Source organism: Devosia sp. Root105 (genome assembly GCF_001424865.1).
Taxonomy (GTDB): Bacteria; Pseudomonadota; Alphaproteobacteria; order Rhizobiales; family Devosiaceae; genus Devosia_A.
Genome location: NZ_LMCR01000017.1, coordinates 1 through 57,413, shown reverse-complemented (window position 1 = coordinate 57,413; position 57,413 = coordinate 1). Strand labels below are relative to the sequence as shown.

The following is a 57,413-nucleotide window of genomic DNA, read 5'->3' as shown; positions in this document are numbered from 1 at the left end:
TGGCTTGGCGGCGCCGGCGCACTGAAACGCGCCTGGCCGGCCGAAGCCTTTGCGGCTGAAGCACAAAAGCTCGGCATCGAGGCCGCCTTGCACATGGAGGTGGATGTGGCCGAAGCCGATATGGAGGCCGAAACCCGCTACGCCCTCGAGGTAAATCCGCTGGTCGTCGGCGCCATCGCCGCGTGCCGTCCCGAGAGCTCGGACTTCCCCGCCTACCTCGACCGCCTTGCCGCGCTCAAAGGCGTCAAAGGTTTTCGCCGTATCCTCCACACCTCGCCCGATGAGCTGAGCCAAGGCCAGCTGTTCCGCGCCAACCTGCGGCGCCTTGCCGACAAGCACCTGCCCTTCGACCTCTGCGTACTCTCAAAACAGCTGCCGGTCGGCCGCGAACTGGTCGAGAGCTGCCCCGGGGTGCAGTTCGTGCTCGACCACTGCGGCGTCCCCGACGTCGCCGCAAAAGCGCTCGACCCGTGGCGGCGCGAGATCAAGGCGCTGGCGGCGCTGCCCAACGCGGCGGCCAAGATTTCCGGTATCGTCGCGTATGCCGGTCCCAACTGGACCACCGCCATGCTCCGCCCCTTCGTCGAGCACATCATCGAAAGTTTCGGCTGGGATCGTGTTGTCTGGGGCTCCGACTATCCGGTGCTGACCCTCACCGCCGACCTCGGCCGCTGGGTGGCTGCGACCAAGGAGATCGTCGCCGGCGCCAGCCCGGACGAGCAGGCGAAACTCTTCCATCGAAATGCCGAGAGAATCTACCGCCTCTGATATATCAGCGTTGCCCCGACAGCCCACATGTGAAATACCCATTCACATAAGAATGGTCTGAGCGAGGAGCAGGTGAGTATCGACGTCGGAGCCCTCAGGCAAAACTGGCCCCTGCCGGGCAACCCCAGACCGATCGTCATCATCGGCGCCGGCGGCATCGTCACCGACGCGCACTTGCCGGCCTACCGGCTCGCCAGCCTGCCGGTCGCTGGGGTGTTCGACCTCGATGCCGACCGCGCCAGATCTGTCGCCGAGGCATGGGGCACCCGCGCCTTCGCCTCGCTCGATGAGGCGATCGCCACGCCCGATGGGGTCTATGACCTCGCCCTGCCCCCCGCTGCCCATCTCGACGTGCTGCCAAAGCTGCCCGATGGCGCCGCCGTGCTGCTGCAGAAACCGATGGGCCGCGACCTCGCCGAAGCTACAGCCATCCTCAAGCTCTGCCGGGCGAAATCACTGAAGGCCGCGGTCAACTTCCAGCTCCGCTTCTCGCCGATGCTGCTGGCCGTCGCCGACGCGCTGCAGCGTGGCTGGCTCGGCCGGCTGATCGATGTCGAGGTGCACCTCAACCTCGTCACCCCCTGGCACTTGTTCCCGTTTCTCAACGGTATGCCCCGGGTCGAGATCGCGGTGCACTCGATCCACTATCTCGACACGCTCCGCGCCCTGCTCGGCAACCCCACCGGCGTCCATGCCCGCACGCTCGGGCACCCCTCGACCACATTGGCCCAGACTCGCACTTCGGCGCTGTTCGATTTCGCGCCCGACCAGCGCGCCACCTTCTCGATCAACCACAACCACGATTTCGGCCGCCGCTTCCAGGATGCGAGCTTCCGTATCGAGGGCACCGAGGGCGCCGCCATGGTGAAGCTCGGCCCGCTGCTCAACTATCCCGAGGGCGAACCGGACGAACTGTGGATCACGCGTCGTGATGATGACTGGACCCAGGTGCCGCTGCAGGGGCGTTGGTTCCCGCACGCCTTCATCGGCACGATGAGCAACCTGCAGCGTTACGCCGCCGGCGAGGATGCCGTGCTGGTCACCTCGGTCGAAGACGCCTGGCACACCATGGCGCTGGCCGAGGCCGCCTTCGAGTCCGCCGCCCTGCCCGCCACCCCAGTGAGGTCCGCCCCATGAGCAGCCCGACCGTCGGTGTTCACTCGACCAACCCGACCACCATGCCCGCCGAGCACGCCCGGCTACCGGTGTGGAATGCCGAGAACTGGTTCTACGAGGACTTTGAGGTTGGCCACAAAATCCGCTCGCTCCGCCGCACCATTTCGGAGGGCGAGAGCATGCAGTTCAACGCGCTGGTCACCGACATGCACCCCTATGTGGCCGACGAGATCTTCGCCACCACTGAGGGCCAGTTCGGCCGCCGCCTCGTCGCCGGCGCCTTCGTCTTTTCGGCCGGGCTCGGGCTCGTCGCCACCAACTGCATCAACGCCTTCAGCTATGGCTATGACAAGCTCAGGTTCATCAAGCCGACCTTCATCGGCGACACCATCTACACGATCCGCACCAACATGGAAAAACGCCCGAAATACAAGGAGCTCGGCCTGATCCGCGCCAGCTATGAAGTGTTCAAGGGCGAAGGCGAACTGGTGCTCTACTGCGAGCATCTGCAGACCGTGAAGTACCGCAACGCAGCCGACTTCGAAGGGCAGGCTCGCGACAGCGGCCAAACAGAAAAGACCGCTGAGAAATGACCAGCCTCCCTCTCGACGGCGTGCTCGTCGTCGATCTCTGCCAGTTCCTCTCCGGCCCGTACGCCTCGCTGCGCCTGCAGGATCTCGGGGCGCGCGTCATCAAGATCGAACGCCCGGATGGCGGCGACCTCAGCCGCCGGCTCTACCTCTCTGACACCGAGATCGGCGGCGATAGCACGATCTTCCACGCCATCAACCGCAGTAAGGAGAGCCTGGCGCTCGACCTCAAAAACCCCGATGACATCGCCGCGCTCCGAAAGCTGCTCGGCCGTGCCGACGTGATGCTGCAGAACTTCCGGCCCGGCGTCATCGAGCGCCTCGGGCTTGATTATGACAGCGTCAAGGCGCTCAACCCCGGCATCGTCCATGCCTCCATAACAGGTTATGGCGACGAGGGACCGTGGGTGCAGCGTCCCGGCCAGGACCTGCTGGCGCAGGCCCGCTCCGGCGTCATGTGGCTCAATGGCGATCACGATCAGGGTCCGGTGCCGTTCGGCCTCGCCATCGCCGACATGCTGGCCGGAGCCGCGGTGGCGCAGGGCATTCTCGCCTCGCTGGTGAAGAAGGGGCGCACTGGACAGGGCGCGCATGTCGAAACCAGCCTCCTCGAAGCGCTGGTCGATTTCCAGTTCGAGGTGCTGACCACTCACCTCAACGATGGCCGGCGCACCCCGAAGCGCTCCGGCTTCCGCTCGGCCCACGCCTATCTTTCCGCGCCTTACGGCGTCTACCCGACCGCCGACGGCTGGCTGGCGCTCGCCATGACCCCGCTCGGCAAGATCCGCGACCTGCTCGAACTGCCGGCGCTCGACGCCTTCGCGGCCGATCCCAAAAGCTGGTTCAGCGCCCGCGACGAGATCAAACGCATCATCGCCGAACGGCTGGCGACCCACACCACCACCGAATGGCTCGCCGTGCTGGAGCCCGCCGATATCTGGTGCGCCAAGGTGCTCGAATGGTCCGAGCTCCTGGAGAGCGAAGGGTTCAAGGCGCTCGACATGCTGCAGACCGTCACGCGCGACGATGGCGTCTCCATTCTCACCACCCGCTCGCCGCTCCGCATCGACGGCCAGCGCACTAGGACGTATCGCGCCGCGCCGCTGATCGGCGAGCAGAGCGCAGAGATCCGCAAGGAGTTCGGCCTGTGACTATCCTCAGGGGCATGACCTGGAGCCATCCGCGTGGCTATGACCCGATGGTGGCGACCGCCAAAGCCTGGGCCGAGAAAACCGGCGTCACCATCGAATGGGACAAGCGGAGCCTCCAGGATTTCGAGTCGTTCCCGGTCGAGGAACTGGCGCGCCAGTACGATATGATCGTCATCGATCACCCGCATGTCGGCCAGGTCGTCGAGGAAGGTTGCCTCGCCCCGCTCGATGTGCCCGGCCGCGAGGCCGAACGGCAGGCGCTGGCCGAAGGCTCGGTCGGCGCGTCCTACCCGAGCTACGAGTATGCCGGGCACCAATGGGCGTTCCCGATCGATGCCGCGACGCAGGTCGTGGCCTATCGCGCCGACCTTATCGATGCGCCGCAGCACTGGGACGATGTCGTGGCGCTGGCCAAGGCCGGACGCGTCGTCTTCCCGCTGCTGCCGCCGCACTCGATGATGAGCTTCTTCACCCTGACCGCCAATCTTGGCCATCCCTGCGCAGTCGAGAACGGGGCCTTGGTCGACACGGCGGCCGGCGTCCGCGCCATCGAGATGCTGGCCGAAGTTGCGCAACACCTCGACCCCGCCGACTTCTCCATGGACCCGATCGCCGCCTCCGAGGCGATGGCGCGTCCGGACGCGCAGGTGGCGCTGATGCCGCTCGGCTATGGCTATGTCAGCTACGCCATCCCTGGCTTCCGCCCCCACCGACTGACCTTCGCCGATATCCCGCTGCCCGGCGCCAAAGGCTCGGCCCTCGGCGGCACCGGCATCGCCGTCTCCGCCTTTTCGCAGAACCGGCAAGCCGCCATCGACTATGCCTACTGGGTCGCCTCTTCCGACGTGCAGCGCAGCCTCTACGCCAGTTCGGGCGGCCAGCCCGGCCATGCCACTGCCTGGGAAGACGATGCGGTGAACGCCGCCGCCGGCAACTTCTATCGCGGCACCCGCAAAACCCTCGAGGGCGCCTATGTCCGCCCGCGCCACAATGGCTACATGGCGTTCCAGGACGCCGCATCGCAGCGGCTCAATGCCGGCCTGCTGGCGGGTGAGGCGCCCGCGACCATCCTCGCCGATCTCGATCGGCTGTTTCGGGAGAGTTTCTGATGGAGCGGCCGCGCCACTTCGAGGACTATGTCGTCGGCGAGATCAGGAAGACCAGCGGACGCACCATCACCGAGACCGACTTCGTCGTGCACGCCGGCCATACCGGCGATTTCTTCCCGCACCACATGGACGCCGAATTCATGAAGAGCTCGGAATTCGGCCAGCGCATCGCCCACGGCACCATGACCTTCGCCATCGGCATCGGCCTCACCGCCACCGAAATCAACCCGCTCGCCTTCACCTACGGCTACGAACGCCTGCGCTTCCCCAAGCCGGTATTCATCGGCGATACTATCCACACCGAGCTGACCATTGCGGCGCTGGACGACGATCCGAAGCGCCCGCAATACGGGCGGGTGACCGAGCAGGTGCGGGTGCTCAACCAGCGTGGTGAGACGGTGCTGGCATGCGATCATATCTACTTGGCGCAGCGGCGGGGGTAGCACCGTCCCGACAAACACCGTGCCTCCGCGCACCCCCTCCGAGCTACGCTAGGTCGCTCTCGCTCCCAAGCTTCGCTTGCCTCCCCCGTCAAGGGGGAGGTGGCATCCAGTTTGTGGCTGGATCCCGCCATGGCCACCAGCGGGCACCCTCCCCGTGACGGGGAGGGATGGGGTGGGGTCTGCAGCGGGCACGATGTTGCTGGCGCTACTCCTCCCGCCCCAGCAACGGCGCCGGCCCATCCGCCGCCCGCACCCAGGGCGTGTCATAGCTCGGCGCATTGGCAAACCGCCGCATCCCCAGTGTCAGCCGCGCCGTCGCGCCGGCTGCGAGCTTCACGGTAAGCCACCGCCCGCTGACCGCCGCCGGCGCGGCATCGCCGAGCTGCACCGACGTGAAATCGTGCTCCCCGAACACCCCGCCCTGGATCACCACTTCCGCCGCATGCACGGCGTCGGTGTTGACCAGCGTCAGCGTCGCGCCGTCGTGCGTGAGCCCGTCGACCAAAGCCGCCACGCCTTGCGGTAATCCCGGACGCCTGCCGACCGCGTCGAAGTAGCGGAACCGCGCCACCTGCAGCCCGCCGTGATAGACGTGCATCGGCCCGCCCAGCGTCAGCTGCGTCAGCGCTTCCACCACCATCGGCGTCAGCTGCTGCCACATATGGATGGTCATCGACTCCCGGTAGTGATCCATCTTCTCGGGATCATTCTCGGCCTTGCGATAGTTGGCGATCTGCTCAGTGATGGTCTGGAGGTCGGCCTTCAGCACCGCCTCGGGATAACCGGGGTCGTTGCCGCGCATGAACCTGAACCACTGCGCGGTATTGCCGTTGAACCCCATATGGCCGCCATTGGTCTTGCCATAGCCGTGATAGGCGGGGTTCACTTCGTCGAACAGGTCACCGGCCCAGCCGCGCTCGGCCCGCTCGGCGTCCTCCTCGGCCATCGAGACGTTCCATAGGTACACCCCATACATCGGGTGGAAGCGGCGATAGTCGCGCCAGCCTTCGTTATAGTGTCGGTTGGGCACCAGTTGCTGGCCGCCCTCCTCGCGGCGCAGACCCCACAGCATGTCGAGCTGCGAACGCGCCAGCTGCAGGTGCGCCATGTCGCCGGTCAGCAGCGCCGCGTTGACGCCGGATACACAGAGCGGCTCGAGCAGCGAGAACGAGCCGTGCGGCCAGCGCCAGCCGTAATAGCCGCCCCACCACTTGCCATCGTTGTATTGGCCGATCTCGCCTGAGAGCCCGATATTGTCGGGGGTAATCCCGCCATTGCGCGCCGTGCGCTCTTCCCATGCCGCGAGATAATCGAGCACCCAGGCCCGGTATTTCTCCTCGCCGGTATAGGCGAAGGCATGCAGCATAAGCGAGGTGGCGCCGAGGTTCAGCGGCACGTCGCCACGCGACTGTCGCTGGTTGATGCGGGTGAGGATTTCCGCATAGGTCGCATCGTCCGACCACGGCGTCTTCATGCCGTATTTGTCGATCCCCGGCAGGTCCTCGAAGGGCGGCAGGTAGTCATCGAGGATTTCGCGATGCGTCGACCAATCCTCAGCCGTCTGGGTAAACCGCGGGCCACGGCTGCCGGTGATCGGCGAGCGGATCAGCTTGCGCTCCGCATCCCAGTTCTGCGCCTCGGCATCCTCGCCATTGTAGAAGCCGGCGAAGCGCCGGGTACGTTGGCGGTCCTTGGGCACGGCCGGATCCGCGAGACCGAAGAAATAGAAGAACAGGTTGCTCTCGCCGTGGTGCATCCAGTCGTAATAGGCGTCGTACTCGCGGTGGATCTGCCCGTACTCGGTCCACTGCCAGGTGATGCCGTCCCAGATGGTGCGCGAGCGCTTGTACACCTCCTCCGAGCCGCCCAGCGCGTAGAACAGCGGCATGTTCATGAACCCCTCATAGGGGTCGTCCGAGCCATCCATGCCCGGCCAGCGATCGCGCCAGATCAGCGTCCCGTCAGGCCGGGTGTAGCGGTCGGCGAACTCGATCGCCGCCTCGTTCAGCACCGCGAAGATCTGCCGTTGCAGCAGCGCCCATTCGGGCAAGGGGAGGATATCGGCCGCCGCGATCGACGGCATGCTGGAGGCGCTGCTCATGCTGGCTAGATCCGGTTGCCCGTTACGGGGTCGAAGAGGTTGATGGCGGCGGTGTCGACGCTGAGGTTGAGCGTATCGCCGGGCTTCGGCCGCACCTTGGGCCCGAGGCGCGCCGTGAGCAGCTGCCCGCCGACGCTGACGATCACCATGGTGTCCGGGCCGGTCGGCTCGACCACATCGACGATGCCTTGAAGTCCCGCCGCGCCCTGCCCGGCGTTGAGTGTCTCCGGCCGGATGCCCGCGACCACTTCACGACCGACAAACGCCGCCACGTCCTGCTCCAGCCCGACGAGTGCGAGAGACCCGGCGGCGTGGCGCAGCACCAGCCCGCCATCGCCGTGCTCCAGCATGCCCGTGAGAAAATTCATTGTCGGCGAGCCGATGAAGCCGGCGACGAACATGTTGGCCGGCCGGTCATAGATGGTTTCGGGGTCGGCGAGCTGCTGGATCACCCCGCCCTTCATCACCGCCACCTTGGTGCCGAGCGTCAGCGCCTCGACCTGGTCATGCGTCACATAGACGGTGGTGGTGCCGAGCCGGTCGTGCAGCCGCTTGATCTCGGTCCGCATCTCGACCCGGAGCTTGGCATCGAGGTTGCTCAGCGGCTCGTCGAACAGGAACAGGTCGGGGTTGCGCACGATCGCCCGCCCCATGGCGACGCGCTGCCGCTGCCCGCCCGAAAGCTGCCCCGGTTTGCGGTCGAGCAGGTGCTCGATCTGCAACAGCTCCGCCGCCCGCTGCACCGCCGCCTCACGCTCCTTCGCGTCGACCTTCCGCATCTCGAGCCCGAAGCCGATATTCCGGCGCACCGGCATGGTCGGGTAGAGCGCGTAGGACTGGAACACCATGGCGATGTTGCGGTCCTTGGGGTGCACGTCGTTGACGTTCTTGTCGCCGATCAGGATGTCCCCGCCCGAGCTCGGCTCGAGCCCTGCGATGATCGCCAGGAGCGTCGATTTTCCGCACCCCGATGGGCCCAGCAACACCAGGAAGCCACCGTCCTCGACCTCGATGTCGATATTGTTCAGCACCTCGACCGCGCCAAAACTCTTGCGCACGCCTTTGATCGACAGAGTGGCCATCGGCACTAACCCTTGACTGCGCCGGCGGTGATGCCGGCAACCATGACGCGCTGCACGAGGGCGAACAGCACAATCACTGGAATGATGGAAATGATGCCGCCGGCGGCCAGCATGCCCCAGGGCAGCTGGAACTCGCCGACCATCAGCTGCAACCCGACCGGCCAGGTGCGCGAGCCGGTGCTGGACGTGAGCATCAGGGCGAACAGATACTCGTTCCATGCGGCGATCGCGACGAACACGCAGGTGGCGACGAGCCCGTTCCGCGCGATCGGGATGACGATGCGGAACATCGCCCCGATACGGGTCGAGCCGTCGATCCGCGCCGCACTTTCGAGTTCCGTAGGCGCCGCATCGAAAAAGCCCTTCAGCATCCAGACGAACAACGGCAGGAGGAAGCTGGTATAGGCGACGGCGAGGCCGAGGCTGGTGTCGAACAGGCCGAGGTTCCGCATCACGATGAACAGCGGGATGATCATCAGCACCGCCGGGAACATGCGCACCACGAGGTAGCCCAGCATCAGCGGCGTGCGGCCTGGGAAGTTGAAGCGGGAGAAGGCGTATGAGGCGATCGTGCCGGTGAACAGGCAGATCGCCACCGTCAGCGTGGTGGTGACGAGGCTGTTGATCACGAGGACCGGATAGCCCGACTGGTTCCACAGCTTGATGTAGTTCTCGAGCGTGAAGCGGGTGGGGAAATACACCATCGTGCGGGTCACGATGTCGTCCTCGACCTTGAACGAGGTCAGCAGCATCCAGAGCAGCGGGCCGATACTGAGCACGGCGAGCAGGATCAGCACGGCGTAGCTGAGGATGTTCCAGATGAGGTTGGAGCCGGAGCGGGTCTGGGCCATGGCGCTAGTCCTGGTTGACCTTGCTGAGCCGGATATAGGCCCAGGCAAACAGCATCAGCAGTACGAACATCACCACCGACAGCGCGCCCGCATAGCCGAAGTTGAAATCCGAATAGGCGTTCTGGAACGCGTAGAGCGACAGCACCTGCGTCGACCGTCCGGGCCCGCCCTGGGTCAGGATCAGCAGCAGATCCGGTGAGTTGACCAGCCCGATGACGCGCAGGATCACCGCCGCCGCAATGATGGTGCGCAGCATTGGCAGCGTGATCAGCCGCAGTTGCGCGAACGCCCCTGCCCCATCGATATCGGCCGCCTTGTAGAGATCGGTCGGGATGCCCTTGAGGCCCGCCATGATCAGCAGCGTGAAAAACGGAAAACTATGCCAGGCCTCGACGAAGATCGCCGTTGCCATCGCCGTGTTGGGGTCGGCAAACCACGCCTTGTATTCCTGGAGCAGGCCGATATTGACGAGAATGTCGTTGATGACGCCGACCCGGCTGTCGAGCATCAGGGCCCACATGTTGCCCGCCACCACGTTGGGCAGGAAGTAGGGCACGAGGATCAGCACCGCCAGCACCTTGCCGCCCCACAGATTGCGGTTGAGCGCCAGCGCGGCGACGAGGCCGACAACGAACTCGATGAGGATCGAGAAGGTCACCCACACTGCGGTGTTGCGCAGCGACAGCCAGAAGATCGGGTCGGCCAGCATGCGCTGGTAGTGCTTGAGCCCGACGAACGCGCCGTTGCCGGCCGGCCGGTTGAGCCGCATCTCGGTAAAGCTCAGCTGGAATCCGTAAACGGTGGGGAACAGCACGATCGCGGTGATCAGCAACGCACTGGGCAGCAGCAACAGATACATCCAGTAGCGCGTCTCGGAGAGCTCGCCGAGCAGCCGCAGCGGATTGATCGCATCCCAGGTGGAGCGCGGCGGCGGCAGGGCAGCCATAGCACGGCCTCGGCTCATCGGGGCTCCTTGGAGGGCTTCCAGGAAAAGTTGCAGACTTTTCCGGTTCGGAAGCGCGACAACTTAGACTTGGCGTTGATCGGGTCGGGGAGAAGGCGGCCGGCTTGCACCGGCCGCCAGGGATCAGGCGATGGCCGCAGCCAGCCCCTCGATGATCTGATCGGCAGCCTGGTCGGGCGTCGCCTGGCCGATCAGGATCTGCTGCAGCGCCGGCAGCACGGTGTTCTGTGCCCAGCCGGCCGCACCCGGGAAGCTCGGCTGCGGGATGCCGAAGCCCAGCGTATCCGCGGCGGCCTTGTACATTGGGTTGCCGACGATGCGCTGGTCCTGCGCCGCGACGGTCGAGGCCGGCATGTAGCCGGTCTTTTCGAGGAAGGCGACGGCGGCATCCGGCTCGCCCCAGAACTTGATCCATTCCCAGGCGGCGTCGGCGTTTTCGTCGTTGGTGATGCAGTTATAGGCGTAGGCGAGGCGCGCCACGCGGGTTGCCGGGCCAGCCGGCATCGCGAAGGTGCCGAATTCGACGCCTGGCTTCAGCTTGCTCGCAATATCCTGATACGAGCCGGTGTGGTGCCAGATCATCGCGGTCTGTCCGGTCTGGAAGCCGCTGATGACCTGCTGGAAGCCATCATTCGCGGCGCTCGGCGGCACGGCCTTGTCCTTGACCAGCAGCCCCGCATACCAGTCGAGCGCCTTGACGACGATATCGCGGTCGAGCCCGATGGTGCCGTCTTCCTTCTTCACCGGCGAGCCGAACGCTTCGATGACGTTGACCACGAAATTCTGGCCGCCGGGGCCGCCTCGCAAGCCGAAACCGAAACGGCCCTTGGACGCGTCGGTCAGCTTGATCGCCGCATCGCGGAACTCGTCATAGGTGGTCGGCGCGGCAAGGCCGGCTTCATCGAACCAGTCCTTGCGATAGTAGCCCCAGTCCACGAACGTGAAGCCCGGCACGCCATAGGTCTTGCCGTCCTTGGTGATCGAGGCGAAACGCTTGTCATCGAAGTCGCCACGCCGCTCCCAGCCGGCAATGCGGTCGGTCATGTCGCTGAGCGCGCCCATGGCGAGCAGGTCCTCGAAGCGCTCGGACGAAACCATCGTCACGTTCGGGCGGCTGCCGCCGACCACGGCCGCGGTGATCTTGGCCATGAACTCGGGATTGGGGATGTTCTCGGGCGTCACCGCAATGTCGGGATGCGCGGCCTTGAACAGGTCGAGCACCGCCTGCAGCCCTGCAGCCTCCGACTGGCTGGTGAAGGTGTGCCAGTAGTTGATCGCCGTCTGCTGGGCGAATGCCTGGTGCGGCAGCAGCGCCGAAGCGGCCAGCATACCGCCGCCCAGCTTCAGGACTGATCGTCTATCGAACTTGGCCGTCATAAGTCTCTCCTCCTAATGATAGCTCAGTTACGTTGTCTGATATATCAGTGCCATGGTACCTCAGCCCCACGCGGCGTCAACCGCTCGCTGACTGAGACCTTCGTCAGGGCCGTCTCGTCGAGTTTCTTGAAGTCGAACTCGTAGCCGATACCCGGCTCGTCGCTGACCGTCAGGTTGCCATCGACGATCGCCAGCGGCCCGAGCTTGTCGAGGCCCTTGATCTGCTCCTCGTTCATCACGAGTTGCTCATAATAGTCGTTGTTCGAGATGGCGGCGCAGATCTGCGCGTTTTCCAGCCCCATGCCATGCACCTGGGCCCGCATGCCGTGGCTTTCGCTCAGATGCGCCACCTTCATCGAGCCGGTGAAACCGCCCTTGTAGAAGGTCGAGACACGCGTCATGTCGAGCGCCTTGTTCTCGATCCAGGTCGCCATGTTGCCATGTACGCCGTCCGAGGTTTCGGCGGCGAGGATCGGGATATCGAGCTTCTCGCAGAGCTTGGTGTAGCTGCCGAGGTGGAACTCGCGCATCGGCTCCTCGTACCAGAGGAAGCCGAGATCCTGGATCGCCTTGCCGAACTCCAGCGCGTTGACATAGTCCCAGCCGGCCGAGCCGTCGAACATCAGGTCCGCATCGGGCCCGACCCACTTGCGGAGGTTCTTGCACAGCTCAATGTCGCGCTTCACCGGGCCGCCCCAGGCATGCAGCTTGAACGCCTTGAAGCCGACATCACGGCTCATTTTGATGTAGCGCTCGTACTCGTCCATCGTCGGCCAGGTGACTGTCGAGGCATAGGCCGGCACGACGCGATTATCGCCACCGAGCATCTGGTAGATCGGCATTTTGGCGTGCTGCGATTTGACGTCCCAGCACAGCATGTCGAGCATGCCAAGCGAGCGCATGTGGATTTCCTCGATGCGGTCGATCTCCCAGATCAGCCGCCACATCCGCTCGGTCAGCAGCGGGTTCTCGCCGATGAACTCGTGATAGCGGCGGCGCACCAGGTCGATCACCGCCTCGCCGCGGCCCATCTCGATGACGCCGTCGATGCCGGCATCGGTCTCCATGCGGATCACCGCCTTATGCGGCTTGGAGCCACGCGGAATGTCACCGTGCGAACCGGGAATGCCGTCGCGCCAGATGAATTTCGGTCCCGGCTCGTGCTCGACCAGCCATGCCGTGAACCCCGTGATCTTCATTCAATCCTCCTAAATAGATGCGTGGCGGCCAGCCCAGGCAGGACCTGGCCGCTAACCCTTTTCCGCGCCCGACAGCATGCCGGAGCGCACGAACCGCTGCGCGGCCATGAAAATCAGCAGCACCGGCAGCACCACGAGGATGGCGGCGAGCACCACCTCCGGCTTCTTGATCGGCACATCGTTGGACGGCAGGTTGCTGAGCGCGCCTGAGCCGCTCACCAGCGCCGTCAGCCCCACCGGCAGGTTGTAGAGCTTGTCGTCGCTGAGCAGCACGAAGGCGAGGAAGTAGTTCGACCAGATGGCGAGGAAGCTGAAGAACGCCACCAGCGCGATGATCGGCCGGGCCAGCGGCAGCGCGATGCGGGTGAACAGCTGGAACCGGTTGGCACCATCGACCCGGGCGGAATCCATCACCCCCTTGGGCAGCGAGGTCGAGAAGTAGACATAGGTGAGATAGACGCCGAACGGGAAAAAGCCCGAGGCGAGGATCAGTCCGGCATAGGTGTTGCTGAGACCGAGGAGGTTCAGCTCGAGAAAGATCGGCAGCACCACCGCGGTCGACGGCGTGATCATGGCGATCAGCGTCAGCGTCAGGATGAGCTTGCGGCCCGGAAACTCCGACTGCGCCAGCGCATAGCCGCCGGGGATCGAGGCAATCAGCGACAGCAGCACGCCGCCCACCGAATAGATCAGCGAATTGCCGGCCCAGGTCAGGATCTGGAAGTTGTTGTAGGTGGTGAGATTGGTCCAGGTGCGGCTGAACGCTTCCCAGGTGCCGAGCGCAAACGGCGGATCGGTCAACAGGGACGCTTCCGAGCGGGTGCCGGCGATGAACAGCCAGAGCAGCGGAATGCCGTAAAAGCACACCGCGAAGGCCAGCGTCGCGAAGACGACGAAACGGCCGAGGTTGAGGCGCATCGGTGCGGTTCTGCTGCTCATTCCGCCCTCAATCGATCTTGTAGAACTTGGTGGCGAAAACGATCACCAGCGCGATGACGATCGACGAGCCGACCAGCAGCGTACTGAGCGCCGCCGAGGCGCCGAAATCGCCCATCCGGAAGGCGTACTGGAACGCCATCTGGTTCAGCGACCAGTCGTTCTGCGCGAATTGCGGCCCGGCCAGCCCCATCAGTTGCGGCTCGACGAAGAGCTGCAAGCCGCCGGCAAAACTCAAAATCCCCATCAGCACCAGGGAGCGCCAGATCATCGGCAGCTTGATGCGGGTGGCGAGCTGGAAGCGATTGGCGCCATCGATGCGCGCCGCCTCCATCACTTCGGTGGGAAGGCTCGACAGCGCCCCGCCGAACACCACGATCCAGCCGCCCGAAGCCGAGAAATACGCCATGACGGCGAACACCCCGGCGAGCCCGATGCCCGAGATCACGTCGGCCCGCGTGCCCCAGCCCAAGCTGTGCAGCACCGGCTGGAACGGGCTGACCGAGGGGTCGAGCACGAACAGCCACAGCACCACGATGGCCGACGAGGTGACGGCGCCGGGCAGAAAGTAGATGGTCCTGAGCGTATTGGCGGTCTTGCGATTGATGCTGTCGAGCATCAGCGACAAAGCCGCGACGCCGATCATGGTGATGGTCACCCAGATGGCGACGAAGGCCAGCACATTGACGACGCTCGCCGGCACGCGGAAATCGTCGAACACGAACTGGTAGTTGGTAACGCCCCAGAACACCATTTCGATGGTGTCGAAGAAGCTGAGCCCGAAGGCATAGGCGATGGGAAATAGCCCGAACATCAGCAGCAGCAGCAGGTAAGGCGCCAGCAGCAGGTACGACATGCGCATATCGCGCCGTGCCTTCTGCTTCTCCTTGCGGGCGCGATCGCTCGCCGCCGCCCTCATATCCACTGCCATTGCCGTTGCGCTCATTGCTGCCCGCCTGCGGAGCGCTTTCAGGAAAAGTTGCAGACTTTTCCGGTTCGAAAGCGCGACAAAATCAAAAGTCCGGCCGGACGCACTGGGCGTCCGGCCGGTCGATCGGTTACTCGACCTGGTAGCCGTTGAGCTTGGCGAGATTGGTGAGCTCGGTCTGCAGCGCCGGCAGGGCGCCTTCCACCGTGCCGCCGCTGGCGAGCGGCTGCACCACCACCTTGGCGATCGCGTCGCTGACCGAGAAGCGCAGGCTCACATAGCCGGGATGGCTGAACGCCGCCGCATCGGCTTCCACCTTGAAGACGTTCGGATCGGCGTAATACGCGTCAGCGGCGAGACGCGCGCCCCAGGCTTCGGCGGACGGCCGGTGCCCCGGCAGCGTCACTGCGGCGGTCTGGTTGGCGATATCGGTCGACATCCAGGTCACGAGGTCGACCGCCTCGGCCGGATGCGCCGTGTCTTTCCAGGCGCCATAGGTGCCACCACCCCAGCTCCAGGTCAGCGGCTGGCTCTGGTCGTCCCACTTCAGCGGCAGCGCTGCGGCAAGCTTGCCGGCCGGCCATTCATAGGTCGGCTTGATCACATACTCGCCGAACCAGGTCGGCCCGATCATCAGCGGGATCTTGCCGCCCTTGGCGAGCGCCACGAAATCCGGCTCGAACGGCCCGACCTTGGTCAGGCTGCCATTGGCCAGCATCGCATCGACCATGCGCGCCGGCTTCAGGCACTTGTCGGTGGTGAGGTCGATCTTGACGGTGTCTTCCTTGCCTTCGACCGGCATCACCATGTCGCAGCCGTCGGAGACCAGCATGGAGTAGAGCGGAAACGCCTCGACGCCGGTGCCGAGGCTGAGGCCCTGCGGCGCCAGCTCTTCACCGAGCTTCTGGAATTCTTCCCAGGTGGTCGGCACGGCCTTGCCGAGCGCTTCCATCGCCGGCTTGTCGTACCAGACGATCATGTGCGCCAGGTCGTTGCGCATGCAGAGCAGCTTGCCGTTCACATGGCAGGGCGAGTTGCCGTTCGGGTAGAACTCGTCCTGCAGCGCCTGCGGCACCTTGTCGGTGAGATCGAGCAGGTAGTTCGAGCGGCGGGTCGAGAGCTGTGCGGTATACCCGATATCCGACATGAAGATCACGTCGGGGATTTCGCTCTTCGCCTGCAGGGCCAGCTGGATCTTGGCGATCAGGTCGGCCGGCGCCACGGTGGTGACGTTGAGCGTCACGTTGTCGTGCGTCTTGTCATAGAGATCGAACATGGTGAGGCGCGGCGTGTCCGACCAGACGTTCAGCGTCACCGCATCCTGGGCCATCGCCGCGCCGGCCATCAGGCTCAACGCGACGCCGCCGGCAAGCGCGGCGGTCCTTGTACGAAGCATAGTCTCTCCTCCTGTATAGTCCGGCTTTCGCGCCGGATTTATCTGCCGACGGCCGACACCATGACGGCGCCCGCTGCGTCGAACACGTGAACCTGGTCGGACCGCAGCCCGACCTGGACCTCCTGCCCCGGCTCGAGGTCGGAACGGCCCATCACCTGCACGGTGATCACCTCCGGCGTTCCCCCATCGAGATAGGCGTAAGTGATGTTGCCGAGCCGCTCGACCGACTCGACCCGCGCCGGCAACGCGGTCAGCCCGGCGGGCACCGCGGCCCCGGCAGCGACCACTTCCAGCGTCTCCGGCCGCACCCCGAGCGTCACCGCATCGCCGACATTGGCGCCGCGCGCTGCAAGGTCGAGCCGCGTGCCGCTGCTCGCATCGAGGCTCATCGTCGCCTTACCGTCGGCGGCGCTCAGCACCTTGGCCGGCAACAGGTTCATCTTGGGCGAACCGATAAAGCCGGCAACGAACAGGTTGTTGGGGCGCGCGTAGAGATCGAGCGGCGGCCCGACCTGCTGGATACGGCCATTATCGAGCGCCACGATCCGGTCGGCGAGGGTCATCGCTTCTACCTGATCGTGCGTCACGTAGATCATCGTGGTGCCGAGCTCGCGGTGCAGCCGCTCGATCTCGAGCCGCATCTGCACGCGCAACGCCGCATCGAGGTTCGACAGCGGCTCGTCGAACAGGAACACCTTGGGGTTGCGCACGATGGCGCGGCCGATGGCGACGCGCTGGCGTTGGCCGCCCGACAGCTGTGCCGGCGAACGGCTGAGCAGCTCATTGAGCCGCAAAATCCGCGCGGCTTCCTTGACCCGCTTGTCGATCTCGTCCTTGCCGAAACGCGCCAGCTTCAGGTTGAAGGCGATGTTGTCGTAGACGTTCATGTGCGGGTAGAGCGCGTAGGACTGGAACACCATGGCGATGCCCCGCTCCGACGGCTCGGCGAAGGTGACGTCCGTGCCGTCGATCAGGATATCGCCATCGCTCACCGTCTCGAGCCCGGCGATCATCCTCAGGAGCGTCGATTTGCCCGAGCCCGAGGCGCCGACGAACACCACGAACTCGCCCTTGTCGATGGTCAGGTCCACGCCCTTGATGACGTCGACCGTTCCGAACGACTTGCGCACGTTTTTAAGCTCGACCGCGGCCACCTAGCAGCCCCTGCCCGTCGACCGCGACACCATCACCAGCTTCATGCGACCCCTCCGTTGAGATATTATTGAGCGGCAATGATATCTCAAGTCAAGGCACCGACTCCTCCAGAACGCCCTCAAACATGCCCCGTAAGCGTGATCTGGCAGCTTGCAAGCTCCGTAGAAACCTGTGTTCTCTGGCGTTTTGCTGAGATTTCCAAATCGCCTGTTGATATACTAAAGTGCGAAAACACCTCTCGACCAATTCACCGGTGAACATGTCTGACGTCCGAAACGACAACGAAGGGTACCGCCGCTTCCGTAAGGCGATGAATGACGGCACGCTCGAAGCCGGCATGGTGGTGACCCAATCCGAACTCTGCGAGCTGCTCGGGCTGTCGCTGTCGCCGCTGCGCGAAACGCTGGTGCTGCTGGAAGAATTCGGGCTGGTCGAGATCAAGCCGCGCGCCGGCATCAAGATCGTCTACCCGGAGGTGGCGTTCATCCGCGAGAACTACCAGTTCCGCATCATGATCGAGATTTTTGCGCTCAAAAGCTTCGGCGACACCGTCTCCGACGCCTGGCTCGCCGGCATGCGCCTCAATCACGAGAAGTGCCGCATCAGCCTGACCGATGGCAGCCCGTTCGAGGCGGCACAGACCCCGTTCCTCGAACTCGACGGCCGCATGCACCGCGAGATCGTTGCATCGCTCGGCAATCGAGCCATCCTCGATACCCACGAACGCCTGCAGGAAAACATCCGCATGGCGCAACGCGTCCACCGCCGCCCCGGCTTCCGCGGCTATCTGGTCGATACCGTCGACGAGCACATGCGGGTCATCGCCGCGCTCGAGCAGCGCGACGTCGCCGGCGCCATAGCGGCGATGGAAGCGCATTTCCAGGGCTCGACGCATAGGACGTTCGCGGCCTGAACCCGACTGAGAGGGACGGCCCCCTCCCGGCCTCCCCCATGAAGGGGGAGGTGAAGAGTCGAGGCTCTGTCTTCGATCGTGCCAAACCCACCGGCGGGCACCTCCCCCTTCATGGGGGAGGATGGGAGGGGGCCGTCTGTCGCGTCTAGGCCAGCCCCCTAAACGAACATCCCCAGATGCCGCTGCAGTGCCGCGTTGAAATGCGCCACCAGCGCCGCTTCGGCGCGATCGGGGTCGCGCGCTTCGGACGCTTCGATGATCTCGAGATGCTCGCGGATCGATCGCTGCGCCAGGGGCGCCGTGAGCTTGCGGTCGAGCCGCACCAGCTTGAGATAGGTGTGCATCCGTCGGTAGCTGGTCTCGATCAGCGCGTTCCTGAGGATCGCGATGATCGAGTTATGGAGCAGCGTCTCCAGCGCCTCGAGCTCCTCCATCGTCTCCGCCGTGAGGCCTGACGTCTCGATGTGGCGGGACACGGTGCGGTGCCGGTCGCCCAGTTCGCGGATCAGGTCCTCGTCGCCCTGCTCGGCGAAGGCTCGCACCGCCGCCCGCTCGATGATGGTGCGGAACTGATAGGTCGATTTGGTGAGCTCGAGCCCGGGCTTGACGAACTGGATGCCGGAGCGCGGGTGGATGGTGAGGATGCCCTCGACCTCGAGGGTCCTCAGCGCATCGCGCAGCGGCGCCACCGGGATGCCGAGCAGCTTCACCAGATCGTTCTGCGACACGAAGGCCCCAGCCGGCAACCGCCGGTCGAACAGGTTTTCCAGGATCCGCATATAGGCCAGATCGCTCAGCCGTCCGCCCGGCTGCGCCTCGGCCAGGCCGATATCGGCACCCTCATTCACAGCCACTTGTGCGCCCGCTTTCATTGGTCTATTAGCGTCACCGTCTGATATATCAGATGTTCATGTTAGTCGATCAGAGATCGCCAGCCTATGCGCATTTCCGAATTCCGCATCACCCGTTTCCAGTTTGCCCGCGACCGCGTTATCGGCGACAGCCAGGTCCGCGCCGACGATGTGAACATAGCGGCGCTCGAACTGATTGCCGATACCGGCGCGGTCGGGCTGGGGTTTATCCAGACATTGTTTTATCCGCTGCCGGATCAGGCCGAGATCGAGCGGGTGTTCCGCTCGGAAGCCTGGCCCGGTCTCGAAGGCCAGCCGCCGGCCGGGCTGGTGCATCGCGTCGGCCGGCCGCGCGGCGGCAACCAGCGCGCCTACACCCTGCCCTTCCATGAGGCGCTGCAGGTCGCGCTCTGGGATCTCGCGGCCAAACAGGTGAACCTGCCATTGCACCAGTTGCTCGGCAGCCGGCGCAACAAGGTCGAGGCCTATGCCTCGGGCCTCGACTACCACCTTTCGGACGACGAGTTCGCCCGTTTCTTCGCCCATGCCGATGCGCTTGGCTACCGCGCCTTCAAGATCAAGGTCGGCAGCCCGGATTTCGACTGGGACCTCAACCGCCTGAAGATCCTCAAGCAAGTGGTCCGCAAGGACGCCCTGGTGATGATCGATAGCAACGAGGCCTGGGGCGCCAAGGAAGCCTTGGTCAAGCTCACCGCCATCCGCGATGCCGGCCACGAGCTGCTCTGGGTCGAGGATCCGATCCTGCGCAACGATTATGCCGGCCTAAGGATGCTGAAGGACGCGGCCAACTGGACGCTGATCAACTCGGGCGAATATCTCGATGCCCACGGCAAGCGCCTGCTGATGGAACAGGACGCCACCGACATTCTCAACGTCCATGGCCAGGTCACCGACGTGATGCGCATCGGCTGGCTCGCCGCCGACCGCGGCATTCCGGTCAGCCTCGGCAACACTTTCCTCGAGGTCGGCATCCATGCCGCCTGCGCCCTGCCCGAAGTGCAGTGGCTCGAATACTCGTTCCAGAATTTCGACCACCTGGTCGACCAGCCGGTCGAGATCAAGGACGGCTGGGCCTACGCCCCGGATCGCCCCGGCCATGGCCTGGTGCTGAACGAAACCGCCCGCCGCGAGTGGGCCCGCCCCAACCTGTTGCCGCGCTCCGAGCTCGGCGAAGCCCCGTTCAATCCGCGCGTCGCCAAGGCGCTGCAAGCGGCCTGAAACCAACGACCCCAAGCTACGACCCACGTCATCCAGGGAGGAGACCTCGTATGAATCTTCTGCGCACCACTGTGGCGCTCTCGGCGATCCTCGTCGCCGGCGCTGCCCTTGCCCAGGACGGTGCCATCACCGTCTGGGCCGACGCCACCCGCCAGCCGGCGGTCGAGGCTTTCATCGCCGCCCATCCGGAAGTGCCGGTCAATCTGGTGCTCGACGACGGCTCGTCGGGCGCCTCGGGCACCTTCCAGACCAAGATCAGCCTCGCCGATCAGGCCAATGAAGGCTGGCCGGACGTGGTGTTCTCCACCCAGAACAACGATGCCGCCTGGGCCGCCCGCGAGAACAACGGCGCGCAGGCCTTCGCCCAGGTGCTGAACGAGGGCTTCCTAGACCAGGCCTTCCTCGATGGCTTCACCCCCGGCGCGCTCGACCCGGTGACCGTCGACGGCAAGGTCTATGGCCTGCGCAACGACCTCGCGCCGGTGCTGTTCTGGTACAACAAGACCCTGATGGATCAGTTCGGTTACACCGCCCCGACCACCTGGGAAGACTACCAGGCGCTGGGCGACAAGCTCGCCGCCGAGCACCCGGGCTATTTCCTCGGTGGCTTCGGCGACGCCTTCCAGGGTCCCTATATCTACTATTGGAGCGGCGAGGCGCCGATCTTCCAGCTCGAGGGCGAGACCTTCAAGTCCGACACCTCGGCGCCCAATGCGGTGAAGGTCTCCAACCTCATCGACCACATGGTGGCCAACAAGACCCTGACGCTCGACAGCGTGTTCGGCGCCAGCTTCGTCGCCAGCGCCGCCAACCTCGTCGCCATCCCTGGCCCGGCCTGGTACTCGGGCGCGCTGTTCCAGAACCCGGGTGGTGTCAACGCCAAGGCCGGTGACTGGGTCGCCGCCCCGCCGCTGAAATGGGCCGATGGCGCTGCGGTCACCGGTAACGTCGGTGGCGGTGTCTGGTACGCCTCGAGCCACACCCAGAACCCCGAGGCGGTGAAGACCTTCCTCAAGTTCGTCACTTCCGACACCAAGGTCGCCGGCACCGGCGGTCTGCCGGCCTATCAGGCGGCGGCGGATGCTTGGCTCGACGCGCAGGCGGCGAGCGGCTTCTACGCCGGCGACTTCAAGGCCGCCATCCAGGCTGCCGCTTCGAGCGTCTGGAATGGCTGGGGCTACCCCAACTTCTCGCCCGAAACCGCCTGGGCCAAGATCGTCACCCCCGGCCTCGCCGCCGGCAAGACCATGACCGACCTTTCGGCCGACTGGCAGCAGGAAATGAAGAACGAAGCGCAGGTCGTCGGCTACACCGTCGAGTGACATAGCGCCTGAGCTTGCCGAGGGCGCCTGGCGCCCTCGGCTCACGGTGATCGTAAGAGCAACCAAGCGGTCATCACACACTCGATGTCATCCCAGCGAAAGCAGGGACCCCACGGCGAGGGCTTTGCCCTCGTCCGTCGCATCCCGCGCTGGCGGTGACATGGGTCCCTGCTTTCGCAGGGATGACATGCGGTGGGTGGGATAGTCCGCACCAATGCCTCTAGTGCCTGGAGCCGCCAAGTGAGCACGATCGAGAATAGCGCTGCCACTGCTGCTGTCGCCCTCGAGCGCCCGAAGAAGGGCATGAGCGTCGAGCGCGCGCAGGGGCGCATCGGCGTGCTGTTCGCCACCCCCTACACGCTGTTCCTCATCGCCTTCGGCATCCTGCCTGCGCTCTACGCCATCTATCTCGCCTTCACCAAGAAAGGCGCCTTTGTCGGCTTCGACAACTTCCTCAAAGTGTTCAAGGACTACCGGTTCTGGCCGGCGGTCGAGCATGTCGGCATCTTCATCGTCGTCTGGCTGGTGCTGCTAGTTGTGCTGGTGGTGACCCTCGCCATCCTCGTCCACTCGATTGGCTTGCGCTGGTTCTCCGGCACGATGCGCTTCGTTTATTACATCCCGGGCGCCCTGGCCGGCGCCTCGAGCGTCATGCTCTGGCTGTTCGTGCTCGACCCCACCGTCAGTCCGGTGTCGTGGCTGCTGCAGGCATTGGGGATCGAGAGCTTCGTCGGCGCCGTTGACGCCAGCCGGCTGCCGATCGTTCTCGCGGTGATCGCCTTCTGGACCGGCGCCGGCGGCTGGATCGTCATCATGTATGGCGCGCTCAACAACATCTCCAAGGATGTCATCGAGGCCGCCCGCGTCGATGGCGCGGGGCCGGTGCGGATTGCCTGGTCGATCCAGATCCCGCTGATGCGCAAGTGGATCGCCTACATGGTGATCATGAGCTTTGCCGGCGGCACCCAGCTCTTCGTCGAGCCGCGCGTCCTGGCGCAGGCGAGCCGCGGCGTGGTCGGGCAGGACTATTCGCTGAACCAGCTCGCCTTCCTCTATGCCTTCAAGCAGAACGATTTCAACGGCTCAGCGGCGATCTCGCTGGTGCTGCTGGCCGTCGCCGTCGCCCTTTCCATCTACTTCGTCTTCAAGGGTGGCCTGTTTGAGCGCGCCTAACTCCGAAATCGTCGGCACCCGTATGCGCGACCTCACGCCCGGCGCCTGGCTCGGCCGCGCCTTCGGCGTCTTGATCCTCATCGTCTTCGCGCTGTTCTTCGTCGTGCCGCTGCTCTGGCTGCTGATCGCACCGACCAAGACCGATCGCCAGCTGCTGCTCGAAGCCCCGTTCGCGCTCGGCGATATCGGCACGCTGCTGAGCAACTGGCAGAGTCTGATGACCTTTCAGGGCGGGCTGATCTGGACCTGGATCGGCAACTCGGTGTTCTACTGCGTCGCCGCGCTGGTGATCACGCTCTGTATCTCGATCCCTGCCGGCTACGCCCTGGCGATGACCGAGTTCCGCGGCCGCAAGCTCCTGCTGGTGGTGACGCTGATCGTCATGCTGATCCCCTCGACCGCCCTGGTGCTGCCGATCTTTCTCGAGCTGAGCGCGGTGCGGCTGATCGGCAATCCGCTCTCGGCCATCCTGCCCTTCTCGTTCTATCCGTTCGGCGTCTACCTCACTTACATCTACTTCTCGACCGCGGTGTCGCGCGACCTCTTGTCGGCGGCGCGCCTTGACGGGGCGAGCGAGTGGCAGGTGTTCATGAAGATCGCCATGCCGCTCTCCACCCCGGTGATCGCGCTGGTCGGCTTCTTCAGCTTCACCGGCAACTGGAACAACTACTTCCTGCCCTATGTGACGCTGCCCGGTCGCAAGGCGCCGATTCAGGTGGGCCTTGCCGAGTTGCTGTCGAACGTGCCGGCCTTTAACCCCACCAATGCGGCCTCGACCACCATCACGCTCTCGGCGCTGGCGCTGGCGACGCTGCTCGCTATCGCCCCTGTGCTGCTCGTCTTCCTGTTCGCGCAGCGCTACCTCGTTTCCGGCATGACCGCCGGCGGCACCAAGGAGTAGTTTATGGTCCAGCGCATGGGCATGGTGATCGGCGTGAAGCCGGAAAAGCTCGCCGAATATAAGCGCCTCCACGCCGAGCCGTGGCCGGAGATGAACGCAGCGCTGAGCGCGGCCAATATCCGCAACTACTCGATCTACCTGCGCGAGCCCGAAATGCTGCTGTTCGGCTACTGGGAATATGCCGGATCGGACTATGAGGCTGACATGCAGGTGCTGGGCGAAAAGGCCATTACCAAACAGTGGCTGGCGCTCACCGACCTGTGCCAGGCGGCGCTCAACACCGCCGCCCCCGGCGAGTGGTGGAGCATGATCCCCGAAATCTACCATCTCGACTGAGGAGACGCCCGATGGTTGAGCTCAACGGCCGGACCTACACCCGTCGCGAGATCGCCGAGCGGGCGGGCATGCTGAGCCAGTTCGCCGGTGTCCGCCTGATGGAACTGAGCGACGGGGTCGAGCGCGGCATCCGCATGCTCGAGTTCCGCACCGGTTCGGGCCTCCGCTTCACCGCTTTGGTCGACCGCGCCCTCGACATTGCCGATTGCGAGTTCAAGGGCCAGGCGATCGGCTGGAACTCGCCGGCCGGCTTCCGCCATCCGGGCCTGCATGAGTACGAAGGCGAAGGCGGCCTCGCCTGGGCCCGCTCGTTCTCCGGGCTGCTTGTCACCTGTGGGCTCGACCACATCCTGTTCATGAACGAGGTGCCGGCCGACAGCTATGTCTACGGTCCCAAGCCGACGGTCAGCCACTCGCTGCACGGCCGCATCGGCACCATCCCGGCCAAGCTCACCGGCTATGGCGAGGAATGGCGCGGCGACGAGTGCGTACTGTGGGCCGAGGGCATCGTACAGCAATCGGCGGTGTTCGGCGAAGACCTGCACCTCGTCCGCCGCATCGAAGCCGATGTCGGCGGCAAGGAGATCCGGATCAGCGACCGGGTGGTCAACCACGGCTTCTACAAGACGCCGCATATGTACTGCTACCACGTCAATGTCGGCCACCCCGTGCTCGACGAAGGTTCGCGTTATCTGGCGCCGATCGATGACGTGGTGTGGGCGGCCCACGCGGGCAACGATTACCGCAAGCAGGGCGTCGGCTACCGCACCCTGAGCGCCCCAAAGCTCGATTTCCACGAGCAGGTCTGGCAGCACGAGCTCGGCGCCAATGCCGAAGGCAAACAGTTCGTTGCCCTGGTCAACGATCGCCTCGGCCTGGGCTTCGAGGTCGAAACCGACAAGGCCCAGTTCCCCTGCCTCTACGAATGGCAGAACCTCCAGGCCGGGCAGTATGCGCTCGGCATCGAGCCCTCGACCAACCACGTGCTCGGCAACAAGGCGGCGCGCGAGCGCGGCGAGATGATCTGGCTGCAGCATGGCGAGGAGAAGCGCTACGACAGCACCTTCCGCATCCTCGACGGCGCCGCCGACATCGCCGCCAGCGAAGCGCGCATCCGCGCCATCGCGGGCCAGCCCGACGACGAGTATCCCGCCCCGTCAGGCAACCACCTGAAGATTGCGGGACGCTGATGGGCGCGGATCGCTTCGGCTCGCTCGAGGGCAGGACCATCCTCTATACCGGCGCGGCCGGCGGGCTGGGGCTGGAGACGACGCTCGAACTGCTGCGCTCGGGCGCAAAGGTCGTCGCCATCGACAACGATGCCAACAAGGTTGCGGCGCTGCTCCAGGCGGCGGGAGGCCTGCCGGGCCTCACCGTCGCCAAGCTCGATCTCGCCGATCTCACCGGGCTGCGCGCCGGGCTGCAGAAGCTTTCGGCCGAGGTCGGCGGCTTCGACATCGTCATCAACAATGCGGCGATCTATCCCTCAAAGCCCTTCGAGGACTACACCATCGAAGAGATGCAGCTGGTACAGCGCATCAATGTCGATGCCGGTATTGTCTGCGTCCAGGTGGCGCTGCCGCATATGAAGTCGGCAAAGCGCGGCCGCATCATCAACATCTCGTCGGTGACCATCTCGGGCGGCTGGTCGGACCTGACGCCCTATGTGCAATCGAAGATGGCGTTGGTCGGCCTCACCCGCTCCTGGGCCCGCGAGTTCGGCAGGCACGGTATTACCGTCAATGCCGTGGCGCCGGGCGCCTTCCCCACCGATGCCGAAAAGATCCACCCCGACCTGCCGGCCTACGAAAAGCGCATCTACGAGGCGCAGGCGCTGCAACGCCGCGGCGCACCGGCCGACATCGCCAACATCCTGATGTTCCTCGCCTCCGACGCGGCTTCCTTCATCACCGGCCAGACCATCCATGTGGATGGCGGCTGGTACATGCACTGATGTGCACCATGACTGATAGAGACGGCCCCCTCCCGGCCTCCCCCATGAAGGGGGAGGTGAAGAGTCGAGGCCCTGTCTTCGATCGTGCCTCCCGCTGGATGCGGCACCTCCCCCTTCATGGGGGAGGCCGGGAGGGGGCCGTCTGCTTCAGTTTCCCACCAACTTTCATCTCCTCGGAATCCTGACCCATGGGTATTCTCTCCGGCTATCGCGTCCTCGATTGCTCCATCGCCATGGCGGGCCCGTTCGCGGCGCAGCGGCTGGGTGACCTCGGCGCCGACGTGGTCAAGGTCGAGCCGGTAACCGGCGAGTGGCAGCGTCATACCGCGGCGGGCGGGGCGCGCGGCAACAAGGTCAACGTCTCGTTCCTGTCGCTCAACCGCAACAAGCGCTCGCTGGCCGTCGATTTGAAGGATTCCGACGGCAAGGCGGTGCTGCTCGAGCTGGTGAAGACCGCCGACGTGTTCCTGCAGAACTATCGGCCGGGCGTCGCCAAGCGCCTCGGCGTCGACTACGAGACGCTGTCGAAGATCAATCCGCGCCTCGTCTACGTTTCGATCTCCGGCTACGGCGAGGACGGCCCCTATCTCAACCGCCCCGGACAGGATCTGGTGTTGCAGGGCATGTCCGGCGCCATGCTGTCGGCCGGCCGCGACGGCGAGCCGCCCAATGCGGCGGGCCAGTATCTGGTCGACGGCATCACCGCCTACACTGCGTTCGAGGGTGCGCTGGCGGCGCTGCTGCACCGCGAGCGCACCGGCGAGGGCCAGCTGGTGCAGGTGAACATGCTCGACGCCATCACCACCATCCAGATGCAGGAACTCTCGGTGTTCACCGTCGGCCATAAGCCGCAGGTGCGCTCGGCCGAGCCGCACGCCCATGTCTATATCCGCGCGCCCTATGGCGCCTTCGCCACCTCCGATGGCTTCATCATCGTCGCCTTCCCCAAGCTCGCCAATCTCGGCCAGACCATCGGCGAGCCGAGCTTTCTCGATATGGACGACGAGGTCGACACCTGGACCCGACGTGACGAGATCTTCGCCAAAACCCGCGACCGGCTAAAGACCAAGACCACCGCCGAGTGGCTGGAACTGCTGCGCGCTGCCGACATCTGGTGCGGCCCGGTCTATGGCTATGCCGACCTGGTCGAGGATGAGCAGATCAAGCACAACGGCACCTTCGTCGAGTACGACCACCCGACTGAGGGACACGTGAAGACCCCGGGCTTCCCGATCCGGTTTTCGAAAACCCCATCGACGGTCGAGCGCGGCGCCCCGGTGGTCGGCCAGCACAGCCGCGACGTGCTGCGCGAAGCCGGCTTCGACGACGCGGCGATCGAGCAATTGCTGGCCAAAGGGGCAGTGGCGGAGAACGAGATATGAGCGACAACATCCTCGTCGAGCGCGACGGCTTCGTCGGCATCATCACCATCAACCGGCCGGAAAAGCTCAACGCCATGACGCCGGAAATGGCGGCGGCGCTGGTTGCCGCAGTCACCGAGTTCAATGGCGACGACGCAATCCGGGCCGTGGTCCTGACCGGCGCTGGGGAGAAGGCGTTTTCCGCCGGCTCCGACATCCGCACCCTCGACGACTACGACAGCGCCTGGAATTTCCGCAATCGGCCGGATTATTGCGACGCCATCCGCGCGCTGCTGAAACCTTCGATTGCCGCGGTGAACGGCTATGCCTTCGGCGGCGGGCTCGAGACCGCCATGGCCTGCGACATCCGCATCGCCTCGGACAATGCCAGTTTCGCGGCGCCCGAGATCAAGCTCGGCTGGATCGGCGGCGGCGGCATGGCGGTGAACCTCGCCCACGCCGTCGGCCCATCCAATGCGGCGCTGATGATCATGACCGGCGATCCGATCGATGCCGCGACCGCCGAGCGCTGGGGCCTCGTCTCCCGCACCGTGCCGCGCACTGAGCTATTGGCTGAGGCCAAGCGCCTCGCCGCCACCATCGCCTCGCGCGCCCCGATTGCCGCCGAGACGGCGAAGCTGAACCTCCGCGCCGCCTGGGAGCTGTCGATCGCCAACGCCATCAGCTACGAGCGTGACCTGCAGGCGATCTGCTTTGCCACCGAAGATGCAAGCGAAGGCCGTGCGGCGTTCAAGGAGAAGCGCGCACCGGTGTTCAAGCGGCGGTAGGTGATCTTCGAGCCCTTCGGGCACCCACTCGCCATCTCCACCGGGTGCCATCCCAGCGAAAGCTGAGACCCATCTATCCGCCGGCGCGAGCGGCGAGTTGGGTCCCAGCTTTCGCTGGGATGACATCGAGTGGGTGGTAAGGCCGGAGACCTAAGGCGCGCCCGAAGCCGCCCCGAACGCCGCCAGCGCCGCGCCGATCAAACACGCCGTCGGCCCGAACCTTGCCGGCACGATCTCCACGGCCTTCGACAGCCCCAGCGCTTCACGTCGCGCCGCGGCGCGCGCCGGTTGCAGCAGCCGGTCGCCCAGTGCCAAGACGCCCCCGGCCACCACGATGATCTCGGCATCGACCACATTGTTGGCGCTGCCCAGCACCGCGCCCAGCACCTCCGCCGCCTCGGCAATCACCGCCTGGGCCTCGGCATCGTCGGTCTCGGCCAGCGCCGCGATCTCGCGGAGGTTCCGCTCGTGTCCGGTCCGCCGCGCGTATTCGATCTCCATCGCCGTGCCGCTGGCATAGGCCTCGAGGTGGTCGGTGCCGCCGCAGGGACACGGCCGGCCCTGCCGCAGCGGCGACAGGTGATGGCCGACGCTGCCGGCAATGCCATAGGCGCCGCGCTCGACCTGACCATTGCGCACCAGCGAACCGCCGACGCCGGTGCCGAGCGCCACGATCAGCGCCGAGCGTTTGCCGCTCGCCGCCCCAAGCACGCCCTCGCAAAGCCCCGACGCCTGCACATCGTTGAGCACGGTGACGGGCATGCCGAGCTCTTCGATCAGCCGCTGCTGCAGCCGAGTGCCGGCCCAGCCGCTCAAATGATCGGTCGCCGAGGTGATCTCGCCATGTTCGCCGACGACGCCGGCCGTGCCGACGCCACAGCGGCTGACCGACGAGGGCGCGCCAAAGAGGACGTCTTTCGCCAGCGCAGCGACAGCGGCGATGATCGCCTCCGCCCCGTCGCGGGCCGGCGTCGCGACCTGCCGGCTCATGACGATAGTGCCCGCCGCATCGACCAGGCCGACCAGGATCTTGGTGCCGCCGATATCGACGGCGAGGGCAACCTCGCTCACTTCAGCGCACCCGTGGCGATGCCGCCGATGAAGTAGCGCTGGAACACCAGAAAGATCAGGAAGGCCGGCAGGGTGAACAGCACGCAGGATGCCATCAGCGGCCCCCATTGGACCCCGTGCTCGCCGAGGAACGAGTATAGCCCGATGGAGAGCGTATAGCTCTCCTCGTCATTGAGGTAGATCAGCGGATAGAGGAAATCCGTCCACGCCCAGACGAACTGGAACACCGCCGAGGTGATCAGCGCCGGGCGCGCGATCGGCAGCACGATCGACCAGTAGATACGGAACTCCGACGCCCCATCGACCTTGGCCGCTTCGATCAGCTCGTCCGGCACGCTCAACAGGAACTGCCGGATCAGGAAGATGAAGAACGGCGTGCCGAGGAAGGCCGGAACAATGAGCGGCAGGATGGTGCCGGTGGCGCCGATCTTGTTCCACATCATGTAGATCGGGATCAGCGTCACCTGCGGCGGCAGCATCATGGTGGCGAGCACCATGATGAATAAGAGGTTCCGCCCCTTCCAGCGCAGCTTACTCAGCGAGTAGGCGACCAGCGGCGACACCAGCACCGTACCCAGGACGCTCAGCCCGGCAATCACCACGGTATTGAGCAGGAACCGGAAGAACGGGATCTGCGTCAGCGCCCCGACGAAATGGTCGAGCGTCCAGCTGCGCGGCAACAGCTCCGGCGGCGCCATGAAGATCTCGTCCGAGACCTTGAACGCCGTCGTCAGCATGACGATGAACGGGAACACGAACACCAGGGCGAGGAGGATCACCAGGGCGTAGCGGTAGATGGTCATCAGCCAGCCGAAGCGGCCGCCGACCGGCACGCGCTCGCCGAGCGCGGCGCCTTGATACTCAGCGGTTGTCATAGAACACCCACTTCTTGGCCGACCACAGGATCAGCAAGGTGATGGCCAGCGTCACGAACAGCAGCACCCAGGCCATCGCCGAAGCGTAGCCCATCTTGAGGAAAGTGAAGCCGTTCTGGAACAGGTAGATCGAGTAGCTCAGCATCGAGTCGCCCGGTCCGGTCGCGGTCTGCGTGCCGAGCCCCGGATCCTTCGACAACACGAACGGCTGGGTGAACACCTGGAGAAACGCGATGATCAGCACGATCACCTGGAACAGCGTCACCGGTGAGATCATCGGCCAGGTGATGTGCCAGAAGCGGCGCAACGGCCCGGCCCCGTCGAGTTCGGCGGCCTCGTAGAGCTCCTGCGGCACGTTCTTCAGCGCTGCGAGGTAGATCAGCATGGTGCCGCCCACCGTCCACAGCATCAGGACGATCACCGAAATGCCGCCCCAGCTGGCGTCGAGCAGCCAGTTCGGCTGTGGGATGCGGAACCAGCGCAGGATCTCGTTGACGAAGCCGTATTGGGCGTTGAGCAGCCAGCGCCACAGAAAGCCCGCCGCCACTGCCGGCACGATCGAGGGCAGGTAGACCAGCGCCCGCCACAGCGGCTGGCCCTTGAGCTTCTGGTTGAGGATGTGGGCGCCGGCGATCGAGATCGCGATATCCACCGGCACGCCGACAAAGGTGAAGAACAGCGTGTTGTAGAGGCTCTTCCAGAACTTGGCGTCCGAGATCATCCGCTCGTAATTGGCCAGCCCGACCCATTTGGGCGCCTTGAACAGGCTGAAATCGGTGAGGCTGTAATAGCCCGAGGCGAGGATCGGCCACAGGTAGAGCACCAGGAAGCCGATGATGAACGGCGAGGCGAAGGCCAGGCCCTTGAGAAGGGCCCGGCCTGTCGGTTCGCTCGGTGTCGGACGCGCGCTCTGCAACAGCTTACTGCGAGTACGAGCCGGTACGATCGGCAACGCCCTGGAGCGCCGCTTCGGCAGTCTGGGCGCCCTGCAGCACCGAGTCGAATGCGGACGCGAGGTCGGCATTGTATTCGGCCATATAGAGCGCCGGCGGCAGGCCGTGCGTGTTTGGGTTCTTCAGCGCGTCGAGCCAGACCTTGAAGTTCGGCAGGTCGTCGTAGGTGGCACTGTCGACCAGCGACAGGCGGCCCGGCAGGTTCGCCAGCACGTGGCTGAACTTTTCCATCGCCGGCGGGCTGATCAGGTACTTGAGGAACTCGCCCGCGGCTTCCTTGTTCTGGGTGTTGGTCGGGATGAAGATCGTCGACACGTCAGCCCAGGTCGAGCCGTTGAGCTCGGGCGTCTTGCCCGGCACCTGCACCACGCCCCAATCCATACCGGCTTCGGTATTGAACTTGGCGCGCCACTCGCCTTCAAACACCATGGCGATCTTGCCCTGCTTGAACGAGTCCTGGTCCGACATATAGGGGCCGAAGCCAGCGACGAACTTGTTGTAGGCCGCGGGAGTCACCGGCGCCACCACGTTGTCGAAGTAGAACTGGACCCCCTCGACGAACCCCGGATCGGTCGGGGTCGGCTTGCCGTCGCGGTTCCAGTCGCCGCCATGCGCGTAGCCCAACGTCTTGAGGCCGGCCGAGATGTCGGTGAGCCCGAGGCCGAGCTGGGTGACGTTGCCCTCGGCATCCACCTTGGTCAGCTTCTTGATGGCGTCGGCGAGCTCGGCCATCGAGGTCGGCGGGGTAACGCCGGCTTCGTCGAGCAGCTTCTTGTTGTAGACCAGCTGGAAATTGTGCGTGGCGATCGGCACCGAGTAGAGCACGCCGTCGACCACCAGCTGCTTCATGGCGCTCTCGGGGAAATCGGCGGTATCGAGACCGAACTCGTCGAGCGGCAGCAGGATGCCCTGGTTCGCCCACGAGGCGATGTTGGAGGCAAAATTGTCCGAGATGTCGAAGGCGCCCTTGGCGCTCGACATCGACGCCAGTTGCTTCGTCATATCCGGGCTCGACACGCCCTTGACCACGATCTTGTCCTGGCTGGCGTTGAAATCGGTGATGATCTGCTCGAGCGCCGCGCCCTCTGCGCCACCCCACAGATACGAGAAGGTGATCTCGGTCTTGTCCTGCGCGGAAGCGCCGAGCGCCCCACCCAGCAGCATGACCGCGCCCAGCGCGGTCGACATCGCGGCATGCGCCGCACCAGCTTGAGCTTTCCGCTCCATCCTGAATTCTCCCTTGGCTACATGCCGCCAAATGGTGTAGCCCAATTTTTCGAAGCCCGTCAACATGGCGTCACATCGGCCACGAATCTGGCGAATATCGGCGCAATTGGAGTATACCACTCACTTGCCCGGGATAATGGAACTGTGCTTTGATATGCGCGAGTGGAGGGAATCCGATCATGGCTGAGACCGCCGGGAACGGTCGCACGGGCACCAAGGGGGCTCAGTTGCGGAGCTATCTGCTCGGCCTCATCGAGGGCGAGCTGAAGCCGCACGAAAAGCTCCCCACCGAGCGCGACCTTGCCGAGACCTTCGGCGTCACCCGCCTGACCGTAAGGCGCGCCCTCGACCAGCTAGGCTACGAGGGCCGCGTCTACCGCACCCAGGGCGCCGGCACCTTTGTCTCCGAACCGCGCATCGCCAAATCGGTGGAACTGACCTCGTTCACTCAGGACATGCGGGCCCGCGGCCTCGTTCCCGGCTCGCTCGATACGGTGGTCGAAGAAATCCCGGCCGGCGCCGAGATCGGCGCCCGGCTGGCGCTCAGCCCGCGCGATCTGGTCGCCCATATCTCGCGCGTCCGCACTGCCGATGGCGAGCCGATGTGCATCGAGAACACTTATGTTCCGGCCAAGCTCGCACCAGGCCTTGCGGCGCGCGGCATCACCGGTTCGCTCTACCAGATGCTCACCGAGACCTATCACCTGAAGATCGAAAAGGCCGAGCAGTCGATTCACGCAACGGTGCTCGATCCACCGCTGGCCAAACTCCTCGGCGTCCCCGAATTCTCGCCGGCCTTCAAGGTGCTGCGCGTCGCTTACGATGCCAAGAACCAGCGCATCGAATATGCCGAGAGCGTCTATCGCGCCGACCGTTACTCCTACGATTTCGTCATTTTCCGCACGAGCAGAGACAATACGAATTGACGTCCACACGTGCCCTTTCCCTTGCTTTCCTTCCCCTCGATGAGCGCCCGGTCAATATCGGCCTGCCCGCCGGTATCGCCGCCATAGCAGGCGCCACCCTGGTGCTGCCGCCGGCCGAACTGTTGCCTCAACTCCGCCAGCCCGGCGATGCCGACGGCCTCGGCCGCTGGCTCGAGCGCACGGCGCCATCGACCGACGCGGTGATCGCCTCGCTCGATATGCTCTGCTATGGCGGCCTGATCGCCGCCCGCACCACCGCCGATACGACGCTCAGCGCCCTCACCCGGCTCGACGTGCTGCGCCGCCTCCATGCCGCCCATCCGCAGCTGCCGCTCTGCGCCGTGTCGCTGGTTATGCGCGCCTCCAATTCCTACAACCCGCAGGAAGAGCCCGATTACTGGGCCCGGCACGGCATGGAGCTGCACCAGCTCGGCGCGCTGCACCACCGCGACCTGCTCGAAACCCTCGGCGCCAGCCATGCCGGCAATGCCGAGGCGCTCGCCGCGCTTCGCGCTGCGCTCCCCGGCGAGATCGTCGCCGATTTCGAACGCCGGCGGCTGCGCAACCACCACGTCAATCTCGAAGCCATCGCGCTCGCCTCCGAAGGCGTCATCGATCCGCTGCTGATCACCGCCGACGATACCGCCGAGCATTCGGCCGGCTCGGCCGAGCAGGTGTGGCTGAAGCAGTGGAGCCACGTCCTCCCCATATCAGGCGAAGTGCTGATGTATCCCGGCGCCGACGAGGTGGCCGCGGTACTGGTGGCGCGCCAGCTCGGCGCCCGCTTCGGCGTTACTCCGCGCTTCGCCGTCGAATGCGCCGATCCGCCGGGCATGCAGCGCATCGCCAAATACGAGAACAGCCCGATGCACGAGGCGGTCGATCGCCAGCTCCGCGCCAGCGGCTCGGTCACCGTCACCGACCCCGAGGCCATGGCGCTGGTCGTCCACGCCCCCGACCCGAAGCGTCGCGACCATTGCGGCATGGTGGTCGAAAAGTCCGGCACCGGACACGACGGCGCCCAGTCCATCTTCGATGCCGAGGATGCCGCCGAGGCCAACAAGACCGCCAACCTCATCGCGAAACTCCTAGCCGCCGGCCGCGAGGTCGCACTCGCCGACCTCCGCTATTCCAATGGCGCCGATCCGTTGCTGATCGAGGAGCTGCACCGCCGCGGCATCCTGCTCGAGCTCGTCGCCTATGGCGGCTGGAACACCGCCGGCAATGCGCTCGGCTCGGTGGTCGCTGCCGCCGCGGCGATCCAGATCGGCCGCGCCGCCGGCACCTTCGATGCCGCCGCCGCCCGTCGCGTACTGCTGCACCGGCTGATCGAGGACTTTGCCTATATGACCGATGCCCGCCGTCCGCTGAACGCCGGCGTCTACACCTTTGCCGACCGAACTGAGGAGGCAGCGGCCGAGACGGCAATCGGCGCCGGCCTCGACGCCCCCCTGAAGCGCCTCACCGGGCGGGACGACCTCGGCATCACCGCTGTCCGCTTCCCCTGGCACCGCAGCTTCGAAGTCGACTTCACCATCGCCGGGGATCTCTCGTGACTGGCCCTACTCTGCTCAAGCGCCTCGAGCGCCAGCTGATCGTTTCCTCGCAGGCGATGAACCCGAAAAGCCCGTTGCGCCAGCGGCCCGATATCCTCGCGCTCCTCGCCGAAGCGGCCGAGCTTGGCGGCGCTGGCGGCTTCCGCCTCAACGGCGCCGACGTCGTCGGCCTGCTGCGGCCGCGCACCAGCCTGCCGATCATCGGCATCGTCAAGGACACCCGCGAGGGCTTCGACAACTACATCACCACCTCCAGCGCCGACGCCGAAGCGCTCTCAGCCGCCGGCGCCGATATCGTCGCCATCCAGGCCACATCGGGCACCCGGCCGGGCGAGAGCTTTGCCGAGATCGCTGCCACCACCCACCGGCTCGGCAGGCTGGTGATGGCCGACATCGCGACCCTCGACGAAGCGCGGCAGGCCGCCGCCGAAGGCGCCGACCTCATCGCCACCACCATGGTCGGCCACACCGCGCTGACCGAAGGCGTGGCCCGCCCGCCATTCGATCTGGTGTCCGAGATCGTCGCGGCACTCGACGTGCCCCTGGTGGTCGAAGGCGGCATCTGGACCCCCGAGCACGTCGCCGCCTCGTTCGAACGCGGCGCCTTCGCCGTAGTCTGCGGCTCGGCCATCACCGCTCCGGATATCATCACCGAACGGCTGGTGGCGGCGATCCCGGGTCGGTAGCTAGCTCAGCGCGCTTGGCCCCCTCACCCCGGCCCTCTCCCCAGAGGGGCGAGGGGGCGCGAGTTGAACCGCCAGTGCCACAACGCCCCCTCGCCCCTCCTAGGGGCGCAATTGCGCTCCCGGGGGAGAGGGCCGGGGTGAGGGGCGCCAAGCACACCGGCCCCCTAAACCACCGTATCGATCGCCCACAGCACCGCGATGATCGCGAAGATCGCGATCAGCACCGCGATCACCCCCAGCACCCCGACCAGCACCCCGCTGAGGATCAGCAGCCCGTCGCGGTTGAGGATGCCGGCGCTGATCATCGCCACCGCCAGCGAGGGCAGCATGTTGCAGAACGGGATCGGCGGCAGCATCACCAGCGCCATGCCGATGTTGAACAGCCCGAGCAGCGGCAGGGCGGGCCGGCTCGACAGCGCGAACAGCCGCGGCGACGAGACCCGGGTCAGCCCCTCGGCAATCCGCGCCAAAATGTCCATGAGCTTCATCAGCGGCTTCAGCGGCAGCCGCCGCTCGCCGACCCACCGCCACAGGTGGATCGGCCGATGGAACAGCATCAGGATGGCGAATGCCAGGATCACCAGCGAGACGACGAAATTGTAGCCGGGCGGCCCGGGCAACAGGTTGAGCAGCGCGAACACCAGCAGCGCCAGCGCATGCGAGTGGATGCCGATCAGCTCGATCAGCCCATTGCAGGTCAACCGCGCATCCGGCTCTTCCGCCACCTTTCGCAGCTTGGCGATCATCTCGGCGAGTGTCGCCTGGATCGGATCGTTCTCGCTGTCGGGCGGCAGGGCGGAGGTGTCCTCCGCCCCTGGTGTCGTTTCGATCACCGTCAGTGCGCCAGCGCCGCCGCCTTGATCTCGGCATACTCGGCTTCGGTGATCGCGCCCTCGTGCAGCAGCGTTTTTGCCCGGGCGATCTGGTCGGCCGGCGTCGCCTGCGCCACTTCGCGGATATAAGCGTCGGTCTGCGACTTGAATTTCCGCTCATCGGCCAGCTGCCGCTGCGCCATGCCCTGGCCGCGCGCGATGATGTAGACCAGCGCCGTCAGCAGCGGCACCAGCAAGAGCGCAATGATCCACAGCGCCTTGGCAAAGCCGCCCATGGAATTGTCGCGGAACACATCGACCACGATGCGCACCAGCACCATCAGGTAGGACAGAAGGAAGAAGCTGATGGCGATCAGCCACAGGAATTCCCAGAAGTTCGAGGTCATCTCTATCTCCAGTTCAGGGTGAAGGGGGTGCGGGTTGAGCGCCCCGCGGCACGACGACTTTCCAGGCGAGCGCCAGCATGGCGCCTCCTTCCCCAATCAATTCCAGCCCCACGAACAATGCGATCACCCAGACCGGCGGCTCCGGCAGGCTGGCGATCAGCAGCAGCGACAGGGCAACTCCCAGGACACCGCTGAGCACCACCCACAACCAGTTCTCGAACGGCCGGATGGTGAAGCCGAAGGTCAGCCGCGCCACGCCCTGCACCATCAGATAGACGATCACCAGCATGGTGATCACCTCGCGCGCCTGGGCCGGGTTGCGCAGCAGCAGGATGCCGACCAGCAGCGCAATGACGATCGACAACAGCTGCAGGCTCGAATGCGGCATCTGCCTCGTGCCGAACAGCGCGACCCCCTGCAGCGCCGCGGTGGCGATCAGCAGCCAGCCGAGCGGCACCGCAATCGCCGCGCCGCTCAGCAGCGGATAGAGCATGGCGAGGAGCCCGGCGACGATCAGCAGTATCGCTTCGGCGATGTAGACCAGCGCGTATTTGCGCACCGCCTGGTGCATCGCTGTGCGATACGCTTCGGCTGCCTGCTCGAGCGTGATGCTCTCCATCTCGGCCTCGCTAATAATCCACCGCGTCGCGGCTGATCGGGCAGGTCATGCAGTGCCCGCCGCCGCGCCCGCGGCCGAGCTCGGACCCCGAGATGGTGATCACCTCGATGCCTTCGCGGCGCAGCAGCGTGTTGGTGTAGGTGTTGCGGTCATAGGCGAAGACCACGCCGGGTGACACGCAGACGAGGTTAGCGCCTGAATCCCACTGCGTGCGCTCGCGCATATAGGCGTTGCCGCCGGTCTCGACGACGCGCAGCTGCTTCAAGCCCAGCGCCTCGGTAACCGTCTCCACCAGCCCCTTGTCCTTGCTGAGCACGATGCCGCCCTTACCGTCCGGACGGTAGGAGAAGCATTCGATCTTGTTGACGATATCGGGGTAGAGCAGCACGCAGTCGCGATCGGCGAAGGTGAACACCGTGTCGAGATGCATCGCGGCGCGCAGTTTCGGCATCGCGGCGATGATGACGCGCTCCACGGCGCCCTGCTCGAACAGCGACTGCGCCAGTTGCGCGATGCCCTGGCGCGAGGTGCGCTCGCTCATCCCGATCAGCACATTACCCTTGCCGATCGGCATCACGTCGCCGCCCTCGAGCGTTGCCATGCCCCAGTCCCTGGTCGGATCGCCCCACCAGACATTCACCTTGCCGGCGAAGTCCGGGTGGAACTTGTAGATCGAGGTGGTGAGGATGGTCTCCTCGTGCCGCGCCGGCCAGTACAGCGGGTTGAGCGTTACACCGCCATAAATCCAGCAGGTGGTGTCGCGGGTATAGAGCGTATTGGGCAGCGGCGGCAGCAGGTACTCGTTGACCCCCGCCGCATCGCGGACCAGCTCCATCAGCCCGGCGCCATGGCTATCGGGAAACTCGTAGGTGGAAAGCCCGCCGATCAGCGTTTCCGCCAATTCCCGGTTGTCGAGGCCCTCGAGATAGGAGCGGACGTCGTCGACGAGGTCGGGGCCGACCTGGTTGGCGACCACCTGGTTGTCGAGGATCCACTTCTTGGCCTCGGGTACGGCGACAGTCTCCGCCAGTGCGCTGTGCATCTCGACCACGTCGACGCCGCGATCCCTGAGCTTCTGCATGAAATCGAAATGGTCGCGCTTGGCCACATCGACCCACATCACATCGTCGAACAGCAGGTCGTCGCAGTTCGAGGGGGTGAGCCGCTGGTGCGCCCGCCCCGGCGCGCACACCAGCACTTTGCGCAACTGGCCAACTTCCGAGTGCACTCCGAACGCAGTTGCCGTGCTCATGGCATGGATCTCCAGGGGATCATGGGACGATGGCGCCGCTGATCAGCCCCCACGCGCCGGCAAGACCGGCGACGAGGGCGACGGCGAAGACGATGAGCTCGGCGGGGCTGAACAGGCGGAGCTTTTGCTCGCGGCGAGCCCAGAAGTAGAGGATGGTGCCCGGCACCAGCAGCACGGCGAGCAGCAGCACATATTGCAGCCCCGCCGCGACGAACATCACGAGGGTATAGAGCGCCGCGATGGCGGCAACGATCAGGTCGCCGGTGCGCTCGCCAGGCGTCGCCTCATACCCCTCGCCGCGCTGTGCGATCAGCACCCCATACCCCGCCACCAGCAGGTAGGGCAGCAGCGCCGTGACGCTGGTCATATCGAGCATGAAGTTGAAGGCGTCCTGCGAGAAATAGGTCGAGATGACGAACAGCGAGACGACGATATTGGTCAGCCACAGGGCGTTGGCAGGAACGCCGTTGGCGTTCTCGGCGGCGAACAGCCTGGGCATGTCTTTCGACTTCGCTGCGGCGAACAGCACCTCGGCGCAGATCAGCGACCAGGCGAGGTAGGCGCCGAGCACCGAGATCAGCACGCCGATCGAAATGAACACCGCGCCCCAATGCCCGACGATCTCTTCCAGCACCCCGGCCAGCGACGGCTGCTGCAGTCCGGCCATCGTCGCTTGCGGCATGGCGGCATAGGGCAGCAGCGTAATCGCCACCATCAGCCCGGTGACGCCGAGAAAGCCGAGGATCGTCGCGGTGCCGACATCGGCGCGCTTCTTGGCGAAGCGCGAATAGACGCTGGCGCCCTCGATGCCGAGAAACACGAACACCGTGATGAGCATGGTGTCGCGCACCTGGTTGACCAGCGATTTCTCCGGCATGCCGACCCCGCCGAAGAAGTTCTCGGCGAACTGCTGGTAGTTGAACACGAAGATCATGATCAGCAGCGCCACGAACAGCGGCACCAGCTTGGCGATGGTGACGATGGTGTTGATGAAGGCGGCCTGCTGCACGCCGCGCAGGATCAGGAAGTGGAAGGCCCAGATGCCGCAGAGCGACACGATGATGGCGATGAATCAGCACCCAGTAGAAGACGTTGCCGAGGCAGCTGCCGAGCCAGTAACCGAAGGCCGAGAGGAACCCCATATAGTCGCCGAAGCCGGCCTTGGCGTAAGCGAATACGCCGGAATCGATGTCCGGCCGCTTCGCCGCCAGCGTCTGGAACACCCGCGCCAGCATGTACATGCCGGTGCCGGCTATGGCCCAAGCGATGATGGCGCCAAACGGCCCGGTGGCCGCGCCGAAGCGGCCGGGAAGATTGAATATCCCGGCGCCCACCATTGATCCCACGACCATGGCAATCAGCGCATTAAGTGAGAGCTTCCCGTCTTTCGTCGCCACGAAAGCCTCCAGATCTCAAGTATCACTGTACGATTTCGTACATATACTGCTCATACAAAAGCTTAGATGCCGCTTCGTGCGGCGCGAATGAACATTTATTATTGCAGTTTATTACAATGACAGGCGGATGTCATTATTGTGCTTGGGGGTTGCATCCGACCGCCCGCACACCCCCTCCGAGCTACGCTAGGTCGCTACGCTCCCAAGCTTCGCTTGCCTCCCCCGTCTAGGGGGAGGTGGGCATCGAGTGTTTGGCTGGGTCTCACCACAACCACCGGCGAACACCCTCCCCTTCACGAGGAGGGATGGGGAGGGGTGTGCAGCACGCGCGAGATTCGCGGTGGGACCACTTGTCCTGCCGCAAAGGCGGAGAAGCCAGGTGCTACACCGAAAACAGCGTCGCCCCGATGAACCGATCGGTGTCGGCGCCGTAGTTGTAATAGTACGCGGTCAAGAGCTTGCCATCGGCCCGCACCACAGTGCGCGGGTAGCCGAGGTCGGCCACGCCGCCGTCGTCGCGCAAGACGATATCGTCACTCCAGGTCGCGCCCTCATCGCTGCTGACCCTGGCGCGCATGCCATAGGGCGCGTCGCGATAGCCATAGACCAGCACCAGCCGTCCATCGGCCAGCCGGTTGATGGTGGGCGGATTGCTGTTATGGCCGACCTGCGGCACGGGCGTGCCGACCTGCCGCCAGCTCTTGCCCGCGTCGCTCGAGCGATAGAGGTCGATCCAGGCTCTCCGCTCCGGTCCGCGCGGCGCCGCGCAGCGCACGAAAGTGAGAATGTCGCCACCCGGCAGAAGCAGCGACGCCGGCATGATGGCAAAGCCCTCCGGCTCGTCGCCGACAAAGCTCTCGAACGTAAAGCTCCGGCCGCCATCGCGGGTCCGCGCCGCAAAGACCCGGCCTTCATCGCCATTGGCTTTCACCGCGGTGAGGAGGAACAGCGCGTCGTGCTGGCCGAGCGGCACGATGTCGGTGCGCGCCGAAACCCCGGGCAGGCCGAAATCGCCGAGCCGGTACGGGCCTTGCCAGCTCCTCGCACGGTCGCGGCTGACGTAGAACCAGCTGATCGAACCGGCATCGAGCCCAGTGCGGGCGCACATCACGATGGTCTCGGGGTCGGTGAAATCGATCGGCTGCTCGAGCACCGGGATATCGCGTTCGACCACGATGTTGGGCTGGCTCTGCAGCGCTTCGATCACGTGCTCGTCACCCGACAGCGAGGTGCCGCCTGGGATGGTGCCGGTGAACAGCTCGTCGCTCCAGCTCAACCCGCCATCGAAGCTGCGCGCCTGCCGGCCGATGAACGGCCGCGTCTTATCGCGGGCGTGCAGGCTCTCCTGCTCCCCTCGAAACCCTTGCGAAAACACCACCACCACTTCGTCGCCCCAGATCCACATGCCGTAATTGGCCGGCCAGGCAACGAACTCGCCCTCCTTGCGGTAGATTTCGAGGTGCTGCGTCATGGTCAAATCTCCGTCGGGCCCCAAGGGTCATAGTGAGCGGGCCGGGTCGCAATAATCGAACTGGGAGGCGTCAGCCCTTGACGCCGCTGGTGACCGCGCCGTCGATGACGTAGCGCTGCGCGAACAGGAAGACGATGATCACCGGCAGGGTGATCAGCGTCGCCATCGCCATCACCACGTTCCAGCGTGCATCGGGTCCGCTCTGTAACAGCTGCAGCCCGATCTGCAGCGTCGCCATCTCGCGCTGCGAGGTGAGGATCAGCGGCCAGATGAAATCGTTCCAGGCGCTCTGGAAGCTCAGCACCCCCAGCACTGCCATCGCCGGCCGCGCCAGCGGCAGCAGGATGCGCCAGAAGATGGTGAAGGTCTTGGCGCCATCGAGCCGCGCCGATTCCTCATACTCGATCGGGATGCGCGAGAAGAACTGCCGCATCATGAAGATGCCGAACGGCGTCGCCGCGGTGGGGAGGATCATCCCCCAATAGGTATTGAGCAGCCCCGTGCCGCCATTGCCCAGCCAGTCATTGCCGCCGGCGAACGGGATGCGCTGCACGATCAGGAAGACCGGCACAATCTGGCTCTGCGCCGGCACCATCAACAGGCCAACCACCAGCGCGAAGATCAGGTTCTTGCCCTTGAACTGCATCCGCGCCAGCGCGTAGCCGGCCAGCGCGCAGAACACCATGTTCGAAGCAGTCGAGCCAAGCGCGAACACCAGGCTGTTGATCAGCTGCCGCCCGGTATCCGGGCCGGCAATGGCGTCGATATAGTTCTGCCAGACGAGGCTGTTGGGGATGAAGTTGGGCGGAAACTGGAAGGTCTCGGCGTCGGTCTTGAACGAGGTCGACACCATCCACAGAAACGGGGTGATCGTCGCCAGCGCGGCGAAGATCAGCAGCCCGTAGCCGATCGCCCGCTCGGCCACCGGCCACCAGCGCTGCTGGAACGACACGGTCGGGACTGCCGGAGCAGCGGTTTGCGCGATGTCGCTCATGATTCACCCCGGCGCATGAGCTTGGTGCCGATGATCGAGAACAGGAGGATGGCGAGGAACAGCACGGTCGACATCGCCGCCGCATAGCCGAACTCGGTATAGCCGAAGGCGGTCTGGTACATCTGGAACACGATGGTTTCGGTGGAGCCGAGCGGCCCGCCATTGGTCATCACGTAGATCGCGCCGAACACCTGGAAGGTCTGCACGATCAGGATGATCATCAGGTAGAAGGTGACGTTGCTGAGCATCGGCACGGTGATGCGGAAGAAGATGTCCTTGGTCTTGGCCCCATCGAGCCGCGCTGCCTCGTAGATATCCTTCGGAATATCCTGCAGGCCCGCCAGATAGATGATCATCGCGGTGCCGAAATCGCGCCAGATCGCCATGACGATCAGCGAGGTCATTGCGAGGTTGGGGCTCTGCAGCCACGGCTGCGGCGGCAGGCCGAGCTGCGTCAGGGTGCCGTTGATCGGGCCCGAATAGGGCTCGTAGACATACATCCACACCACCGCCGCGGCGATCAGCGAGGTCAGCACCGGCAGGTAGAAGATGGTGCGAAAGACGATGCGGCCGCGCAGCTTGCCGTTGAGCGCCACTGCTGCCAGCAGCCCCAGCGCCATGGTCGGCAGGGTCACCCCGACGGTGTAGTAGGCGGTATTGCCCACCGCTTGCCGGAACCGGCTGTCCGACACCAGTTTGATATAGTTGTCGAACCAGACGAAATTGGTCGGTCTCAGGAACGAGATGTCGGTGAGGCTCATCACCACTGTCGCTGCTGCCGGGAGCAGCAGCGACAGGAACAGGATGATCAGGGCCGGCGTCAGGAAGGCGTAGGCGCTCCAGTTCTGCGTGAAGCTTTGCGGCCGTCGGGCCAGAGCTGTGCTCGATTGCAGCGCCATGACCTGTCCTTTAGCGGGCGAGAACCGCGATGACCTCGGCCTCGGCGGCCTTCAGCGCTTCCTCGGCGGTGACGCGCTTGAACAGCGTCTCCTGCACGGCGCGGGCGATGATCGTCACCATGCGCGAGAAGGCCGGGATGGCCGCGGCCTTGGGCGGCGCGAAGCTGGCGGTCTTGATGAACTTCGAAAGGAACGGATCGGCCTGCACCGTCGGATCCTGCTGTGCCGCCTTCAGCACCGGCACGTTCTTCGAGGCCAGAGCGAACGCCACCTGCTGCTCCTGCGACAGCGCGAACTCGATGAAGCTCACCGCCGCCGCCTGGTTCGGCGACGCCTTGGTGACGGCGAAGCTGAACGGGTCGACCAGCGAGGTGAAGCCGCCCTTCTCCATCGGGATCGGCAGCACGTCGAACTCGATGCCCGCCTTCAGCGCGTTGTTGGTCGAGTAGTTGCCAGCGATGATCATCGCGGCGCGACCCTGGTTGATCGGGCTCGCCGAACCGCCTGGCCCGAGGCCGAAGCCGAGATCGGTGACCTTGTCGGTATGTAAGAGCTCGAACATGAAGTTGATCGCCGCAAGGCCTTCGGGACCGCCAAAGGCCGGCGCCGACAGGTCGTCGTTGAACAGCGTGCCGCCGGCGCCCTGCAGCAGCAGGGTGAAGATCTCCCAGGTCTCGAGATCGTTGTGGAACATGCTGAGGCCGGCCACTTCGAGCAGGCCATTGTCCTGCCGCTTGGTGAGCGCCTTGGCCCACTCGCGCAGCTCGGCCCAATCCTGCGGGCCTTTGTCCGCGTCAAGCCCGGCTTCGGTGACGTATTTGCGGTTGATGCCTAGGCCGCGCGACGTGCCGTAGAGCGGCACCGAGACCTGCTGGCCACCGATATTGCCATAGGCGAGGAGCGAGGCATCGAGCCCGGCGAAATCGACATTGGCGAGCCCGGTCTTGAGGTCGGCCAGCTTGTCGCCGGTCGAATAGGTCAGGGTGTAATCCCAGTGCTGGATGAACAGGTCCGGCGCGGTGTTGCCGTTGATGGCGGTGAGGATCTTTTCGTTGAGCTGGCTCGGCTCGGCGAACAGGCTCGAGTTGAGCGCGATCCCCGGATGCGCCGTCTTGAACGCCGCTTCGAGCGCTTCGCCCGCCGCCTTCTTGCTGCCGGCGAGCTGCGACCAGAACACCAGTTGCTGGTCCTGGGCGAAGGCCCGGCCGATACCGCCGGCGGCGGTGATGGCAAGGCTGCTGGCGGCGGCGCCGAAGAGGAACTGCCGGCGGTTGGATTTGAAGGTCATCTCGTTACTCCCTTGTGAGCGCGCGACCGGAGGCATGGTCCTCCTCCCCCAGGTCGCGGGCGATGAAAACGCGTCAGTCGCGGTGTCCGCGAGCCTGGCCCGCGGCATCGAAGAGGTGGATCTGCTTCAGCGGCACGTGGACGCCGAGCGGCGCATCGGCAGCAATCGCCGGATCGCCGTTGAACAAGGCGGTCAGCGTCCGGCCGCCCTGCTCGCCATAAACGATGGTGTGGAGCCCCAGCCGCTCGACGGTGCGCGGGGCGATGCTGAGGGTCAGCGCCGGCTCACCTGGCGCGGTTGTGGTGATCGCCTCGGGCCGGATGCCGATGGTCGCGTCGCCGCCGACGGTGAAGCCGGAAGCATCGCCCGGCAACGCCAGCCGCCCGACCTCGGGCACCTCGAGCAGCACGTTGCCGCCCTCGAGGCCGACCACCTTGGCGGAAAGAAAGTTCATCGGTGGGCTGCCGATGAAGCCGGCGACGAACAGGTTCGCCGGCCGGTGATAGAGATCCATCGGCTTGCCGACCTGCTCGACCTTGCCGGCATTCAGCACCACGATGCGGTCGGCCATGGTCATGGCTTCAAGCTGGTCGTGCGTCACATAGACCATGGTCGAGCCGAGCCGCTTATGCAGCTGGGTCAGCTCGGAGCGCATCTCCATGCGCAACGCCGCGTCGAGGTTAGACAGCGGCTCGTCCATCAGGAATATCTCGGGCTTCCGCACAATGGCCCGGGCGATCGCCACGCGCTGCCGCTGCCCGCCCGAGAGCTTGTTCGGCTTGTCCTGCAACCGCGTCGTCAGCTGTACCGTCGCCGCGGCCTTGGCCACCTGTTCGCGGATATCGGCCTTCGAGCGCTTCTCCATCTGCAGCGGAAAGGCGATGTTTTCGAACACGCTCATATGCGGGTAGAGCGCATAGGACTGGAACACCATGGCCACCGGCCGTTCGCCCGCCTGCCGCGCGGTCATGTCCTTGTCGCCGATCGCCACCGTGCCGGCGCTGACCGGATCGAGCCCGGCAATCAGCCGCAACAACGTCGACTTGCCGCAACCCGACGGGCCGACAAACACCGCGAACTCGCCATCCTCGATGGCCAGCGACACATCCTTTACCGCCTCGAACGTCCCGTAGGTCTTCGAGACATTCTGAAGTTGCAGTTCGGCCAACGGCGCCCTCCCAGCATGCACGTCCTACCAGCGTGATGGCGGCGTTTGCGCGCCGTCAGATCCCCTCGCCGATGGATTGACCTTGCAACAGAATCCGGCTCGTGTAAACACATAGATTGAACAACTACTCCATCTGGTGATTGTATCAGTGACACAAGAACTCGCAGCCGCCTCTGAAGCCAGCAATTCCAAGGCTCTCGGCGGCATTGTCGCCGCCTCCCTGACCCCTGTCACAGACACCGGAAGCATCGACATTGTGCGACTGAAGTCGCATATCGACTGGCTGTTCGCCGCCGGCTGCAGCTACGTTTCGCCCTTCGGTTCGACCGGTGAGGGGGCTTCGTTCTCGGTGCGGGAAAAGCGGGCGGCGCTGGCCGCACTACAGCAGGCGGGCGTAGCGATGGACCGGCTGATCCCGGCCTCGATGAGCGCCGCGCTCGATGATGCCGTGGCGACCATCGCCGCTGCCGCCGATCTCGGCTGCCGCGCCGTGCTGATCGCCCCACCCTTCTATTATGGCGCGACCAGCCAGGACGGCATCGCCGCCTTCTTCGAGGCTGCTGCCAACCGCTTCGGCGGCAGCTTCCCCCTCGATGTGGTGCTCTACCATATCCCCGCCATGACCAAGGTCGGCTACGGCGTCGAGCTGGTCGAGCGCCTCATTGCCCGGCATGGCAAGCGCATCGTCGGCATCAAGGATTCGACCGGCGACCGCACCCATACTCTGATGCTGGCCAGGACCTTCCCGAACCTCAGGATCTTCACCGGTGACGACCGCGTGCTGCCCGACCTGCTGGCTGCCGGAGGCGCCGGGATGATCGGCGGCCTACCCAACGTCAATGCCATCGAGCTCTGCCAGTTCTTCGCCGACCCCAACGGCCCGGCAGCCCAGGGTCTGCGCGACCGCGCCGCGAAACGCATCGTCGCCGTCGACGACCATGGCGGCATCATCGCGCTGAAAGCGGTGAAGGCGCGGATCAGCGGCGACGCTGCCTGGATGCGGCCCCTTGAGCCGTTATTGCCGCTCTCGCCGGCCGGCGTCACCGCGCTGCTCCAGAGTTTCCGGCAGAGCCAATTCCAATTCCCAGGCGAACAGGATTGAGTTAACGCTCAGGCGAGCGCGAAGGAGGGAAACGCGTATGTCGACCAAGGTCCTGACGGCCCCGACCCGACGCGCGGTGCGTCGCCAGCGGAGCACGGCCGGCGCCGACAACACGCTGAACCGGCAGACGGCTTACCAGCGCTTCCAACGCCTGCTGCTGGCCGGCCAGATTCAGCCCGGCCAGAACCTGTCGCAGCGCGATTTGGTGTCGAAGCTCGGCATTTCGCTCGGCGCCCTGCGCGAGCTGCTGCCGCGGCTCGAGGCGGAAAGCCTGCTTGCCGTGCTGCCGCAGCGCGGCATCCAGATCACCACCGTCGATCTGAGGATGATCCGCGAATCCTACCAGATGCGCCTCGCCTATGAGCGGGAGGCGACCATCTACGCCATCGAGCATGTGAGCGACGCGGCGCTGCAGCAGCAGCGGGCGCTGCACGCCTCGATCCTCGAACGCGCCAGCAGCGGTGGCATCAGCGGCGCGCTGCTCGATGAGGCGCAGAAGATCGATTCCGATTTCCACGATTTCCTCATCGGCGCCACCGGCAACGAGGTGCTGATCCAGGCCTATTCGATCAACGCCATCCGCGTCCGCATGATCCAGCTCGACCGCATCCGGCTGAACCCGGTGGTGCTCGCCCCGGCGCTGGCCGATCACCTCGACATCATCGACGCACTGCTGAAACGCGACCGCGCCAAGGCAGAACTGGCGATGGAAACCCATATCCACAACGCCCGGCTGCGCGCGGTTACCTTCTAGTTCTGAAGCCCACCTTGTTATCGGCGCATTTCATGCCTATATAGCTTCCATACGTTACGGCCATCTTTGGCTTCTGATCTGCCGGCTTGCCGGTTGTTTGGTTCCCCTGAATTGCGAACGTCTAGACCTCCGCCGCGTGTTGCGCCGGAGGAACGAGTGCGTTCGCCACTGGGCGTCCCCTCACAATCGAAAGTACCGTCATGATCAATGGCACCGTGAAATTCTACAACTCCACCAAGGGCTTTGGCTTCATCTCCCCGGCCGACGGCAGCAAGGACGCTTTCGTCCATGCCACCGCGCTGGAAGCATCTGGCATCTCCGGCCTCGCCGAAGGCCAGCAGGTCACCTATGACCTGCAGAGCGGCCGCGACGGCAAGCTGTCGGCGACCAACCTGCAGCTCGCCTGATCGATCTGCCGGGCCCGTCAACTAGAGCGTTCCCAGGAAAAGTTGCAGACTTTTCCGGTTCGGAAGCGCGACTAAACAGGACAGGCCCGGCATACGCCTCCCGCTTCGCGGTCGAGGCGTTTCAACGAGAGGCCCCGCATCTTCCGATGACGGGCCCACAAGAGAACACATGACACATCTGAACTACCAGGCTCGCGCCGAGCTCTATCTCGGTCGCGACTGGCAAACTGCCACAGCCCAGGGCCCTCGGGCTTTCCGGGTCGCGGCACACGCCTTGCGCTTCGCCTTCGAGGAAGTTGCACCCGTCAGTCTGCGCGGCGCCCGCCTTCGGGTCGGTGACCGCGTCTATGCCGGCGACGCCCTCAAGCGCCTCTACCAGAGCGGCAACTACCCGCTCCAACGCAAACCCACCGGCCGCGCCCGCGGCTCAACCGCCCGAAAGGACCCGACATGGACAACTTCAGCTACACCGCCTCCGCCGAACTCTATCCCAGCCGCCGCTACGCCAAGTCGCCGCGCGAGCAGTATCGCCGCTTCAAGACGGCAGCCGAGGCCATCCAGTATATCGTCGAGGACCGCCCAGCTGCCTGGCTGATCGGAACCTTCCTCGAAGTCGATGGACGGCGCTTCGATGGCAACGCCATCCGCGCCCTCTACGAGGCCGACGGCTACCCGCTGCAGCGTCAGCAGCAGGCCGCCGCCTGATCCTCAAGCCTTTCTTCCCTGCTCCAGTTCGTGCAGACATCCTGTGCTGCATGAATCGACCCCGCCACGGTGCGGGGTCAGGGGAGAGAGGCCATGAAGAAACTCATCAACGACATTCCTTCGCTCGTCCGTCAGTCGCTCGAAGGCCTCGCCATGCTGCATCCGGGCCTGGCGCTGCTCGGCAGCGAGAACACCCTGGTGCGCTCCGACCTCGAGGCTTTCCGCAAGAGCGGCAAGGTAGCGATCGTCACCGGCGGTGGCGCCGGTCATGAGCCAGCCCATGCCGGCTATGTCGGCAAGGGCATGCTGACCGCCGCGGTCAGCGGCGACGTCTTCGCCTCCCCCTCGACCGATGCGGTCTATGCAGCGCTCCGCGCTGTCGCCAATCCGGCCGGCATCCTGGTGATCGTCAAGAACTACACCGGCGACCGGCTGAATTTCGGCCTCGCCGCCGAAATGGCCCGCGCCGACGGTATCCCGGTCGAGCTGGTGATCGTCGACGACGATGCGGCGCTCGGCAAAGCCGAGCGTACCGCCGGCCGCCGCGGCATCGCCGGCACGGTGTTTGTCCACAAGGTCGCCGGCGCCGCTGCCGAAGCCGGCCTGCCGCTGAGCGAGGTGAAAGCCCGGGCGCTTGCCGCCATCGGCGCCGTCGCCTCGATGGGCGTGGCGCTCTCGCCCTGCACGGTTCCTGCCGCCGGCAAACCCAACTTCTCGCTCGGCGACGACGAGATGGAACTGGGCCTCGGCATCCATGGCGAAGCCGGGGTGCAGCGCATCGTCATGCAGCCGGCCCGCCAGATCGTCGAAACCCTCATCGACACCATCCTCGCCGATCGCGGTCTCAGGGGCGGCGACCACGTCGCGCTGCTGGTCAACAACCTCGGCAGCACCGCGCAGATGGAAATGAGCATCGTGGCGCGCGACGCGCTTCAGGTGCTGCAGGCGCGCGGCATCACTGTGGATCGCGGCTTTGCCGGCACCTTCCTCACCGCCATCGAAATGACCGGCATCTCGCTGAGCCTGCTCCACACCGACGACGCACTCCTCGCAGCGCTCGATGCCCCTACCACCGCCCCGGCCTGGCCCGGCACGCATGGCCGGCTGCCGCTCGCGGCGCTCACCACCCTGCCGGCTCCGGCCATCGGCAGCGACCCCACCGCCGGTTCCGGCCCGGCCACCCCGGCCGAGCTCGTTGCTGTGCTCACCTCGGCCTGCCACGCCGTCATCGCCGCCGAAGCCGAACTGACCGAGATGGACCGTATCGTCGGCGACGGCGATATCGGCCACTCGCTGGCCAGCGGCGCCAACGCCTTGCTGCAGCTGGCGCCCGCCTGGACCGGCCGGCCGCTCGATGCGGTGCTGCGCGAGATCGGCCTTGCCCTGCGCAAGAGCATCGGCGGCACCTCCGGCCCACTCTACGCCGCCTTCGCCATCGCTGCCGCCCAGTCGGTCGCTGACGGCGGAGCTGACAGCGCCACCCTCGCCCGCGCCTTCAGCGCCGGTGCCGACGCCATCAAGCGGCTGGGCGGCGCCGACGCCGGCGACCGCACCATGCTCGACGCTCTGCTCCCGGCCGCCGCAGCAATGACTGCAGAAACCACCGCCGAGCAGCTGAGCTCGGCTGCCGCGGCCGCCCGCTCCGGCGCCGAACGCACCGCCGCGATGCACCCCCGCCGCGGCCGCTCCAGCTATATCGGCGACCGCGCCCTCGGTCACCCCGACCCCGGCGCCGTCGCCATCGCCCTCTGGCTGGAGGCCGCGGCGAAAGCGGCGGGCTGATGGGGGAACCGCATTTCCCTGCGACCACCGGTTCGGGTCGCGGGGCGGAAACCATTTCCGCTGCTCCACGTTTCGTCGCCAGGCCCGGCACGCCTCAACGAAAACAATTGTGGAGAGAAATCATGATGATCCGCAGCCTCGTTTCCGCCGCCGCCCTCTCGCTGGCCATGCTGGCATCGGGCGCCCTGGCGCAGACCTCGATCAACGGCGTCGAGATTTCCGCCGAGGATCTGCCCAAGGTCCAGGCGCAGTGTCACGATCTGGCGGCAGAAGCCGCCAAGGCGGATGGCGGCACCGCCACCGACGAGACCAAGGCTAATGATGCCAGCGAGAACGCCGAGTCGAGCGACGAGCCCGATACCCCGGCCGAGACCGCCGAGGGCACCACCAAGATCGACCTGGCGACGCTGACGCTCGACGCCTGCAAGACGGCCGGCCTCGTGAAGTAGGCCCTGCCTGGCGGCGGGGCGGAAGGGCCCTCCTCCGCCCATGCGAAAAGCCCCGCCACCCTCGAGGCCGTGCGGGGCTTCATGCTGTCTGGAGGGAACCCTGCGCGGGGGCAGGAGTTGACTCCGAAGAGAGTGGTGGCTGGCGAAGGATCCCCTTCAACCTTGGACTCGCCGGCTGCCGCTCTCGTATGATTGCCACTTCGGCTGGTAGCCCGAGCTATGCGAGCGCTGAACCGCGCCTCGCTGCCCGGCCCGTCGAGGCCAACGCGTGACTGGTCTCGTACAGGCTCAGCGATCCGCCGGAGCCGAGGTTTGTACCCGGCTCATCAGCTCGACGGCCAGGGCCTGCAAGCTCTCGGTCTGGGCGACGCTGAACTGGCGCGGCGCAACGTCGAAGATGCTCAGCGTGCCGACCGGCTGTCCAGACTCGGGCAAGAGCGGCACCCCGGCATAAAAGCGAATGCCATTTTCGAGCAGGAACGGGTTCTCGCGAAAATGCTCGTGGGCGGCAACATCCTCGATCACCAGCGGGCTGCCCTGTTTGCCAACCTGCTCGTACAGCGAAGTGGCATCGAGATTTGCCGGCGGGGGCGGCTCCTCTGCGGAACTGTCGGCTCGCTCGATGATGCTGGCGGTGGCGAGCGGAACCTCGAAGGTCGCAGCGACCTTGGCAAGGAAGTCGTCGAGCCAGCCGCCATAGCGGGTGTCGCGCTGCAGCCGGCGCAGCGCCTCGAGCTGTCCGACACCGCTCGGCGGCTCGGCCTCACTGCCGGCGCCATCAGCTCCACCCAGGAGGGTGAGCGCCTGTGTCAGGGCCCCCTTCATGCTCCGGGCGATAGCATCGACCCCGAGGTCGGCGGGCATGAAATCTGCGTCGGAACTGGCAACGTTGAACAGGCAGGCAAGAATTCCGGTCTCCGCGCTCCTCGCCTTCAGCCGTCGCGCCGCGTAACGCACGAAGCTCTTTGGGCTGCTGCCCAGATAGCACAAGCACACGGCGTTAACGCCGCTGAGGTCGATCTGCCCCAGCCCTTCGCGCCGGGCCGACATTGGCGGCAGCTGGCTGACCTCCACCCCGGCCTGCTTGAGCAGCGCACTGAGCATCTCGGCGGCCGCGGCATCGAGCTCGGTCCTGCCACCAATGACGAGGATTTTGCCGGCGCCCGGCAGTTCGCTCTGCATGGTCTCAGAGGGCGCCAGTTCGTCCATGACGTCGCTCAGCGTCTCGACGATGGCGCGGCGCGGCCCCATGTCGGACCCATCGAGTTGCAGGTCGGCTTCTGCGAGCCGCAGCGCTGGCAGCGCTATGCTGTCGATGAATTGAGGGAGATCAGTCTCGGCCACCTCGGAACTCGCCATGTCGATGGCTTCCTCGGTGTTACGCGCCAACAGCCGCTGGTAGAAGCGCTGCTCGCCCGTCAGCACCGGCTCGCTGCCGAGCAGAATCTCGAGGAAAGCCAGGTTGCGAACATAGCGCCCGATCACCACGAGGCAGACCGTCAGTGGCGTCGCCAGCAGCAGCCCGATCGGACCCCATAACGTCGCCCAGAAGATTGCGGCGACGAGGACCGCGAGGGCCGAAAGCCCGGTGCTCGACCCGTAAAGGCGGGGCTCGATGGCATTGGTCGTGGTCAGTTCGACCACCAGGTAGAGCAGGATCACCCCGGCCAGCATGGTCCAGCCCGGATCCACCGCGAATGCCAGGGTGAGCGGAATGGTCACAGCAATGAGCGTGCCGACGAAAGGTATGTAGCGAAACAGCGTGGCGAACAGCCCCCAAAGCACCGCGTTGGGCACCCCCAGCAGCACCAGCCCGGCGCCGAACACCACGCCATAGCCGGCGTTCACCAGGAACTGCACCAGCAGGTAGCGGCTTACTCGCTGCGCCGACTCATTGAGCACCTTGGTGCTGGTCCTGAGGTCGCCGCGGCTTACCAGCCTGAGGAAGCGATCGCGCAGGTCCTCGCGTTCGAGCAGCAGGAAGATGACGAGGACCGTAACGATCGCGCCGGTCGCCAACGGGCCGAGCAGTGAGCCGAGCAGCCCTTGGACCGACGCCAGGGGCGAGGGCGGAACATTGGCGATGGTCACCGGCAAGGGGTTACCCTCGGTACCGGGCTTGTTGCCGGAGAGACCAGTTTGTTCGCCCAGCCGCTCGGCCGCCTGCGCCAGGCGCTCGAACACATCCTCGGAGCCTGCGGTCATCTGGAAAGACCGGATTTTGGCGGCGATGGTCGATTGATACTGCGGCAGGTCTCCCGCCAGCTTCAGCAACTGGGTCACCACCAGATACCCAACCAGCGCGATCATTACGCCGGCACCGAGGACCGCCACAAGCGTTGCGACGACGTTGGGTAATCCGACGCGACGAAGCCCCGCCACCACCGGCGACAGGGCGAAGGCAAGCAGCACCGCCAGCACCAGCGGCACAAAGATCCCCTGCCCCAGATAGAGCCCCACAATCAGCGTCAGAAAGAAGCCGGCAGCTGCCGCCGTTTCGAGCGGCAGGCCGCCCTTGTGGGGAAGCGGAGCATTGTCCGGTGTTGCCATAGATACTCCCGACGGTGGCCCGCCTTGTTCTCATCGACCGGTCAACAGCATACCGACGCCGGCGCGCCACCTGCCGCCGGGCCAATCGGCCGCGGAGACCCATTTCAGGCGGACAAGGAGGGATCGTCCGTAACAGATCGAAGCTGTGAACTCCCTGACGTCATTTCGGTTGCTTGGGCGCAACCTCGAAACTCGGAGGCCCCAACCTGATCAATGCCTGTGGGGTCGCGGCGATTGAGCTATGAGCCGCATCGCTGACGAACAATGCGGGCCAACCGATCTGCGCGCAGTGGAGCACGGGTGGCGCACAAGCCGTTTTCCGTCGAGCCTCTCACTCCGCTAGGCTGAAATGCGAAAAGCCCCGCTTTCGCGGGGCTTTTGCAATCCAAGCTTTGGTTGCGGGGACAGGATTTGAACCTGTGACCTTCAGGTTATGAGCCTGACGAGCTACCGGGCTGCTCCACCCCGCGTCAGATATCAAAGCCTTGGCTTTTTTGCGCCTTCGTGTGCGGCCATCGCCGCCGACGCAGGGGGTATATAGGGGGTGATCTCCGCCACCTCAAGGCAAAAAGCGCGTTGCGTGACAGTTTTTTGACCTGAGGCCCCGAACCCCTTACTGCGCCGGGGCCGGAGCCCCGCCTGCCGGGGCTTCCGCCTCGACCGGCGGCTTGGCCCGGCAGCCGATGCCGAGCTCGCGATAAAGCTTGTTGCCGGCATTGATCAGCTGGCCCCGCGCCACTTCGAGCCCACGGCGGCTGGCGCGCGGGCCGAGCGCCTCCGGGCGCTTGGCCACATCCTTGGAGAGCTTTTCGAGATAGGGCACGAACAGCTGGATCGACTGCATGGCCGAGATCACCTCGGGACACCTCTTGCCGATCCCCGCCGCCACGGCCAGCGTCAGGTTCGCCTCGGCCGCCTGGCGTGCCTCGATCACCGCCTGGGTGAATTCTGCAGTCTGCAGCTTCACCGGTTTGGCGTAGCGCGGCTCGTTCGCCTTGTCGGCCGGCATCGCAAAGCTGGCGCAGAGCCGACTGAACCATTCCTCGGCTCTGACCCGCGCCGCAAAGGTGATGACGCGCGACTGGACGATATGGGTCTGCAGCGCCGCAATGTCCTTGGCGGGCTTCCCCTGCAGCGAGCCCCGCGCCTCGGCGAGCAGCCGATAGCCGAGTGCAAAAGAGTTGGAGGCGCGGGTCAGTTCGGCGCAATCGCTGCGCTGCGCCGCGGGCTGCAGCTTCAGCGTGTCCCGCCCCACCGACTGGGTCACGGCGCCGACCAGTCCCGCCAGCTCCTTGAGGTTCATCTGACCGATCCGGCTCAGGTCTGATTCGTCCTGTGCCACGGCCGGCCCCGCCACGACTGTCGCGACGGTGAAGGCGAAGACGGCGAGCGGCAACAGAAACTTGCGCAACGGCGATATCCTTGAAATGGCGCGGACAATCTCTCCGATCCGGCCCGCCCGCGCAACCTTGGCCCGACCTTCGGGGGATTGTCTGGGCCAGCCTCGCCTCATACGGTGCGCGCCGAACTGAAGGGGCATTTCCATGAAGATGAAGACGCTTGGCCGCACCGATATCTCGGTGTCCGAGATCTGCCTGGGCACCATGACCTGGGGCAAGCAGAACACCGAGGCCGAAGGCCATCAGCAGATGGATTATGCCGTCGAGCAGGGTATCAACTTCTTCGATACCGCCGAGATGTACGCCGTGCCGCCCGACGCCTCGACCTACGGCAAGACCGAGGAAATCATCGGCAGCTGGTTCAAGCAGACCGGCAGGCGTAACGACATTGTGTTGGCATCGAAGGTCGCGGGCGGCGGACGGCCATGGGTGCGCGGCGGCCGCGGCATCGATGGGCCGAGCGTGCGCGAAGCGGTGGAAGGCAGCCTCAGGCGCCTGCAGACCGACCGCATCGATCTCTACCAGATCCACTGGCCCCGCCGCGGGCACTACCATTTCGAGGGCTCGTGGGACTACAACCCTTACCTGCAGGATAAGGAAAGCGTGCTGCCCAACATGCTCGAAGTGCTGCAGGTGATGGGCGAGCTGGTGCGGGAGGGCAAGATCCGCCATTTCGGCCTCTCCAATGAGAGCGCCTGGGGCACCATGCAGTATCTGAAGCTCTCCATGGAGCTCGGCCTGCCTCGGGTGCAGACCATTCAGAACGAGTACAATTTCCTGCGCCGCTACTACGACATGGATCTGGCCGAACTGGCCTTCCATGAGGATGTCGGGCTCCTGGCCTATTCGCCGCTGGCCGCAGGCGCCATCTCCGGCAAATATCTCGGCGGTGTGCTGCCCGAGGGGACGCGCGGCGCCGTGGCCGGCTCCGCCTATCGCAACAACCAGTACACCGAGCCGGCGATCCGGGCCTATCTCGCGCTGGCCGACAAGCACGGTCTCGACGTCTGCCAGATGGCCATCGCCTTCTGCCTCACCAAGCCGTTCATGACCTCGGTGATCATCGGCGCGACGACCATGGAACAGCTCAAGACCAATATCGGCGCAGCCGATGTCGAGCTCTCCGAGGCGGTGCTGAACGATATCCAGCAGATTTTTATGCGCTACGCGCGGACGCTGTAGGCCGGCGGAGCCCCAAGGCCGGTGCGGGCCGCCCCCCACCCTTGATCCCTCCCCGCAAGGGGGAGGGAGACGCAAGCTGAGATGCCGGTGTGAGGGTCTCCCTCCCCCTTGCGGGTGTATAGACCGGGGAGATGGTGGACGGGTGTTCGGAGACATGGTGGACGGATTTGGCATGAAGGGCGGGGAGGCCGGCATGCCATTTTCGGATCGTTCNTGTATAGACCGGGGAGATGGTGGACGGGTGTTCGGAGACATGGTGGACGGATTTGGCATGAAGGGCGGGGAGGCCGGCATGCCATTTTCGGATCGTTCAGTGCAGTCCGAACGGGAAGAGTTCTGTCGTCTGGCGAGTGGGTCGGGTGCGAACGTGCGGGAGTTGTGCCGACGGTTCGGGGTTAGTCCGACGACCGGCTACAAGTGGCTGGCGGTGTATGGTGTAGCGGGTATGGCCGGCTTGGTGGATCGCTCACGCCGGCCGTTGAGCAGTCCGTCTCGTACGTCCACTGAGCTAGAGGACAAGGTGCTGCAGGTGCGCAGCGAGCACCGGGCATGGGGTGGCCGCAAGATCCGCCGGGTGCTGGAGAACGATGGGGTAGCGCCGGTACCGGCGGCCTCGACGATCACCGCGATCCTGCGCCGGCATGGGGAACTGGACGGGCCGGGAGCGGGAGAGCGGCGAGCCTTCACGCGCTTCGAGCATGCCTCCCCCAATGATCTATGGCAGATGGACTTCAAGGGCTGGGTCGAGTTGGAGACAGGCCGCTGCCATCCGCTGACGGTGCTGGACGACCACTCGCGCTATGCGCTCGAGCTGGAGGCATGCACCGATGAGACGGCAGAGACGGTCAAGACCCGGCTCACAGCGGTGTTCCAGCACTATGGCCTGCCCTGGCGGATGTTGGCCGACAACGGCCCGCCCTGGGGCACAGCCGGCCAGGGTCAGTATACCCGGCTGGGCGTGTGGCTGATGGACCTAGGCATTGGCCTGGTACACGGCCGGCCCTATCATCCCCAGACCCAGGGCAAGGAGGAGCGCTTCCACCGCACCCTCAAGGCCGAGGTGCTCGATGCTCATAACCTCAAGAGCATCGACGAGGCGCAGGCCGCCTTCGATGCCTGGCGCTCGGTCTACAACACCAAACGGCCGCACGAGGCGCTCAGGCTCGACACGCCGGCAGCGCGCTACACCATGAGCTCCAGGTCGATGCCCGAGGCCATCACGCCACCCCAGTACGAGTCGCAAGACCACGTCCGCAAGCTCGACCAGAACGGCCGCTTCAGCTTCAGGGGACGCATCCTCAAAGCCCCAACCGCCTTCGCCGGACGTGCCCTCGCCCTACGTGCCACCGACACCGACGGCCTCTTCGACATCTGCTATCGACGCCATCGCATCGCTCAGATCGACCTGCGAGACAACACAGCCCAAACTGTCCACCATGTCTCCGAACACCCGTCCACCTTGTCTCCGGTCTGAACA

The 57,413-nt window shown here is 65.3% G+C and carries 53 protein-coding genes, 1 tRNA gene and 1 pseudogene (1 of these 55 running past the window's edge); 27 read left to right on the top strand and 28 right to left on the bottom strand.

Going from position 1 to position 57,413, the window contains the following annotated elements:
* The 6 genes from ASC68_RS18805 to ASC68_RS18780 all read left to right on the top strand — a co-directional run.
* Positions 1-768: the 3' portion of an amidohydrolase gene (locus tag ASC68_RS18805; RefSeq protein WP_055882726.1), read on the top strand. 57 nt of this gene lie to the left of the window's left edge; only the last 768 of its 825 coding nucleotides appear in the window; its start codon lies beyond the left edge, outside the window; it ends in the stop codon at positions 766-768.
* Between the two features lie 72 nt (positions 769-840).
* Entirely contained in the window at positions 841-1,905 is a 1,065-nt protein-coding gene (locus tag ASC68_RS18800) for a Gfo/Idh/MocA family oxidoreductase (RefSeq protein WP_055882723.1), read from the top strand.
* Positions 1,902-2,477 carry a MaoC family dehydratase gene (locus ASC68_RS18795; RefSeq protein WP_055882721.1) on the top strand — a complete coding sequence of 192 codons (576 nt, stop codon included), beginning with the start codon at positions 1,902-1,904 and terminating at the stop codon, positions 2,475-2,477. Before ASC68_RS18800 ends, ASC68_RS18795 begins: the two co-directional genes overlap by 4 nt.
* Positions 2,474-3,625 carry a CaiB/BaiF CoA-transferase family protein gene (locus ASC68_RS18790; protein ID WP_055882720.1) on the top strand — a complete coding sequence of 384 codons (1,152 nt, stop codon included), beginning with the start codon at positions 2,474-2,476 and terminating at the stop codon, positions 3,623-3,625. Before ASC68_RS18795 ends, ASC68_RS18790 begins: the two co-directional genes overlap by 4 nt.
* A 14-nt stretch (positions 3,626-3,639) precedes the next feature.
* A complete protein-coding gene (locus ASC68_RS18785) occupies positions 3,640-4,734 on the top strand; it encodes an extracellular solute-binding protein (protein ID WP_055882717.1) in 1,095 nt (364 codons plus the stop codon).
* Complete coding sequence (locus tag ASC68_RS18780; protein WP_197421319.1) at positions 4,731-5,177, top strand: MaoC/PaaZ C-terminal domain-containing protein; 447 nt, start codon at positions 4,731-4,733, stop codon at positions 5,175-5,177. Before ASC68_RS18785 ends, ASC68_RS18780 begins: the two co-directional genes overlap by 4 nt.
* A gap of 205 nt (positions 5,178-5,382) precedes the next feature.
* On the opposite strand, the gene ASC68_RS18775 is transcribed toward ASC68_RS18780, so the two are convergent.
* The 10 genes from ASC68_RS18775 to ugpC (ASC68_RS18730) all read right to left on the bottom strand — a co-directional run bounded on the left by ASC68_RS18775 (position 5,383) and on the right by ugpC (ASC68_RS18730) (position 17,165).
* Entirely contained in the window at positions 5,383-7,278 is a 1,896-nt protein-coding gene (locus tag ASC68_RS18775; RefSeq protein WP_055882713.1) for a hypothetical protein, read from the bottom strand.
* A 5-nt stretch (positions 7,279-7,283) separates the two neighbouring features.
* A complete protein-coding gene (gene ugpC, locus ASC68_RS18770) occupies positions 7,284-8,360 on the bottom strand; it encodes a sn-glycerol-3-phosphate ABC transporter ATP-binding protein UgpC (protein ID WP_055883286.1) in 1,077 nt (358 codons plus the stop codon).
* A 5-nt stretch (positions 8,361-8,365) separates the two neighbouring features.
* Complete coding sequence (locus ASC68_RS18765; protein ID WP_055882711.1) at positions 8,366-9,211, bottom strand: carbohydrate ABC transporter permease; 846 nt, start codon at positions 9,209-9,211, stop codon at positions 8,366-8,368.
* A gap of 4 nt (positions 9,212-9,215) precedes the next feature.
* On the bottom strand, positions 9,216-10,175 hold the full coding sequence (locus ASC68_RS18760) for a sugar ABC transporter permease (protein WP_055882709.1): 960 nt from the start codon (positions 10,173-10,175) through the stop codon (positions 9,216-9,218).
* 123 nt (positions 10,176-10,298) lie between these two features.
* A complete protein-coding gene (locus ASC68_RS18755) occupies positions 10,299-11,552 on the bottom strand; it encodes an extracellular solute-binding protein (RefSeq protein ID WP_055882707.1) in 1,254 nt (417 codons plus the stop codon).
* A 44-nt stretch (positions 11,553-11,596) separates the two neighbouring features.
* Entirely contained in the window at positions 11,597-12,751 is a 1,155-nt protein-coding gene (locus ASC68_RS18750) for an enolase C-terminal domain-like protein (RefSeq protein ID WP_055882704.1), read from the bottom strand.
* A gap of 51 nt (positions 12,752-12,802) precedes the next feature.
* The gene (locus ASC68_RS18745; protein WP_082528290.1) at positions 12,803-13,690 is read right to left on the bottom strand and encodes a carbohydrate ABC transporter permease; all 888 of its coding nucleotides are present in this window, start codon (positions 13,688-13,690) and stop codon (positions 12,803-12,805) included.
* Between the two features lie 7 nt (positions 13,691-13,697).
* Positions 13,698-14,633 (bottom strand): sugar ABC transporter permease, encoded by a 936-nt coding sequence (locus ASC68_RS18740; protein ID WP_082528289.1) that lies wholly within the window; start codon positions 14,631-14,633, stop codon positions 13,698-13,700.
* A gap of 112 nt (positions 14,634-14,745) precedes the next feature.
* Positions 14,746-16,011 (bottom strand): extracellular solute-binding protein, encoded by a 1,266-nt coding sequence (locus ASC68_RS18735; protein WP_055882699.1) that lies wholly within the window; start codon positions 16,009-16,011, stop codon positions 14,746-14,748.
* A 38-nt stretch (positions 16,012-16,049) separates the two neighbouring features.
* Positions 16,050-17,165: a sn-glycerol-3-phosphate ABC transporter ATP-binding protein UgpC gene (gene ugpC, locus ASC68_RS18730; protein WP_055882697.1), complete on the bottom strand. Its 1,116-nt coding sequence runs from the start codon at positions 17,163-17,165 to the stop codon at positions 16,050-16,052.
* 260 nt (positions 17,166-17,425) lie between these two features.
* Between ugpC (ASC68_RS18730) and ASC68_RS18725 the strand changes: the two genes are divergently transcribed.
* Positions 17,426-18,079 (top strand): GntR family transcriptional regulator, encoded by a 654-nt coding sequence (locus tag ASC68_RS18725; protein WP_082528288.1) that lies wholly within the window; start codon positions 17,426-17,428, stop codon positions 18,077-18,079.
* Positions 18,080-18,237: 158 nt separating this feature from the next.
* Here ASC68_RS18725 and ASC68_RS18720 read toward each other — a convergent pair whose 3' ends face one another.
* Positions 18,238-18,933: a GntR family transcriptional regulator gene (locus ASC68_RS18720; RefSeq protein WP_248310564.1), complete on the bottom strand. Its 696-nt coding sequence runs from the start codon at positions 18,931-18,933 to the stop codon at positions 18,238-18,240.
* A gap of 84 nt (positions 18,934-19,017) precedes the next feature.
* Here ASC68_RS18720 and ASC68_RS18715 point away from each other — a divergent pair, with 84 nt between their 5' ends.
* The 9 genes from ASC68_RS18715 to ASC68_RS18675 all read left to right on the top strand — a co-directional run bounded on the left by ASC68_RS18715 (position 19,018) and on the right by ASC68_RS18675 (position 28,004).
* The gene (locus ASC68_RS18715; protein WP_055882693.1) at positions 19,018-20,169 is read left to right on the top strand and encodes a mandelate racemase/muconate lactonizing enzyme family protein; all 1,152 of its coding nucleotides are present in this window, start codon (positions 19,018-19,020) and stop codon (positions 20,167-20,169) included.
* Positions 20,170-20,219: 50 nt separating this feature from the next.
* Positions 20,220-21,491: an ABC transporter substrate-binding protein gene (locus ASC68_RS18710; protein WP_055882691.1), complete on the top strand. Its 1,272-nt coding sequence runs from the start codon at positions 20,220-20,222 to the stop codon at positions 21,489-21,491.
* A 240-nt stretch (positions 21,492-21,731) separates the two neighbouring features.
* Positions 21,732-22,664, top strand: coding sequence for a sugar ABC transporter permease (locus tag ASC68_RS18705; protein WP_055882689.1), 933 nt, complete (start codon positions 21,732-21,734; stop codon positions 22,662-22,664).
* On the top strand, positions 22,651-23,565 hold the full coding sequence (locus tag ASC68_RS18700; RefSeq protein WP_197421304.1) for a carbohydrate ABC transporter permease: 915 nt from the start codon (positions 22,651-22,653) through the stop codon (positions 23,563-23,565). The genes ASC68_RS18705 and ASC68_RS18700 overlap by 14 nt, the downstream gene beginning before the upstream one ends.
* 3 nt (positions 23,566-23,568) lie before the next feature.
* On the top strand, positions 23,569-23,901 hold the full coding sequence (locus ASC68_RS18695) for an L-rhamnose mutarotase (protein ID WP_055882683.1): 333 nt from the start codon (positions 23,569-23,571) through the stop codon (positions 23,899-23,901).
* 11 nt (positions 23,902-23,912) lie between these two features.
* The gene (locus ASC68_RS18690) at positions 23,913-25,091 is read left to right on the top strand and encodes an aldose 1-epimerase family protein (RefSeq protein WP_055882680.1); all 1,179 of its coding nucleotides are present in this window, start codon (positions 23,913-23,915) and stop codon (positions 25,089-25,091) included.
* Entirely contained in the window at positions 25,091-25,855 is a 765-nt protein-coding gene (locus ASC68_RS18685) for an SDR family oxidoreductase (RefSeq protein ID WP_055882678.1), read from the top strand. The genes ASC68_RS18690 and ASC68_RS18685 overlap by 1 nt, the downstream gene beginning before the upstream one ends.
* A gap of 188 nt (positions 25,856-26,043) precedes the next feature.
* The gene (locus ASC68_RS18680) at positions 26,044-27,237 is read left to right on the top strand and encodes a CoA transferase (RefSeq protein WP_055882675.1); all 1,194 of its coding nucleotides are present in this window, start codon (positions 26,044-26,046) and stop codon (positions 27,235-27,237) included.
* Entirely contained in the window at positions 27,234-28,004 is a 771-nt protein-coding gene (locus ASC68_RS18675) for an enoyl-CoA hydratase-related protein (RefSeq protein WP_055882672.1), read from the top strand. The genes ASC68_RS18680 and ASC68_RS18675 overlap by 4 nt, the downstream gene beginning before the upstream one ends.
* Before the next feature lie 150 nt (positions 28,005-28,154).
* Here ASC68_RS18675 and ASC68_RS18670 read toward each other — a convergent pair whose 3' ends face one another.
* From ASC68_RS18670 to ASC68_RS18655, 4 genes are read right to left on the bottom strand one after another with little or no spacing between them, the layout of a single operon-like run.
* Positions 28,155-29,075: an ROK family protein gene (locus tag ASC68_RS18670; protein WP_055882669.1), complete on the bottom strand. Its 921-nt coding sequence runs from the start codon at positions 29,073-29,075 to the stop codon at positions 28,155-28,157.
* Positions 29,072-29,950: a carbohydrate ABC transporter permease gene (locus ASC68_RS18665; protein ID WP_082528285.1), complete on the bottom strand. Its 879-nt coding sequence runs from the start codon at positions 29,948-29,950 to the stop codon at positions 29,072-29,074. Before ASC68_RS18665 ends, ASC68_RS18670 begins: the two co-directional genes overlap by 4 nt.
* Entirely contained in the window at positions 29,937-30,866 is a 930-nt protein-coding gene (locus ASC68_RS18660) for a sugar ABC transporter permease (protein WP_055882666.1), read from the bottom strand. The genes ASC68_RS18665 and ASC68_RS18660 overlap by 14 nt, the downstream gene beginning before the upstream one ends.
* Positions 30,867-30,870: 4 nt before the next feature.
* Positions 30,871-32,130 carry an ABC transporter substrate-binding protein gene (locus tag ASC68_RS18655; protein ID WP_055882663.1) on the bottom strand — a complete coding sequence of 420 codons (1,260 nt, stop codon included), beginning with the start codon at positions 32,128-32,130 and terminating at the stop codon, positions 30,871-30,873.
* Positions 32,131-32,309: 179 nt separating this feature from the next.
* Here ASC68_RS18655 and ASC68_RS18650 point away from each other — a divergent pair, with 179 nt between their 5' ends.
* From ASC68_RS18650 to ASC68_RS18640, 3 genes are read left to right on the top strand one after another with little or no spacing between them, the layout of a single operon-like run.
* The gene (locus ASC68_RS18650) at positions 32,310-33,056 is read left to right on the top strand and encodes a GntR family transcriptional regulator (protein WP_055882661.1); all 747 of its coding nucleotides are present in this window, start codon (positions 32,310-32,312) and stop codon (positions 33,054-33,056) included.
* Entirely contained in the window at positions 33,053-34,612 is a 1,560-nt protein-coding gene (locus ASC68_RS18645) for a DUF4127 family protein (RefSeq protein WP_055882658.1), read from the top strand. Before ASC68_RS18650 ends, ASC68_RS18645 begins: the two co-directional genes overlap by 4 nt.
* Positions 34,609-35,298, top strand: a complete 690-nt coding sequence (locus tag ASC68_RS18640) for a putative N-acetylmannosamine-6-phosphate 2-epimerase (RefSeq protein WP_055882655.1) — start codon at positions 34,609-34,611, stop codon at positions 35,296-35,298. The genes ASC68_RS18645 and ASC68_RS18640 overlap by 4 nt, the downstream gene beginning before the upstream one ends.
* Before the next feature lie 164 nt (positions 35,299-35,462).
* Here the strand turns inward: ASC68_RS18640 and ASC68_RS18635 are convergent, their stop codons facing one another.
* The 10 genes and pseudogenes from ASC68_RS18635 to ASC68_RS18590 form a co-directional block, all read right to left on the bottom strand.
* Positions 35,463-36,131, bottom strand: coding sequence for an exopolysaccharide biosynthesis protein (locus ASC68_RS18635; protein WP_055882653.1), 669 nt, complete (start codon positions 36,129-36,131; stop codon positions 35,463-35,465).
* A 2-nt stretch (positions 36,132-36,133) separates the two neighbouring features.
* Positions 36,134-36,517: an SHOCT domain-containing protein gene (locus ASC68_RS18630; RefSeq protein ID WP_055882650.1), complete on the bottom strand. Its 384-nt coding sequence runs from the start codon at positions 36,515-36,517 to the stop codon at positions 36,134-36,136.
* A gap of 13 nt (positions 36,518-36,530) precedes the next feature.
* On the bottom strand, positions 36,531-37,136 hold the full coding sequence (locus ASC68_RS18625) for an HdeD family acid-resistance protein (RefSeq protein ID WP_055882646.1): 606 nt from the start codon (positions 37,134-37,136) through the stop codon (positions 36,531-36,533).
* A gap of 10 nt (positions 37,137-37,146) precedes the next feature.
* On the bottom strand, positions 37,147-38,388 hold the full coding sequence (arcA, locus tag ASC68_RS18620) for an arginine deiminase (RefSeq protein WP_055882644.1): 1,242 nt from the start codon (positions 38,386-38,388) through the stop codon (positions 37,147-37,149).
* A gap of 19 nt (positions 38,389-38,407) precedes the next feature.
* A pseudogene (locus ASC68_RS18615) lies at positions 38,408-39,740 on the bottom strand (basic amino acid/polyamine antiporter).
* Positions 39,741-40,167: 427 nt separating this feature from the next.
* Positions 40,168-41,256: a sialidase family protein gene (locus tag ASC68_RS18610; protein WP_055882641.1), complete on the bottom strand. Its 1,089-nt coding sequence runs from the start codon at positions 41,254-41,256 to the stop codon at positions 40,168-40,170.
* Between the two features lie 70 nt (positions 41,257-41,326).
* Complete coding sequence (locus tag ASC68_RS18605; RefSeq protein ID WP_055882638.1) at positions 41,327-42,250, bottom strand: carbohydrate ABC transporter permease; 924 nt, start codon at positions 42,248-42,250, stop codon at positions 41,327-41,329.
* On the bottom strand, positions 42,247-43,149 hold the full coding sequence (locus ASC68_RS18600; protein ID WP_055882635.1) for a sugar ABC transporter permease: 903 nt from the start codon (positions 43,147-43,149) through the stop codon (positions 42,247-42,249). The genes ASC68_RS18605 and ASC68_RS18600 overlap by 4 nt, the downstream gene beginning before the upstream one ends.
* 10 nt (positions 43,150-43,159) lie before the next feature.
* Positions 43,160-44,437, bottom strand: a complete 1,278-nt coding sequence (locus tag ASC68_RS18595) for an extracellular solute-binding protein (RefSeq protein ID WP_055882632.1) — start codon at positions 44,435-44,437, stop codon at positions 43,160-43,162.
* A gap of 73 nt (positions 44,438-44,510) precedes the next feature.
* Positions 44,511-45,605 (bottom strand): ABC transporter ATP-binding protein, encoded by a 1,095-nt coding sequence (locus ASC68_RS18590; RefSeq protein WP_055882629.1) that lies wholly within the window; start codon positions 45,603-45,605, stop codon positions 44,511-44,513.
* A 148-nt stretch (positions 45,606-45,753) separates the two neighbouring features.
* Between ASC68_RS18590 and ASC68_RS18585 the strand changes: the two genes are divergently transcribed.
* The 6 genes from ASC68_RS18585 to ASC68_RS18555 all read left to right on the top strand — a co-directional run bounded on the left by ASC68_RS18585 (position 45,754) and on the right by ASC68_RS18555 (position 50,804).
* Positions 45,754-46,707, top strand: a complete 954-nt coding sequence (locus ASC68_RS18585) for a dihydrodipicolinate synthase family protein (RefSeq protein ID WP_055882624.1) — start codon at positions 45,754-45,756, stop codon at positions 46,705-46,707.
* A 37-nt stretch (positions 46,708-46,744) separates the two neighbouring features.
* On the top strand, positions 46,745-47,461 hold the full coding sequence (locus ASC68_RS18580; RefSeq protein ID WP_082528280.1) for a GntR family transcriptional regulator: 717 nt from the start codon (positions 46,745-46,747) through the stop codon (positions 47,459-47,461).
* 200 nt (positions 47,462-47,661) lie between these two features.
* Positions 47,662-47,868, top strand: coding sequence for a cold-shock protein (locus ASC68_RS18575; protein ID WP_055882622.1), 207 nt, complete (start codon positions 47,662-47,664; stop codon positions 47,866-47,868).
* 450 nt (positions 47,869-48,318) lie between these two features.
* Positions 48,319-48,573: a hypothetical protein gene (locus ASC68_RS18565; RefSeq protein WP_055882616.1), complete on the top strand. Its 255-nt coding sequence runs from the start codon at positions 48,319-48,321 to the stop codon at positions 48,571-48,573.
* A gap of 93 nt (positions 48,574-48,666) precedes the next feature.
* Complete coding sequence (dhaL, locus tag ASC68_RS18560) at positions 48,667-50,355, top strand: dihydroxyacetone kinase subunit DhaL (RefSeq protein ID WP_055882613.1); 1,689 nt, start codon at positions 48,667-48,669, stop codon at positions 50,353-50,355.
* 122 nt (positions 50,356-50,477) lie between these two features.
* Positions 50,478-50,804, top strand: coding sequence for a hypothetical protein (locus ASC68_RS18555; protein ID WP_055882611.1), 327 nt, complete (start codon positions 50,478-50,480; stop codon positions 50,802-50,804).
* Positions 50,805-51,092: 288 nt separating this feature from the next.
* On the opposite strand, the gene ASC68_RS18550 is transcribed toward ASC68_RS18555, so the two are convergent.
* The 3 genes from ASC68_RS18550 to ASC68_RS18540 form a co-directional block, all read right to left on the bottom strand.
* Entirely contained in the window at positions 51,093-53,354 is a 2,262-nt protein-coding gene (locus tag ASC68_RS18550; protein ID WP_055882607.1) for an AI-2E family transporter, read from the bottom strand.
* Between the two features lie 393 nt (positions 53,355-53,747).
* A tRNA-Met gene (locus tag ASC68_RS18545) sits at positions 53,748-53,824 on the bottom strand.
* A 143-nt stretch (positions 53,825-53,967) separates the two neighbouring features.
* The gene (locus tag ASC68_RS18540; protein ID WP_055882604.1) at positions 53,968-54,765 is read right to left on the bottom strand and encodes a hypothetical protein; all 798 of its coding nucleotides are present in this window, start codon (positions 54,763-54,765) and stop codon (positions 53,968-53,970) included.
* Between the two features lie 133 nt (positions 54,766-54,898).
* Between ASC68_RS18540 and ASC68_RS18535 the strand changes: the two genes are divergently transcribed.
* Together ASC68_RS18535 and ASC68_RS18530 are read left to right on the top strand one after the other, a co-directional pair.
* Complete coding sequence (locus tag ASC68_RS18535) at positions 54,899-55,936, top strand: aldo/keto reductase (protein WP_055882601.1); 1,038 nt, start codon at positions 54,899-54,901, stop codon at positions 55,934-55,936.
* Between the two features lie 292 nt (positions 55,937-56,228).
* A complete protein-coding gene (locus tag ASC68_RS18530; RefSeq protein WP_055883281.1) occupies positions 56,229-57,410 on the top strand; it encodes an IS481 family transposase in 1,182 nt (393 codons plus the stop codon).
* Positions 57,411-57,413: the final 3 nt, after the last annotated feature.

Coding starts and splice junctions, on each gene's coding strand:
- ASC68_RS18600 (WP_055882635.1), bottom strand. CDS start 43,149: ATGGCGCTGCAATCGAGCACAGCTCTGGCCCGACGGCCGCAAAGCTTC.
- ASC68_RS18795 (WP_055882721.1), top strand. CDS start 1,902: ATGAGCAGCCCGACCGTCGGTGTTCACTCGACCAACCCGACCACCATG.
- ASC68_RS18785 (WP_055882717.1), top strand. CDS start 3,640: ATGACCTGGAGCCATCCGCGTGGCTATGACCCGATGGTGGCGACCGCC.
- ASC68_RS18710 (WP_055882691.1), top strand. CDS start 20,220: ATGAATCTTCTGCGCACCACTGTGGCGCTCTCGGCGATCCTCGTCGCC.
- arcA (WP_055882644.1), bottom strand. CDS start 38,388: ATGAGCACGGCAACTGCGTTCGGAGTGCACTCGGAAGTTGGCCAGTTG.
- ASC68_RS18630 (WP_055882650.1), bottom strand. CDS start 36,517: ATGACCTCGAACTTCTGGGAATTCCTGTGGCTGATCGCCATCAGCTTC.
- ASC68_RS18790 (WP_055882720.1), top strand. CDS start 2,474: ATGACCAGCCTCCCTCTCGACGGCGTGCTCGTCGTCGATCTCTGCCAG.
- ASC68_RS18655 (WP_055882663.1), bottom strand. CDS start 32,130: ATGGAGCGGAAAGCTCAAGCTGGTGCGGCGCATGCCGCGATGTCGACC.
- ASC68_RS18750 (WP_055882704.1), bottom strand. CDS start 12,751: ATGAAGATCACGGGGTTCACGGCATGGCTGGTCGAGCACGAGCCGGGA.
- ASC68_RS18675 (WP_055882672.1), top strand. CDS start 27,234: ATGAGCGACAACATCCTCGTCGAGCGCGACGGCTTCGTCGGCATCATC.
- ASC68_RS18760 (WP_055882709.1), bottom strand. CDS start 10,175: ATGAGCCGAGGCCGTGCTATGGCTGCCCTGCCGCCGCCGCGCTCCACC.
- ASC68_RS18775 (WP_055882713.1), bottom strand. CDS start 7,278: ATGAGCAGCGCCTCCAGCATGCCGTCGATCGCGGCGGCCGATATCCTC.
- ASC68_RS18680 (WP_055882675.1), top strand. CDS start 26,044: ATGGGTATTCTCTCCGGCTATCGCGTCCTCGATTGCTCCATCGCCATG.
- ASC68_RS18575 (WP_055882622.1), top strand. CDS start 47,662: ATGATCAATGGCACCGTGAAATTCTACAACTCCACCAAGGGCTTTGGC.
- ASC68_RS18740 (WP_082528289.1), bottom strand. CDS start 14,633: ATGAGCGCAACGGCAATGGCAGTGGATATGAGGGCGGCGGCGAGCGAT.
- ASC68_RS18665 (WP_082528285.1), bottom strand. CDS start 29,950: ATGACAACCGCTGAGTATCAAGGCGCCGCGCTCGGCGAGCGCGTGCCG.
- ASC68_RS18650 (WP_055882661.1), top strand. CDS start 32,310: ATGGCTGAGACCGCCGGGAACGGTCGCACGGGCACCAAGGGGGCTCAG.
- ASC68_RS18610 (WP_055882641.1), bottom strand. CDS start 41,256: ATGACGCAGCACCTCGAAATCTACCGCAAGGAGGGCGAGTTCGTTGCC.
- dhaL (WP_055882613.1), top strand. CDS start 48,667: ATGAAGAAACTCATCAACGACATTCCTTCGCTCGTCCGTCAGTCGCTC.
- ASC68_RS18605 (WP_055882638.1), bottom strand. CDS start 42,250: ATGAGCGACATCGCGCAAACCGCTGCTCCGGCAGTCCCGACCGTGTCG.
- ASC68_RS18535 (WP_055882601.1), top strand. CDS start 54,899: ATGAAGATGAAGACGCTTGGCCGCACCGATATCTCGGTGTCCGAGATC.
- ASC68_RS18765 (WP_055882711.1), bottom strand. CDS start 9,211: ATGGCCCAGACCCGCTCCGGCTCCAACCTCATCTGGAACATCCTCAGC.
- ASC68_RS18695 (WP_055882683.1), top strand. CDS start 23,569: ATGGTCCAGCGCATGGGCATGGTGATCGGCGTGAAGCCGGAAAAGCTC.
- ASC68_RS18530 (WP_055883281.1), top strand. CDS start 56,229: ATGCCATTTTCGGATCGTTCAGTGCAGTCCGAACGGGAAGAGTTCTGT.
- ASC68_RS18690 (WP_055882680.1), top strand. CDS start 23,913: ATGGTTGAGCTCAACGGCCGGACCTACACCCGTCGCGAGATCGCCGAG.
- ASC68_RS18595 (WP_055882632.1), bottom strand. CDS start 44,437: ATGACCTTCAAATCCAACCGCCGGCAGTTCCTCTTCGGCGCCGCCGCC.
- ASC68_RS18555 (WP_055882611.1), top strand. CDS start 50,478: ATGATGATCCGCAGCCTCGTTTCCGCCGCCGCCCTCTCGCTGGCCATG.
- ASC68_RS18580 (WP_082528280.1), top strand. CDS start 46,745: ATGTCGACCAAGGTCCTGACGGCCCCGACCCGACGCGCGGTGCGTCGC.
- ASC68_RS18715 (WP_055882693.1), top strand. CDS start 19,018: ATGCGCATTTCCGAATTCCGCATCACCCGTTTCCAGTTTGCCCGCGAC.
- ASC68_RS18755 (WP_055882707.1), bottom strand. CDS start 11,552: ATGACGGCCAAGTTCGATAGACGATCAGTCCTGAAGCTGGGCGGCGGT.
- ASC68_RS18685 (WP_055882678.1), top strand. CDS start 25,091: ATGGGCGCGGATCGCTTCGGCTCGCTCGAGGGCAGGACCATCCTCTAT.
- ASC68_RS18745 (WP_082528290.1), bottom strand. CDS start 13,690: ATGAGCAGCAGAACCGCACCGATGCGCCTCAACCTCGGCCGTTTCGTC.
- ASC68_RS18565 (WP_055882616.1), top strand. CDS start 48,319: ATGGACAACTTCAGCTACACCGCCTCCGCCGAACTCTATCCCAGCCGC.
- ugpC (WP_055883286.1), bottom strand. CDS start 8,360: ATGGCCACTCTGTCGATCAAAGGCGTGCGCAAGAGTTTTGGCGCGGTC.
- ASC68_RS18725 (WP_082528288.1), top strand. CDS start 17,426: ATGTCTGACGTCCGAAACGACAACGAAGGGTACCGCCGCTTCCGTAAG.
- ASC68_RS18550 (WP_055882607.1), bottom strand. CDS start 53,354: ATGGCAACACCGGACAATGCTCCGCTTCCCCACAAGGGCGGCCTGCCG.
- ASC68_RS18735 (WP_055882699.1), bottom strand. CDS start 16,011: ATGCTTCGTACAAGGACCGCCGCGCTTGCCGGCGGCGTCGCGTTGAGC.
- ASC68_RS18625 (WP_055882646.1), bottom strand. CDS start 37,136: ATGGAGAGCATCACGCTCGAGCAGGCAGCCGAAGCGTATCGCACAGCG.